35 protein-coding genes (1 of these 35 only partly in view) are annotated in these 43,113 nt (G+C 72.0%); 19 read left to right on the forward strand and 16 right to left on the reverse strand.

The features are described from left to right. From ACFHW1_RS14005 to ACFHW1_RS14015, 3 genes are all read left to right on the forward strand, one after another. A protein-coding gene (locus ACFHW1_RS14005; RefSeq protein WP_416553988.1) for a TetR/AcrR family transcriptional regulator crosses the window boundary here: on the forward strand, window positions 1-180 show its final stretch. 405 nt of this gene lie to the left of the window's left edge; only the last 180 of its 585 coding nucleotides appear in the window; its start codon lies off the left edge, out of view; it ends in the stop codon at window positions 178-180. Window positions 181-223: 43 nt separating this feature from the next. After that, a complete protein-coding gene (locus ACFHW1_RS14010) occupies window positions 224-2,446 on the forward strand; it encodes an MMPL family transporter (RefSeq protein ID WP_416553990.1) in 2,223 nt (740 codons plus the stop codon). 66 nt (window positions 2,447-2,512) lie between these two features. Then, entirely contained in the window at window positions 2,513-3,055 is a 543-nt protein-coding gene (locus tag ACFHW1_RS14015) for a YbhB/YbcL family Raf kinase inhibitor-like protein (RefSeq protein WP_416553992.1), read from the forward strand. Window positions 3,056-3,101: 46 nt separating this feature from the next. Here the strand turns inward: ACFHW1_RS14015 and ACFHW1_RS14020 are convergent, their stop codons facing one another. Next, window positions 3,102-3,893: a hypothetical protein gene (locus ACFHW1_RS14020; protein WP_416553994.1), complete on the reverse strand. Its 792-nt coding sequence runs from the start codon at window positions 3,891-3,893 to the stop codon at window positions 3,102-3,104. A 333-nt stretch (window positions 3,894-4,226) separates the two neighbouring features. On the opposite strand from ACFHW1_RS14020, the gene ACFHW1_RS14025 reads away from it, so the two are divergent. Further along, window positions 4,227-5,774 carry a peptide deformylase gene (locus ACFHW1_RS14025; protein WP_416553996.1) on the forward strand — a complete coding sequence of 516 codons (1,548 nt, stop codon included), beginning with the start codon at window positions 4,227-4,229 and terminating at the stop codon, window positions 5,772-5,774. Window positions 5,775-5,787: 13 nt separating this feature from the next. Here the strand turns inward: ACFHW1_RS14025 and ACFHW1_RS14030 are convergent, their stop codons facing one another. Further along, window positions 5,788-6,903 (reverse strand): FAD-binding oxidoreductase, encoded by a 1,116-nt coding sequence (locus tag ACFHW1_RS14030; RefSeq protein WP_416553998.1) that lies wholly within the window; start codon window positions 6,901-6,903, stop codon window positions 5,788-5,790. Window positions 6,904-7,104: 201 nt separating this feature from the next. Here ACFHW1_RS14030 and ACFHW1_RS14035 point away from each other — a divergent pair, with 201 nt between their 5' ends. Continuing rightward, a complete protein-coding gene (locus ACFHW1_RS14035) occupies window positions 7,105-7,851 on the forward strand; it encodes a CPBP family intramembrane glutamic endopeptidase (RefSeq protein ID WP_416554075.1) in 747 nt (248 codons plus the stop codon). Here ACFHW1_RS14035 and ACFHW1_RS14040 read toward each other — a convergent pair. After that, window positions 7,838-8,803: a hypothetical protein gene (locus tag ACFHW1_RS14040; protein WP_416615541.1), complete on the reverse strand. Its 966-nt coding sequence runs from the start codon at window positions 8,801-8,803 to the stop codon at window positions 7,838-7,840. The genes ACFHW1_RS14035 and ACFHW1_RS14040 overlap by 14 nt on opposite strands. A 104-nt stretch (window positions 8,804-8,907) precedes the next feature. On the opposite strand from ACFHW1_RS14040, the gene ACFHW1_RS14045 reads away from it, so the two are divergent. From ACFHW1_RS14045 to ACFHW1_RS14060, 4 genes are all read left to right on the forward strand, one after another. Further along, entirely contained in the window at window positions 8,908-10,194 is a 1,287-nt protein-coding gene (locus tag ACFHW1_RS14045; RefSeq protein WP_416615543.1) for an erythromycin esterase family protein, read from the forward strand. A gap of 182 nt (window positions 10,195-10,376) precedes the next feature. Further along, window positions 10,377-10,913: a PadR family transcriptional regulator gene (locus ACFHW1_RS14050; RefSeq protein ID WP_416568077.1), complete on the forward strand. Its 537-nt coding sequence runs from the start codon at window positions 10,377-10,379 to the stop codon at window positions 10,911-10,913. Then, window positions 10,910-11,614, forward strand: a complete 705-nt coding sequence (locus ACFHW1_RS14055; RefSeq protein ID WP_416568078.1) for an ABC transporter ATP-binding protein — start codon at window positions 10,910-10,912, stop codon at window positions 11,612-11,614. Before ACFHW1_RS14050 ends, ACFHW1_RS14055 begins: the two co-directional genes overlap by 4 nt. Then, the gene (locus ACFHW1_RS14060) at window positions 11,611-13,146 is read left to right on the forward strand and encodes an FtsX-like permease family protein (RefSeq protein ID WP_416568079.1); all 1,536 of its coding nucleotides are present in this window, start codon (window positions 11,611-11,613) and stop codon (window positions 13,144-13,146) included. Before ACFHW1_RS14055 ends, ACFHW1_RS14060 begins: the two co-directional genes overlap by 4 nt. Before the next feature lie 66 nt (window positions 13,147-13,212). On the opposite strand, the gene ACFHW1_RS14065 is transcribed toward ACFHW1_RS14060, so the two are convergent. The 3 genes from ACFHW1_RS14065 to ACFHW1_RS14075 are packed head-to-tail and all read right to left on the reverse strand — an operon-like array spanning window position 13,213 to window position 17,150. After that, a complete protein-coding gene (locus tag ACFHW1_RS14065; RefSeq protein ID WP_416554010.1) occupies window positions 13,213-13,902 on the reverse strand; it encodes a hypothetical protein in 690 nt (229 codons plus the stop codon). Next, window positions 13,899-15,467 (reverse strand): type VII secretion protein EccE, encoded by a 1,569-nt coding sequence (gene eccE, locus ACFHW1_RS14070; RefSeq protein WP_416554012.1) that lies wholly within the window; start codon window positions 15,465-15,467, stop codon window positions 13,899-13,901. The genes ACFHW1_RS14065 and eccE overlap by 4 nt, the downstream gene beginning before the upstream one ends. A gap of 3 nt (window positions 15,468-15,470) precedes the next feature. Continuing rightward, a complete protein-coding gene (locus tag ACFHW1_RS14075; protein WP_416554014.1) occupies window positions 15,471-17,150 on the reverse strand; it encodes a right-handed parallel beta-helix repeat-containing protein in 1,680 nt (559 codons plus the stop codon). A gap of 204 nt (window positions 17,151-17,354) precedes the next feature. On the opposite strand from ACFHW1_RS14075, the gene ACFHW1_RS14080 reads away from it, so the two are divergent. From ACFHW1_RS14080 to ACFHW1_RS14090, 3 genes are read left to right on the forward strand one after another with little or no spacing between them, the layout of a single operon-like run. Next, window positions 17,355-17,738: a YwqJ-related putative deaminase gene (locus tag ACFHW1_RS14080; protein ID WP_416615545.1), complete on the forward strand. Its 384-nt coding sequence runs from the start codon at window positions 17,355-17,357 to the stop codon at window positions 17,736-17,738. Beyond that, window positions 17,738-18,229 (forward strand): SUKH-3 domain-containing protein, encoded by a 492-nt coding sequence (locus tag ACFHW1_RS14085; protein ID WP_416554018.1) that lies wholly within the window; start codon window positions 17,738-17,740, stop codon window positions 18,227-18,229. The genes ACFHW1_RS14080 and ACFHW1_RS14085 overlap by 1 nt, the downstream gene beginning before the upstream one ends. Continuing rightward, window positions 18,226-19,536, forward strand: coding sequence for an SseB family protein (locus ACFHW1_RS14090; RefSeq protein WP_416554020.1), 1,311 nt, complete (start codon window positions 18,226-18,228; stop codon window positions 19,534-19,536). The genes ACFHW1_RS14085 and ACFHW1_RS14090 overlap by 4 nt, the downstream gene beginning before the upstream one ends. A 7-nt stretch (window positions 19,537-19,543) precedes the next feature. Here the strand turns inward: ACFHW1_RS14090 and ACFHW1_RS14095 are convergent, their stop codons facing one another. The 5 genes from ACFHW1_RS14095 to eccCa form a co-directional block, all read right to left on the reverse strand. Further along, window positions 19,544-20,017, reverse strand: coding sequence for a hypothetical protein (locus tag ACFHW1_RS14095; protein WP_416554022.1), 474 nt, complete (start codon window positions 20,015-20,017; stop codon window positions 19,544-19,546). After that, complete coding sequence (locus ACFHW1_RS14100; RefSeq protein WP_416615547.1) at window positions 19,996-21,279, reverse strand: S8 family serine peptidase; 1,284 nt, start codon at window positions 21,277-21,279, stop codon at window positions 19,996-19,998. Before ACFHW1_RS14100 ends, ACFHW1_RS14095 begins: the two co-directional genes overlap by 22 nt. A gap of 107 nt (window positions 21,280-21,386) precedes the next feature. Further along, window positions 21,387-22,991 (reverse strand): hypothetical protein, encoded by a 1,605-nt coding sequence (locus ACFHW1_RS14105; protein ID WP_416615549.1) that lies wholly within the window; start codon window positions 22,989-22,991, stop codon window positions 21,387-21,389. A 31-nt stretch (window positions 22,992-23,022) separates the two neighbouring features. Next, window positions 23,023-23,619, reverse strand: coding sequence for a hypothetical protein (locus tag ACFHW1_RS14110; protein ID WP_416568083.1), 597 nt, complete (start codon window positions 23,617-23,619; stop codon window positions 23,023-23,025). Between the two features lie 77 nt (window positions 23,620-23,696). Further along, window positions 23,697-27,656, reverse strand: coding sequence for a type VII secretion protein EccCa (gene eccCa, locus ACFHW1_RS14115; RefSeq protein WP_416615551.1), 3,960 nt, complete (start codon window positions 27,654-27,656; stop codon window positions 23,697-23,699). A 125-nt stretch (window positions 27,657-27,781) separates the two neighbouring features. On the opposite strand from eccCa, the gene eccD reads away from it, so the two are divergent. Further along, window positions 27,782-29,179, forward strand: a complete 1,398-nt coding sequence (gene eccD / locus ACFHW1_RS14120; protein WP_416615553.1) for a type VII secretion integral membrane protein EccD — start codon at window positions 27,782-27,784, stop codon at window positions 29,177-29,179. Here the strand turns inward: eccD and ACFHW1_RS14125 are convergent. After that, entirely contained in the window at window positions 29,169-29,981 is an 813-nt protein-coding gene (locus tag ACFHW1_RS14125) for an SUKH-3 domain-containing protein (protein WP_416615555.1), read from the reverse strand. The two genes, eccD and ACFHW1_RS14125, sit on opposite strands and share 11 nt — an antisense overlap. Window positions 29,982-30,054: 73 nt before the next feature. Here ACFHW1_RS14125 and eccB point away from each other — a divergent pair, with 73 nt between their 5' ends. The 3 genes from eccB (at window position 30,055) to ACFHW1_RS14140 (ending at window position 32,289) form a co-directional block, all read left to right on the forward strand. Continuing rightward, complete coding sequence (gene eccB, locus ACFHW1_RS14130; protein ID WP_416554036.1) at window positions 30,055-31,470, forward strand: type VII secretion protein EccB; 1,416 nt, start codon at window positions 30,055-30,057, stop codon at window positions 31,468-31,470. A 196-nt stretch (window positions 31,471-31,666) separates the two neighbouring features. Next, window positions 31,667-31,990, forward strand: coding sequence for a WXG100 family type VII secretion target (locus ACFHW1_RS14135; RefSeq protein WP_416554038.1), 324 nt, complete (start codon window positions 31,667-31,669; stop codon window positions 31,988-31,990). Window positions 31,991-32,004: 14 nt separating this feature from the next. After that, window positions 32,005-32,289, forward strand: a complete 285-nt coding sequence (locus tag ACFHW1_RS14140; RefSeq protein WP_282232770.1) for a WXG100 family type VII secretion target — start codon at window positions 32,005-32,007, stop codon at window positions 32,287-32,289. A 9-nt stretch (window positions 32,290-32,298) separates the two neighbouring features. Here the strand turns inward: ACFHW1_RS14140 and mycP are convergent, their stop codons facing one another. Beyond that, window positions 32,299-33,606: a type VII secretion-associated serine protease mycosin gene (mycP, locus tag ACFHW1_RS14145; protein ID WP_416554077.1), complete on the reverse strand. Its 1,308-nt coding sequence runs from the start codon at window positions 33,604-33,606 to the stop codon at window positions 32,299-32,301. A 176-nt stretch (window positions 33,607-33,782) separates the two neighbouring features. On the opposite strand from mycP, the gene ACFHW1_RS14150 reads away from it, so the two are divergent. Both ACFHW1_RS14150 and ACFHW1_RS14155 read left to right on the forward strand, forming a co-directional pair. Then, on the forward strand, window positions 33,783-34,175 hold the full coding sequence (locus ACFHW1_RS14150) for a YbaB/EbfC family nucleoid-associated protein (protein ID WP_416554040.1): 393 nt from the start codon (window positions 33,783-33,785) through the stop codon (window positions 34,173-34,175). After that, window positions 34,172-34,513 carry a hypothetical protein gene (locus ACFHW1_RS14155; RefSeq protein ID WP_416554042.1) on the forward strand — a complete coding sequence of 114 codons (342 nt, stop codon included), beginning with the start codon at window positions 34,172-34,174 and terminating at the stop codon, window positions 34,511-34,513. The genes ACFHW1_RS14150 and ACFHW1_RS14155 overlap by 4 nt, the downstream gene beginning before the upstream one ends. Window positions 34,514-35,175: 662 nt before the next feature. On the opposite strand, the gene ACFHW1_RS14160 is transcribed toward ACFHW1_RS14155, so the two are convergent. The 3 genes from ACFHW1_RS14160 to ACFHW1_RS14170 form a co-directional block, all read right to left on the reverse strand. Then, on the reverse strand, window positions 35,176-35,892 hold the full coding sequence (locus ACFHW1_RS14160) for a hypothetical protein (protein ID WP_416615557.1): 717 nt from the start codon (window positions 35,890-35,892) through the stop codon (window positions 35,176-35,178). Between the two features lie 45 nt (window positions 35,893-35,937). Then, on the reverse strand, window positions 35,938-36,078 hold the full coding sequence (locus ACFHW1_RS14165) for a hypothetical protein (RefSeq protein WP_416615559.1): 141 nt from the start codon (window positions 36,076-36,078) through the stop codon (window positions 35,938-35,940). 414 nt (window positions 36,079-36,492) lie between these two features. Beyond that, window positions 36,493-36,822, reverse strand: a complete 330-nt coding sequence (locus tag ACFHW1_RS14170; RefSeq protein WP_416615561.1) for a hypothetical protein — start codon at window positions 36,820-36,822, stop codon at window positions 36,493-36,495. A 40-nt stretch (window positions 36,823-36,862) separates the two neighbouring features. Between ACFHW1_RS14170 and ACFHW1_RS14175 the strand changes: the two genes are divergently transcribed. Beyond that, on the forward strand, window positions 36,863-43,113 hold a 6,251-nt coding region (locus ACFHW1_RS14175; protein ID WP_416615563.1), incomplete at its 3' end, for a toxin glutamine deamidase domain-containing protein.

Raw genomic sequence — 43,113 nt, forward strand, 5'->3', positions numbered from 1 at the left:
CTCGACGCCCTCACCGGTCGATCCGGACGCCTGGAGGACCGGTTCGCCGCCCTGGTGGTGCTGGCCGGGGTCGCCGCCGCCAGCTCCAAACACCTCGACCTCGACGCCGACCGGCTCCGCCCGCTGCTGAGCCAGGTGATCGACCGGACCCTTGACCATCCGAGGCCCGGCGCCAGCTGAAGACCCGAAGTTCCGTAACGCCCGACACGACAGAGGATGCCGCATGGCCACCCTGCTATACCGGCTCGGCCGGACCGCCTTTCGCAAGCGACACCTGGTCGTCGCGATCTGGCTGATCGCCCTGGTGGCGCTCGGCTCGGCCGCGCTCGCCTTCCGTGGGCCGACCGTCAGTAACTTCAGCATCCCCGGCACCGAGTCCCAGGAGGCGTTGGACCTGCTGCAGGAGCAGTTCCCCCAGGCCAGCGGAGCCGGCGGTGCGATCGTGATCGCCGCGCCCGAAGGGGAGCAGCTCACCACCGCCGAGGGCCAGGCGGCGGTACTCGCGGTCGTCGGGCAGGCGAACGAACTGCCCGGGGTGGTGGCCGCGCTCGACCCGTTCCAGACCGGGTCGGTCTCTCCGGACGGTCGGTACGCGCTGATCAACGTGCAGTTCGCCGCCCCCACCGACGAGGTCACCGCTGAGCAGCGCGAAGCGTACGAGTCGGTCGGTGAACCGGCCCGCGACGCCGGCTTCCAGGTGGCCCACGGCGGTGAGGTGATGAACACCGAACCGCACGTCGGCTCGCAGGAGGCGATCGGCGTGGCGATCGCCCTGGTGGTCCTGATCATCACCTTCGGTTCGCTGGTCGCCGCCGGAATGACGATGCTCAACGCGCTGATCGGTGTCGGCGCCGGCATGGCCGGCCTGTTCGCGTTGAGCAGCATCGTCGACCTCACCTCGACCGCCCCGGTGCTGGCGCTGATGCTCGGTCTCGCGGTCGGCATCGACTACTCGCTGTTCATCACCTCCCGGCACCGGCAGCACCTGCTCGAAGGGCTGGAACCGGAGGAGGCGGCCGCCCGCGCCGTCGCCACCGCCGGCTCGGCGGTCGTGTTCGCCGGCGCCACCGTGGTCATCGCCCTCGCCGGGCTCGCCGTCGTCGGCATCCCGTTCCTGACCGTGATGGGTCTGGCCGCCGCCGCCACGGTCAGCGTCGCCGTCCTGGTCGCGATCACCCTGCAGCCGGCGCTGCTCGGCTACGCCGGCCGCCGGGTGCTGCCGCGCCGCAAGCGGGCCGTCGACGCGGCCGAGGCGCCGACCACCCACGAGATCCAGGAGTCCTTCGGGTTCCGCTGGGCCCGGCTGATGGTGAAGCTGCGGATCCCGGTGATCGTGCTCGGCGTGGCCGGCCTCGGCACCCTGGCGATCCCCGCCGCCGACATGCGGATCGCGCTTCCGGACGCCAGCACCGCGCCGGTCGGCAGCAGCGAACGGACCGCGTACGACCTGACCACCGCCGGGTTCGGGCCCGGCTTCAACGGCCGGCTGATCATGGTTGTCTCCGGTGACTCGACGGAGGCCGCCACCGCCGCCGCCGGTCAGATCACCGATGCGGTGCAGGGCCTCGACGGCGTACTGATGGTCGCGCCGCCGCAGCCCAGCCAGGACGGGCAGACGGCGATTCTGGCGGTCATCCCGGCGACCGGCCCGACCGAGGCCGAGACCGAGGAGCTCGTCGAGCGGATCCGCGACGAGATCGCCGTACTCGGGCTGGCGCCGGACGACGACGGCTCGGCCGCAGTGGCCCTGACCGGAGCCACCGCCGTCGGCATCGACGTGTCCGACAAGCTCGCCGAGGCGATGCCGGTCTACCTGCTGCTGGTCGTCGGGCTGTCGATCCTGCTGCTGATGCTGGTGTTCCGTTCGATCCTGGTGCCGGTGAAGGCCGCCGTCGGGTTCCTGCTGACCGTCGGCGCGACGTTCGGTATCACCGTGGCGGTGTTCCAGTGGGGCTGGCTGTCCGGGCTGGTCAGTCTGGACACCACCGGCCCGTTGGTCAGCTTCCTGCCGATCCTGCTGATCGGCATCCTGTTCGGCCTGGCCATGGACTACGAGGTGTTCCTGGTCTCCCGGATGCGGGAGGACTTCGTGCACGGTGACACCGCCGTGCAGGCCACGATCAACGGGATGGGACACGGCGCCCGGGTGGTCACCGCCGCCGCGCTGATCATGATCTCGGTCTTCGGCGGGTTCGTGCTGCTCGACGACCCGGTGATCAAGTCGATGGGCTTCGCACTGGCGATCGGCGTACTGATCGACGCGTTCGTGGTGCGGATGACGATCGTGCCGGCGGTGATGTCACTGCTCGGCCCGGCCGCCTGGTGGCTGCCGGGCTTCCTCAGCCGGATCATGCCGAACGTGGACATCGAAGGCGAGCAGCTGCGGGCCCGGCTGGCCGCGCGACGCGACGCCGATTTGGTCGGCAGCGGAGCCGACCGGTCCTGACCCGATGACACCCGGCATCGGTGCGCTGTGCTGCGTACCGGTGCCGGGTGCGGCAGGATGCCTGGCATGAACCTGGACCGACCGATCGCACCTGATCCGTACGACCTGCTTCCGCCGGTCAACTCGTTCGCGTTGACCAGCACCGATCTCTCCGAGGGCGGGCCGCTGCCGACGGCCCACGTCTTCACAGGAGCCGGCGGGGCGAACCTGTCCCCGCAGCTGTCCTGGTCGGGCTTTCCGGCGTCGACCAAGGGGTTCGTGGTGACCTGCTTCGACCCGGACGCGCCGACCGGGTGCGGGTTCTGGCACTGGCTGCTGGTCAACCTGCCGGCGTCGGTGACCGAGCTGGCGCAGGGCGCCGGCGGTGACCCGGCGAAGGCGGCGCCGGGCGCGTTCGGCGTACGCAACGACTTCGGCAACGCCGGGTACGACGGTGCCGCACCGCCGGCCGGTGACCGGCCGCACCGGTACATCTTCGCGGTGCACGCCCTCGACGTCGAAGGGCTCGACCTCGGCCCGACGGCCACCCCGGCATACGTCGGCTTCAACCTGGCCTTCCACACCCTCGCCCGGGCGAGGCTGACGGCCACCTACCAGCAGCCGGGCTGACCGTTACCCCTGCGCGGCCGGTGCCCACCGGCCGCGCGGCGCGGGGTCACGGGCGGATGCAGCAGCCGGGGCAGATCTTCGGGTCGGGCAGGGTGAACGCCAGGCAGCAGGTCCGTCGCTGCACCGTGACGGCCCCGTCCTCGCCCGGCACCAGGTCGATCAGGTCGCCGATGTCGAGCGCGTCGAGCAGTGTGCCGATTGTGGCGGCGGACGAGCCGGGCAGCGCGTCGGCCGCCTGCAGCACCGCGTAGGCGATGCCGGAGGACAGGGAGCCGAGCAGCGTACGCGGGCCGAGTTTCACCCGGCTGTGGATCTCGTCCAGCAGCGGGCTCATGTGCTGGTCAAGCAGGGAGATCCGCAGGACCCGGAGCAGCTCGGCCTCGTCGGCCACGACCAGCACCTCGGGCAGCCCGGCCGCCGCGATCGGGTCGTGCGGCAGCACCGCCACCGGAATTCCGGTGCGCAGGCCGACGTCGACCAGCGGGCCGTCGTCGTCCATCCGCAGCAGTACGTCGTCGGCGCGCATCAGCGGCACCCGGCGGGCCGACGCCCAGCCGAGCGCGACCGGCAGCGCCACCCAGTAGCTGTATGCCTTCCAGGCGAGGGCGGCGGCGGCGTGCCGCTTCGCCTGCCAGCGCCGGGCGGCCGAGTCGAGCATCCGGGGCAGCTGGTCGCCGTGGATCAGCTCGGTGGCGGGCAGCCAGCCAGTCTGGTCGTCGACGAGCAGACCGGCGTGCAGGCCGGGCAGGTCGTCGGTGCCGAACGCGGTGCGTAGCGTGGCGGTGATCGGGGCCAGCGGAGCGGCGGCGCGGGCCCGGGGGTCTATGACGGCGGTCACGATGAGCAACCATCGATCGGGGTGGTGGCAACCGAGAAGGAGGTGGCGCTCCCGTGGTCAACCGGGTCGCACGTCCCTCGCCTCAACGTTCTCACCTTTCGATCCTTCCGACAGCCGCCGACGGTTCACCCTAGCTTGCTAAGGCTAGGCTAACCAGAGTATCGGCGAAACTTCCAGTCGGGGTGGTGACACTCCGTGCCGGTGAGTGATGGGAAAATTTCACAGAGTGCTCCGAACTGTGATGTCAAGTGCTCTGTCGGCAACGCGCCAAATTCGACCGGGGGTGCGAGTCGGAAAGCAGACTGTGGATCCGGCCTGAGGGGACGCCTTGCGATGACCAGCTCGCCCATCGACCGCGCCGCGGACACCTTCGCGGCCGAGCTCGCCCAGTGGCGTCTGGACCGGGCGATGACCAAGAAGCAGTTGGCCGCCCGGATGGGCTTCGACCCGTCGTACATCAGCCACGTCGAAGGCCGCCGGCACCGCCCCACCGAGGACTTCGCCCGTCGGGCCGAAGCGGTGCTCGGCGCCGGCGGCGCGATCTGGCAGCGCTACCAGGAGTACGACGAACTGCGGCACAGCCGTACCAGCGCCCCGCCGCGCGACCCACCGGTGCCCGAACAGTGGATGCCGCCCGGCACCGGCCTGATCGTCGAGCAGGAGGTGGCCACCCTCGCCTACCGGGACGGCTACTACCACTGCACGATCCGGCGGGCCCTCTACAACGCCGGCACCGACCCGGTCACCCGCTACCTGGTCCGGGTCGCCGTCGACCGGTACCCCGACGACCCGGACCGGTCCAACCGGCACCACCGGGAACACCCGCTCACCTTCGTCGAGCTGGACCTGCACGCCTTCTGCGGAACCCCCGGGCACCAGGAGCCGATGCAGTGGCGCAAGAAGCACGACCGCGACGCGTTCAAAGAGGTCTGGCTGCTGTTCGAGAACTCCGACGGCCGGTTCCCGCTGTACCCGGGGCAGCGCACCAGCATCGAGTACACCTACCGGGTCGGTCAGGAGAAGTGGGGGCAGTGGTTCCAACGCGCCGTCCGGCTGCCCACCCGGCAGCTCACCGTACGGCTGGATCTGCCGGAAGCGTTCGACCCCCAGGTGTGGGGGGTTGAGACGTCCCTGTCGGCGGAGGACGCCCCGCTGCGTACGCCGGTGCGCCGGCATCGGGTGAACGGCCGGTCGGTGCTGGAGTGGTCGACCGACGCGCCGCTGCTCAACGCCCGGTACCGGCTGGAGTGGCGGTTCCGGTCCGGGCCACCGCCCCACAGCGGCGGGCAGGCCGGGTCACCGGCCGGGACCGGGACCCGGCCGGAACCGCGGGCCAGCGAACGGATGCGGGCCATCGGGATCGTGCAGCGGGGCGCGGAGATGCTCCGGCAGCAGGTGCAGCCGTTCGAGCTGCCGGCCGACGAGGCGGTGGCGTTGGACACCGTCGCCCGGCTGCGGGCCATGCTGGCCCGGCTCGACGAGCTGCACCCGTTCGGTAAGGGGGTGGGTCTGGCCGCACCGCAGATCGGGCTGCCCTGGGCCGCTGCCCTGGTCCGGGCGCCGGAACCGGGAGCCGAGCCGCTGGCGCTGCTCAACCCGCGGGTCGTCGACACCTCGGTGGAGACCGACGACCAGTACGAGGGTTGCCTGTCCTACTTCGACGTGCGTGGGCTGGTGCCGCGTCCGCTGCGGGTCGACGTCGAACACTCCCGGTTCGACGGCGGCCGGGTGATCACGTCCTTCGAACGGGCGATGGCCCGGCTGGTCGCGCACGAGATCGACCACCTGGAGGGCCGGCTGTACGTCGACCGGATGGCACCGGGGACCAGCCTGGTGCCGGTCGAGGAGTACCGGGACAGCGGCCGGCCCTGGGTGTACTGACCGGGCGGAACGGTCACACGTCGCCGAAGCTGTCGTAGCGGATCTGGTCGGCCGGGACGTCGAGCTCGGCCAGCCGACGCAGACTCGACCGGACCATGCCGGCCGACCCGGCGACGAAGAAGTCGTGCTCGTACCACGGGCCGTAGCGGGCCAGCACGTCGGCGACCTCGCCGTGCTCCCCGGTCCAACCCGGGTCGTCCGAGCAGCACGGCACCACGTTCAACCAGGGGTAGGCGGCGCAGAGCCGACTCAACTCGGCCAGGTCGTACAGGTCGTCGCGGGTCCGCCCGCCCAGGTAGACGTGCACCCAGCGGCTGCGGTTGTACCGGGTCAGCTCGTCGATCAGGGCCTTGACCGGGGCGAAACCGACCCCACCGGCCAGGCAGACGATGTCTCGTGGCGAGTCCCGGTCCAGCACCATGGCACCCATCGGGGCCGCCACCCGCAGCAGATCACCGGGGCGGACCCGGCGGACCAGCGCGCTGGACACCCAGCCGGCCGCCGCCGCCCGGACGTGGAACTCCAGCGTGTTGTCCGCCCGGGGCGCGTTCGCGATCGAGTAGCTGCGCCACAGCCTCGGCTGGTATCGCGGCACCTCGACGCTGACGTACTGCCCCGCCTGGTACTCCAGCCGGTGCTGCAGCGGCCGGCAGGTCAGCACGGCGACGTCGGCGCCCCGGCGTCCGTGGTCGAGCACCTCGGCGTGCCAGAACGCCGGGTTCGGGTCGCTCTCCGCGCCGATGACCAGGTTGGTGGTGAGCAGTTCCACCGCGGCGCCCCATGCCTCGTCGTACTCGACGCTCCACCGGTCACCGGCGACGGTCCGCAGCGCCTCCAGCAGCATGTCGCCGAACGCGGCGTAGTCCGCGGCTTGCACATGGAACTTGCGGTGGGCCCGGCCGAGCGACTGCAGATAGTCGGCGAACTGCTCCGGGTCGTCGATCGAGCCGACGGCAGAGACGATAGCTTCGATCAGACAGCGCCGCTGGGTATCCATCTGCACCGGGAAGAGCTGCCGCAGATCCGGCCGGTCCAGGAACAGCCGGGCGTAGAAGTAGCCAGCTACCTGGTCGTGCTCCTCCTCGACGAGCACCCAGCTCTCCTTCAACAGTTGCGCGAGATTGCTCATCGAGGCCTTCCCCGTCACCGTGCCGCCACTGACGCCGTACCACTGGGTTCCAGGGTGAGTACTCTTAGTAGCGAGTCGACGTACCCGATGTGCGACATTGCTCTGCCGTACCCGCTCGGGCACAGTGGTCCGGTGACGGTCGACCTCACCGGTACGCCACCACCGGCCAGCAGCAACCCGGACGCCCACCCGGCGGCCCCGCTGCCGCCGCGCCTGCTGCGCGCCGAGGTGCTCCTGGTCCTCGGCGTGTCGCTCGGCCAGTCCGCCATCTACGCCCTGGTCACCATCACCGCGCGACTGACCGCCGACCGGCCGCTGGGGCAGCAGACCGCCACCATGAACGCCTCCCAGTCGGCCCGCCCCTGGCTCGACCTGACGTACCAGCTGCTCGGGATCTTCTTCGCCCTCGTGCCGGTCCTGCTGGCGGTCCACCTGCTCAGCCGGGACCGGGCCGACGCCCGCGCCCGGCTCGGACTCGACACCCGGTCGCCGCTGCGCGACCTGGCCTGGGGCGCCGCCCTGGCCGCCGCGATCGGGCTGCCCGGACTCGGACTGTTCTGGATCGCCGCGCTGCTCGGGCTCAACGCCAGCCTGGTCCCGGCCGCGCTACCACAGCTTTGGTGGACGGTTCCGGTGCTGATCCTGGCCGCCGCGCAGAACGCCATCCTGGAAGAGGTGATCGTGGTCGGCTACCTGATGACCCGGCTGCGGCAACTCGGCTGGCGGATCGGCGCGGTCATCGCCACCAGCTGCCTGCTGCGCGGCACCTACCACCTCTACCAGGGCTTCGGGGCGTTCCTCGGCAACGTGATCATGGGTGTGGTGCTGTCGCTGTTCTTCCTGCGTACCCGCCGGGTGATGCCGTTGATCATCGCGCACACCCTGCTGGACGTTGTCGCGTTCGTCGGCTACGCGCTGCTGCCCCGCGGCTGGTTCAGCTGGCTGTGACCGGCGCAGCCGGTGTGACCGGCCGGTAGTGGGCGCTCGCCCGCGCGGCCAGCCGCTCCAGCAGCAGCGTGTCGCCCGACCAGGCGACCAGCGCCCGCCCACCGGGCAGGAACCGGGCCGGCAACCGCAGCAGCGCCCAACCGCCGTCGGTCAACCGGCTCACCGCCTCGGTGAACCGCTGCGCGCCGTCGAGCAGCCGCAACGCCGGATCCTCATCGCCGTCGGCCGCCGGCCGGCCCGCCGCGTTCAGCGCCGCGTGGGCCGCCGCGACGTCCGGCTGCATACCGGTGAGAGCCAGCAGCTCCGCCGCCCGGTCCCGGTCGGTCGGATCATGCCGGTACGCGGCCGCCACGTGCAGCGTGACCGCGGCCTGCGTCCAGCCGAGCGTCACCAGCTCCAGGGCCGGGCCGAGCAGCCCACCGGCGGTGGCGACCGCCGCGCCGGCCCCGGCGAGCCGGGTGAACCGCCGGGCCGCCAGCCGGGCCAGAGCGTCGTCGCTGGCCGCCGGGTAGTCGTCGCGTAGCCGGGCCGCCCAGTCCCGCGCCGCCGGACCGATCCGCTCCACCGCGGTCAGGGCGAGCAGCTCCGGCGCGTACGCCGGACGCGTCAGCAGGTGCCGCAGCGTACCGCCGGGGACCGGACCTGGCGGGGGAGCGCCGACCGGACCCGGCGCCGGCGCGGCCTTCTTCGCTGGCGCGGCCTTCTTCGCTGGCGCGGCCTTCTTCGCTGGCGCGGCGGTCTTCGTCGGCGCGGCCTTCCTCGTCGGAGTCGCCTTCTTCGCTGGCGCGGCCTTCTTGGTAGGGCCCTCGGCGCTGCCGGCCGCGCTCGCGTTCGGCGGCGGCTGGAACAGCACGGGAGCGATGGCGGCGGGCGGCGTGGAGCCGGCCTTCGGCGTCCTGGCCCGTGGGGCGCGGGACCGCCTTGGCTCAGCGTCCGGCGATTGCTCCTCCATGCTCAGGCAGCCTAGCCCGAACCCGCCCGCAACACCCGCCTCGCCGGTTCCAGCGGCCCCGGCTGACGGGGTTTGTGCCGGTAACGCCCGGGTACCCGGGCCCGGTGGCCAGATATGCCGCGGACATCACCGCGCTGGCGCGACCGCTGGTCGACGCCGACGACCTCGACCCGCTGATCGAACGGGCCGCCGACGCGCGGGTGGTGATGCTCGGCGAGGCGAGCCACGGTACGCACGAGTTCTACGGCTGGCGGGCGGCCGTCACCCGCCGACTGATTACCGAGCACGGCTTCTCCTTCGTCGCCGTCGAAGGAGACTGGCCGGACTGCGACCGGGTCGACCGCAGCGTCCGGGGCCGGCTCGACGCCCCCCGCGACCCGCGCGACGCGCTGACCACCTTCGAACGCTGGCCCACCTGGATGTGGGCCAACGACGAGGTGGTCGACTTCTGCCGCTGGCTGCGCCGGCACAACGACTCGGTCAGCGAATCCGCCCGGGTCGGCTTCCACGGGATCGACGTCTACTCGCTGTGGGAGTCGCTCCGCGAGATCCTCGTCTACCTGCGGGAGCATCGACCGGACCAGGTGCCGGCGGCGCTCGACGCGTACCGCTGCTTCGAACCTTACGGCGAGGACCCGCAGGACTACGCGACCGCCCTGCGGCTGGTGCCCGCCGGCTGCGAGGCGGAGGTGATCGACCTGCTGGTCCGGCTGCGGCGCGACGCCGCCGCCGACGGGGCCGGCAGCTTCGGCGCCTGGCAGAACGCCGAGGTGGTGGCCGGTGCCGAACGCTACTACCGGGCGCTGGTGTCCGGTGGCCGGCTGTCCTGGAACGTCCGGGACCGGCACATGGACGACACCCTCGCCCGGCTGCTCGACCGGGCCGGACCGGACGCCCGCGCGGTGGTGTGGGCGCACAACACGCACGTCGGCGACGCCCGGGCCACCGACATGTCCGAACTCGGCGAAGTCAACATCGGACAGCTGGCCCGCGAGCGGTACGGCCGGGACCGGGTGGTCCTGGTCGGCTTCGGTACCTACCGGGGAACGGTGGTGGCCGGTGACACCTGGGGGGCGCCGATGCGGCTGATGCCCGTACCGCCGGCCCGGCCGGGGTCGCTGGAAGCGATCCTTTCCGTCGCGGCCCCGGCCGAGTCGTTGTTCGTCTTCCCCGCCGACGGCAGACCGGACCTGCTCACCGACGAGCTGGACCACCGGGCGATCGGGGTGGTCTACCAGTCGAACATGGAACGGCGCGGCAACTACGTGCCGACCGTGCTCGGCGACCGTTACGACGCGTTCCTCTGGTTCGACCGCAGCCGCGGGGTGCGCCCGCTGCGGACCCCGCATGTCGAGCTGCGCGAGCCGGAGACCTTCCCGTCCGGCGTCTGAGCATCACCCGGCACCAGATGCTGCCAGACGACCGCCCAGCCAAGTGCCCGCCGGGGTGTGCCGAACGCGTCCAGCACGGCCAGCAGCCGGTGCCGCTCGCGCAGCCGGGTGTGTAACCCCGTGGTCGGCGTGTCCCGGTGGGGAACTTGACGGCAGCTATTCGCTCAGTGAATAGTTGCCCGGTGTCCACCGTCCACGTGCTCCTCGGGCTGCTCTCCCGCGGCCCCCGGCACGGCTACGAGCTGAAGCGCGACCACGACCAGCGGCTGCCACGCGCCAAACCGATCGCGTTCGGCCAGGTCTACGCCACCCTCGGCCGGATGCAACGCGACGGCCTCGTCGAGCAGGCGCGGCGCGACCGCGCCGCCGGCCCCGACCGCACCTCGTACACGCTCACCGACGCCGGCCGGACCGCCCTCGACGGCTGGCTCGACGCGGTCGAACCGCCCGCCCCGTACGTCACCAGCGCGCTGCTCGCCAAGGTCGTCGTCGCGCTGCTGATCGACGACCCGCAGCGGGCCCGGCGCTACCTGGCCGCCCAGCGCGCGGCACACGCCGCGCGGATCCGGGAGCTCACCCGCACCAAGACCGCCCCGGACGCCACCCTCGGCGAGATCGTCGCCGCCGACTACGCGATCAACCACCTCGACGCCGACCTGCGCTGGCTGGACACCACCGTGGGCCGCGTCGCCGATCTGCACCGGGAGGTACGTCAGTGAACAGTCCGCTGCTCGCCGGCCGAGGGGTCGTCCGCGCGTACGGTGCCACCCCGGCGCTGCGCGGCGTCAGCCTCGACGTCGCCGAAGGTGAGATCGTCGCCGTCACCGGACCCAGCGGGTGCGGCAAGTCCACCCTGCTGCACTGCCTCGCCGGCATCCTGCGCCCGGACGCCGGTGAGATTCACTACCGCGACCAGCGCATCGACCTGCTCTCCGAGTCGGCCCGTGCCGTGCTGCGGCGTACCGAACTCGGGGTGCTGTTCCAGTTCGGTCAGCTCGTCCCCGAGCTGACCGCAGCGGAGAACGCCGCGCTTCCGCTGCTGCTCGCCGGCACGGGGCGGCGAGCAGCACGGACCGCGGCGCTCACCTGGCTGGACCGGCTCGGCGTCGCCGAGCAGGCCGACACCGTGCCCGGCGAAATGTCCGGCGGGCAGCAGCAGCGGTGCGCGCTGGCCCGCGCGATGATCACCGAACCTCGGGTGCTCTTCGCCGACGAACCGACCGGCGCGTTGGACACCCTGACCGGCGAGCAGGTCCTCGGCCAGCTGGTCCGGGTCGCCCGCGAGCAGCGGACCTCCGTCGTGCTCGTCACCCACGACCCCCGGGTCGCCGGGTACGCCGACCGGGAAATCATGCTGCGGGACGGCGAGATCGACCCCGCCGGGCTCGGCCCGGTCGTCACCCGGACGGCCCGGTCGTGATCCGTCCGGCCACCCTGCTGCGGCTCGGCCTCGTCGGCACCCGCACCGACACGGTACGGATCGTCCTCACCGCCGCCGCCGCGCTGCTCACCACCGTCACCTTCCTCGCCGCCGCCACGGTCATCGCCGTACCGACCGTCCCGGACGGAAGATCCAACCGGTCCCCGCAGTACGGCCCGGCGCTGATCGCCGAGGCGGAGCTGCGGACCGGCGTCACCATCGCCCTGTTCCTCCTGGCGATCCCGGTCCTGGCCCTCGCCGGGCAGTGCGCCCGGCTCGGCGCGCCCGCCCGGGACCAGCGACTCGCCGCCATCCGGCTGGCCGGCGGCACCCCCGGTCAGGTCCGGGCGCTGGCCGCCACCGAAACCGGGCTGGCCGGTGCGCTCGGCTCCGTCACCGGGTTGGCCGGGTACCTGGCCGGCCGGCGGCTGCTGCACCGTCCGGACGAGCACGGCCTGCTGCCGTTACCCACCGACGTGCTGCCGCCGGTCTGGTCGCTGATCCTGATCGTGGCCGGCATCCCGCTGCTCGCGACCGCGGTCGCCGCCGCACTGCTGCGTACGGTCGTCGTGTCGCCGCTCGGCGTGCAGCGCCGGCGCCGGGCAGGGCGGCCCGGGCGGTGGCCCGGCCTGCTCATCCTCGGCGGCCTGGTGGTGACCTTCCTGTTCCGGCCGCTCGTCGACTGGGCTGCCGGCCGGGAAGCCCCACTGTGGGGCGTTGCGGTCATCGCGTTCGCCGGGGCGCTGGCCATCGCGATCGGCGTCGCCACCGGCACCGGCTGGATCTCGTACGCGACCGGACGGTTCCTGCGGCGAGTCGCCCGCCGCCCCGCGACCCTGCTCGCCGCCCGGCGGCTGACCGCCGACCCGTGGCACGGCGCACGGACCTTCGCCGGGCTGCTGGCCTGCGTCCTGTTCGGTGCCGGCACCGCCGGCTTCAGCGCCTACCTGGCGGCCGAGTTCGGCAGCCGGGACCGGGTCCACCGGATCCTCGCCGAACAGAGCGGCCAGCCGTACAGCCCGAGTGACAACAGTTTCTACTTCAACGCGGTCACCCTGGTGCACATTGCGGTCCTGGTGGGCCTGGCGATCGCCGCCGCCGGTCTGGCCGTCGCGGTCGTCGAAGGCATCGTGGAGCGTCGCCGCGCCAACGCGGCACTCGTCGCCACCGGCGTGCCGCGCGCGGTGCTGGCCCGCTCCGTCCTGGTACAGACCCTCACGCCGCTGCTCCCAGCGACTCTGGTGGCGCTGACCGCCGGCACGATGATGGCCCGGGCTCTCGGTACGGAGGTCTCCTCCGGGCCGCGTACCGCCACGTTCTGCGATGCGGTGGACGCCTGTCGCACCCCCGAGGACTGGACGGAGTACGGCCGGACGATCGAACATCCGGGCATCACTGTGCCGGTGCCGGTGCCGCTCGACGACCTGGCGCTGCTCGGCGCCGGCACGATGGTGGCCGCCCTGGCCACGGTCGGCGTCGGCCTGCTGTTCCTGCGTAGAGCCACCGACCTGACGGAGCTCCGGCAGACCTGACGGCTCGGTATGTCTGACGCTCGGCAGATCTGACCGGCTACGGCGCGGTCGGCCCGGTCAGCCTGATCAGGGTCGGCCGACCGGGCCGAGCAGCGCCGACTCCATCGACGTCGGATGCAGCATCACCCACTGCAGCCGGCCCTGACTGACCAGGCCGACCATCTCCGGATGGATCCGGGTCAACCAGCTCTGCGCCTCGGTGAATCCCAACGCCGACGCCACCAGCGCCGCCTCGGCGGCGGTCAACCGCTGCAGCACCACCAGGTCGCTGCGGACCAGTGGGTCGAGATCCCAGCTGCCCACGTCGTTGCGGACCACCATCGTCGTCCGCCACGGCACCCCCACCTCCGGCGTGCCGCCCATCGCCGGGCCGATATCCACCGCCAGCAGCTGGGGATGCGCCGGTGACGGCGGTGGCGGCGGCTGGGCGCCGGGCGGCAGGAAGGACGCCGACTCCTGACCCAGACCACACTGGTGCAGAAACCCCTGCCAGTCCGGCTCGCGGGCCGTCTGGATGAACAGGTGCGCGCCGAGCGCCATCGCCCGCAGCGCCAACAGCTGCGCGCAGCGCAGCCCGCCGACCAGCAGCAGCCGGGTCGGTTCCGGGCGGAACAGCCGCACCGCGACCGGCCCGCCCTGCCGGTTGCGCCCGACGACCATGCCGTCGCCGCCGGCCCGCAACCGTACGTCGCCGAGTGCTTCGAGATCGGCGGTGTGCAGGCCGGTCGGCGGAATGATCGACAACGGACCCGTCACGGCAGGAACCCCCCGAGCGGCAGGGTGGCGGCCAGCCCACGGACATGCTCACCGTCGATCCGCTCGGTGAGCCCGCCGCGCTCGCGTACCGCCTCGGTCAGGGCCTGGTCGCCGACGGCCAGCGTCGTCACGTCGGCGGCGGTGAGCCGGACCGCGGCCGACACCGTCACGTCCGCGACGGCGGTCTCGGTCGGATGCCCCGACTCCCGGGCGACGGCGACCGACACCACCGTGTCGACCATCGGCAGCTGCCGCAACACGTCGTCCAGCTGCCACGGCAGCTCCGGCCAGCGCAGCAGCCGGCGGCAGACCTGCGGCACCTCGCCGCTCCACCACGCCTGCCAGGTCTCCTCGCCGGCGACCCGGTTGCTGGCGGTGCCGTAGACGTTGCCGCCGTCCGGCCGGCTGGGCAGCTGCGCCAGGTAGCCGACGGCGGTCAGCAGATCGTCGCCGCCCAGCAGCCGGGCCGGCACCCGGTCCTGTTTCAGCTGGCGCTGGACCCGCCGGACCGACGACATCAGCGCCGGTGCCAGCGCCCGATCGGTGTAACCGTCCGGTGTACGCATCACCTGGAGCACCAACCAGGCCCGCCGACGGGCCGGCACGTCACCGCCGGTCAGCTCCCGGTAGGAACGCTCCACCAGCCCTCGTCCGGTGTGCGCGCGGGGGGCCGCCGCGACCTGGACGAGCAGCTGTACCGAGGTCGGCGGGGCGGCCGGATCCGGCGCCGGCAGCAGCGCCGCCGGGGACGGCAGACTGAGTGCCGAGCCGACGAACAGCGAACCGTCGGCAGGGTCGAGCTCCAGGACGGCGCAGACGCCACCCCGGTGACTGATCGTCGCCATCGTCCGGCCGCTGACCGAAACATCGTCCACTATGGCAGTCGGCTCCACGAACCGCAGCAGGCCCGTCGCCCGGTTGCCGCCGCCGGCCGGCAGCCGCCGGGGCCGCAGCCGGTACCGCAACCACACCGCCATCCACTGGTAGAGCCACCGCCCGCGCAGCCGGACCACCGTCGGTGCCAGCAACAGCGCCAGCGCCGCCGCCGTCACCAGCGCCACGACCGGCCCCCGCTGGTACGCGACGAGCAAGACCGTCGCCGCCAGTTGCCAGTAGACCAACTGCCCGATGGCGAACGGGCCGGTGCCGGGGCGGACCCGCCGGGGCCGGATCCGGCTGCCCGACGCCGTCGCCGGGATCGATGTCGCCGCTGCCGACCCGGTGACTCCGGAGATCATGTCCGCCGTCGGCCCGCCCGATCCTGACACGGTCGGTGACATCGGCACGGCGGCCCGCGCCGCCGTCGCAGGAGCGGCCGCCGACCGGCCAGCGACCTGCCCGGTCGGCAGCCTGGCGACCTGCCCCGACAGTCCGGCAGCGCGGACCGTCGGCAGCTCCGAGGTGGGGGCCGAAGCGGCCACGCCCACGGTCGGCGGTGCGGCTGCGGGTGGCGGCGCCGGCGCGGGCATCGGCGCGGCGTCACGTTGTCGGGGCGGTGCCCACTGCTGCCAGCCCGCCGGTGCGCCCGGCGACTGGTCGGCGGACGGGCCGGGGTCGGTCGTCATCGCTCAGCGTCCGGTCGCCGTACGGACGTCGGCCTCGGTCACCGTACGCAGCTCGTCCAGGCTGGGCCGCTGGCCGGACTGGCGCAGCCGCTGCGCCTGCGCCTTGCGTACCCCCTCGAAGAGCTTGCGCGCCTCGCGGGCGTTGCCGAAGCTCTCGTCCCGTTGCACCGTCGAAAAGTGTCCGAAAAGGACCTCCGGCACGGCGGCGGCGAGCAGATACTCGTCGTTCGCCGCCATCCGCTCGACGATCACCACCAACTGCTCCGGGGTGTAGTTGCCGAACTCGATGGTCCTGGCGAACCGGGACGCCAGGCCGGGATTGGCGTCGAGGAACTGCCGCATCTCCCCGGTGTAGCCGGCGGCGATCACCGCGATCTCGTCCCGGTGATCCTCCATCAGCTTGACCAGGGTGTCGATCGCCTCCTGACCGAAATCCCCGCCACTGCCGAACGACCGGGACAGGGTGTACGCCTCGTCGACGAAGAGCACCCCGCCTCTGGCCTGCTCGAACACGGCGGCCGTCTTCTCCGCCGTGTGGCCCAGGTACTGCCCGACCAGGTCGCGCCGGGACACCTCACGGAACGGCCCGCCGGACAGCACCCCCAGCGCGGCCAGCAGCTCACCGTAGATGCGGGCCACCGTCGTCTTACCGGTGCCCGGCGCGCCCGCGAAGATCAGGTGATGGCTGACCGCGCTGACCGGCAGGCCCGCGCCGCGCCGCCACTCGTTCACCTGGATCTCGTCGATCAGCCCGCGCACCTCATCCTTGACCGACTCCAGGCCGACCATCGCGTCGAGCTCGGCCAGCAACTCCTCGGTCCGGGCGGTGTCCGGCCCGCCGGCCGACGCGGCGGCGGCCGCGCCGAACACCGCACGCCGGCTCGCCGTACCGGTGACGATGGTCGGCTCGGCACCGTCGGCGATGTCGAACGCCGGCGTCGCCGTGTTCTCGGTGCTGCACTCCTCGACACTGCCCGCACAGCCACGACCGAAGGAGACCGCCGGCCCGCGGGTGTCGCGAATCCGGCAGCGCCGCAGCGTCGGCGCGCTCTGGTGGGCGACCGCCACCCCGGCCCCGCCGGTCCGGGAGATCTCGCACGTCTCCAACACCGGACGGCCGTGCTGGTAGACGTAGACGCCCCGGTTGCCGCAGCCGGTGATGGTCGACGCCCGGATGGTGGGCGCGGCCCCGATCCGCACGATCACGCCGTCCTCGGCGAGGTCGGTGAACTCGCAACCGTCGACGTCGCCGTCCGAATCCTCAACCACCAGGCCGTGCCGCGCCCCGGTGACCGTGCACCGGGTCAGCGTGAAGCTCGACCGGTTGCCGATCACGACGCCGGCCCCGAACCCGGCCCGCAGTTGGCAGCCGGTCATCGTCAGCCGGGCCCGGTCGACCGCCACCGCCGGCGCGTCGCCGGCCAGCAGCACCAGGTCACGCAGTTCGAGGGTGCCGCCGTTGGCGGACACAGTCGGGTAATGGCCGGCTGAGGCGTCGACGGTCACCGACCCGGCACCCTGCGCGGCGACCACAGTGATCTGTCGATCGTTGATGAACAACGCCTCGTAGTAGGTGCCGGGGTCGACGGCCACCACCGACCCGTCGGACGCCGCCGCGAGCGCGTCACCGATCGACGGATAGGCGCCGGGCTGGTCCGGACTGACCAAGAGGGTGCGCGTCATCGCTCCGGGCTTCGTACACGGTGGGACAGGGGATTCCGACGATATCGCAGCACCACCAGACAGGGTGTCCGGTGAACGACCGCGTCGCCGCGCGGGCCTGTCGTTGGCAGCAGCGACCGGCACCGGTTGTCTACGCTCTACGGCGGAATCCCAGGGCCCCGACCGGCCCCGGCAGGCTTCGACCGGACGGCGAAGGAGAGCGTGGTGGCGGTACGCATGCTGCCGTTGACGGCAGCCGCTCTGCTGGTCGACGGCGAGGTCCACACCCACACCTCGGTGCGCGGCGACCATTTCCCACAGCTGCACCCGCTGGTCCGGCGGATCCTGGACGAACTTCCGGTCAGCCAGCGGGAACGCTCCGTCGGCCGGTGCGCCGAGCCGGTGCTGATCTCCGACCGGCTGTACGCCGTACAGCCGGGCCAGCCCGGCACCGAGTTGTCGCCGGCTGCGGCCCGGGCGGCACTGTGGGGTGCCCGGATCCGGGTCTCCCTGATCCGCGAGCCGGACGATCCGGCCCACGGCACGGCGGTCGCCCCGTGCCGGTCCTGCCGCCAGCTGCTCGACTGGTTCGGGGTGGAGGCGCTCTGATGGCCGGCGACGACCGGTTTCCGCCGTCGGTGCTGGCCGCCCTGACCCGGGCCGGCTGGCAGCCCGGCCGGCGCGACGAACAGCGGGGCCGTGACTGGGCCCTGCGGGTCGTCGGGCACGCCGGACCCGACGGGCGGCAGCACACCGTGGTCGGTCCCGCGATCGAGGCGTACGCCGAGTTCGGCGGCCTGTACGTCGAACCGGACGGCCCTGGCGAGGCGGTCGCGCCGAGCACGGTCCACCTCGATCCGCTGCGCGCCGTGCACACCGTCGCCACCCTCGCCGTACTCGCCGACATGCTGGGCGTGCCGGTCAGCCCGCTCGGCGTCGAGGCGGACGGCACCGGCATCCTGGCCATCGACGCCCGACAGCGGGTGTTCGTGCTGGACCACGGCGGCGACTGGTTTCTCGGCCGGTCGGTGGAACAGGCCGTCACCGCACTGATCCTCGGTCAACGGCCGCACCGGCTCGCCGAGGACGGCAGCTGGTGACCGCCGACCCGGAGCCAGGGTCGCAGCCGCTGTCCGAGTCGGCCTCGGCCGGGTGGCGACCGGCCACCGCAGCCGAGGCGGGCATGGCCGCCGCCACCGACCTGGCGGGCTACCTGGCGGCGCTCGGCACCGGGCCGCTGCTGCTGCCGGTGTCGGCCGAGACCGCCGCCGGGCAGGCACCGTTCGCCTGGCCCACCGTCGAACACGACGGCGCACCACACGTGCTGGCCTTCACCTCGCCGCAGGCCATCGTCGCCGGCCTGCCGGGCGAGTCGGTACGGTACGTGACGGTCACCCTGGCCGAGGTGGTCGCCACGATCCCCGACGACAACTGGTGGTTGGCGGTCGACCCGGGACTGCCGATCGCCCACCGGATCACCGCCGGGCAGTTGCGGGAGCTGGCACCGTCGCCCGATGCAGGCGACATCGCTCGGGCGCTGCGCGCCGCTGTCGCGGCCGAGGACCCGGACGCGGTGATGGCCGCCCTGTTACGCGCCGAGTTCACCGTACCGATGCCGCCGGAAGCCGACCCCGACACCGCCGTACGAGACCTGGCCGACCCCCGGTTCCCCTGGTGGTGTCTGCCGGACGAGGCGGGCCAGCCGTCGGTGCCGGTCTTCACCTCCCCGGCGATGCTGGCCGAGGTGTTCGACGTGCCGCTGCCGTCGGTCGTCGCCTCCAGCGTGCGACTCTTCGCGAACTGGCCGGACCCGCGCTGGCAGCTCGCCGTCGACCCGGGCACCGCGTCGGCGGTGAGCATTCCCGGGGAGGCGGTCCGGCAGGTCAGCCGGTGGCTCGACGAACTGCGCCGGACCGTGACTGAGACGGACCAGGTCGACGTGGCCCAGACGGATCCAACCGAGGCGGACCAGGCCGAGGCTGTCGAGGCAGATCCAAACCTTCCGGTCCGGATGCAGCTGGTCGTTGCGCACCGCCACCTGCACGCGTACGTGGCGGACGGCTACGACCGGATGGCCGGCCCGGTGCACCGCTGGCACGGCCCCGGCCGGGACACCCCGAAGCGGCTGTACGCCCGGTTGGGCCTGCTCGGGCCGGAGTCGCCCTTCGCCGCCGCCGACGAGTGGGTTCCGGTCGTACGGTGGGAACCCGGCCCGGACACCCCGGCGACCTGGCTCGACGAGCGGCCGCAGCAGCGGGCGCTGGCCGTGCCGGACGGGGCCGAGCTGCACGTGCTGCACCAGGACGGCAGTGACGAGCTGCTGGCCCGCTTCGACCGGAGCGGTCGACGCTGGCTGCCGGTGGACCCGCCACCGGCCGACCAGCCGCCGGCCGCAAGCATCGGCTGATCGGCGGCTACCGGTCGGCCAGCCAGTGCCGTGCGGGCGGAGTGGCGAGCAGGATCACCGCCAGTCCGGCCAGCGCTCCGACGACCATCGGCAGCAGCATCGTCGGGTGGTATTCGATCTTGCCGAACAGCAGCAGGCCGCCCAGGACGACGAGGAGCAGCCCGGCGGTGAACCCGGCCGGGGCCCGCAGCATGTTCGGCCCGGCGACCCAGACGATCCGCATGCCGGCCAGGGTCATGAAGACCAGCAGCAGGCAGAGCCCGAGAATCGCGAACGCGATGATCCACAGTAGGAACTTCGCGTCACCCTCGGCCTGGTAGGTCACGACCAGGAAGGCGAGACCGGCGACCAGCCAGAGGGCAGCGGTAGGAGCCGTCAGCAGTACGGCGGCCACAACGACCACCGGCCGCCGCCGGCCGGCGGCGGGCGCGACGGGGCCGGCGGCTCGCCGGGGCACGTTCACCGGCTCGGTGGACGCCATACCGAATCGTCCTCGGCGGTCGGCGGCTCGCCCCCGGTTGGCTGGTCGGGCCCGGCCTGGGCGGCCGGTGCCGGCACCAACGATGCACCGACGTCGGTCGCCGGCGGTGGGCCGTCCCGGGCGGCCGCCGGACGTCTCGCCCGGCGCCGCAGCCACCGGATCAGCAGCACGACACCGGTGACCAGCGTGCCGAGGATGGTGAAGAAGATCAGCATGCCGATCAGTTCGTCGAGCCCGAACTCGTAGCCCGGCTCGGGCGGCAGGTAGGCGACCGGGTCGCTGGCGGTCGGCGACGGCCGTGGGCTGGCCCGATCGTCCGGCTCGGTGGTGAGCGCGGCGTGAATGTCCAGGATGCCCCAGCCGAAGTCGAGATCCTTGCCGGGCGGCCCGGCGTCGTACGCCGTACCGACCAGCCGTTGGAACAGTCTGCCCTGGTCCTCGTCCGGATACCGTGCCTTGAGCAGCGCGAACGCCCCCGACACCAACGCGGTCGCGCCGCTAGAGCCACTACCAACTGAGTACACTCCGTCTAATCCAGCCTGCATCAGGTCAACACCCGGTGCAGCTAGATGCGTCTGCTCCGCTTGAATGGAGAAGCTGCTCGTCGAGTTGTTGGGCCCACTTCCGGTGACGGCGATGGTCCACTCACTGCGGGCCGGCTGGCCGATCAGCATGTCGCGGCGGTTGCCGATGCCGGCGACGACGATGACTCCGCGCCGGTACGCGTTCTCGACGGCGCGCTCCAGCGCCGGGTCGGACGATCCGGTGAGCGAGACGTTGATGATGTCGGCACCGCTGTTGACCGCCCAGTTGATCCCGAGTGCGATGGACTCGGGGAGGATGATCTCAGTCTTCGGGCTGGAGAGCGTGATGGGCAGGATCTTGGCCTTCGGCGCCACCCCGAGCACCCCGTCACGGCCGCCGGGCCCGTGCCCGTGCCCGGCGATCAGCGACGCCATCCCGGTGCCGTGGTTGCGCCGGTCGACGTGGCCCTTGCTGTCGCGGTCGTGAAGGTCGGCCCCGGGCAGTACGTTGTCCCGCAGGTCGGGGTGGGAGGCGTCGACGCCGGTGTCGACCACCGCGACGGTCACCCCCTCGCCCTGGGTGATCCGGTGCACCTCGGGCAGCCGCATCGCCTCGACATGCCAGGACTGGTCCCGGATCTCGTCGGCCTGCGCCGGCCCGGCGGGCAGCGACGCCGTGCCGAGCAGCCCGAGCAGCCCGGCTGCCACCAGGCCGAGTAACCGCCGGGAAGCACGCATGGGCGGAGCACACCTCTCCGTCGGGTAGTCGCCGGGCGACCCGGCGCTGTGCCCGGATGATACTGCGTCGGGTGCTTCGTCCGGCTCAGCTCGGCCGTCTGCCGGCCTCATCGCTGGCCCAGGCTCCGGCCCTGCTGCTGCGGCGGCTTCTCGTCGGGGGTGTCGATGGTGCCGGGAGCCGCCGGGTCGGTCTGCCACAGCTCGTCGTCACCGTCGCCGTACTCCCAGGTCTGCTGCCGGTCGTCGGTCCTGCGGCTGGTGCGACCGGTGCCGCTGGCCGGGCCGGGGCCGCGTTGCCCGCCCAGCACCGGACCCGGGCCCTTGGCGACCCCGCCGGGCTTCGTCGGCCCGGCCCGGCCGGACAGCCGTGGAGCAGCCGGGGCCGGCCGACCGGCGGAGCCGGGTGCGGCCGGCTGCGGTAGCCGGGCAGCGCCGGTGGTCGGGGCGGCGGGGCGGCTGCGTGGACCGCCCAGGCTGGGCGGCGGGGCGGCCGGCCGGCCAGTGCCGCCGCCGGCCGGGCGGCCGCTCGGCCCCGGCGGCCGGTAGCCACCCGGCGTCGGTCCGGTGCTGCCGGGCAGCGACGGGCGCTGCGGTGCCGGACGTCGGCTGGCCGGGTTGTTCGGCGGCGGACCACCGGCCCCGGGCAGCGCCGGCCGGGGCGGACCGGGCGGCCGGAGCGGAGAATTCGGGCGGTTCGCACCCGGCGGCAGTGCTCCGGGTCGGTTGCCCCCCGGTGCCCCCGGTCGTGGCCCGGGGGTGACGCCGGGTGGCACTACCGCCGGTGGCGGGCTCGGCGCCGGGCCGGCACCGGTCTGCGGGAGGTTGGGCACCGGGGGAGGCGCGGTCGGTGGGGCAACGGTGCCCCCGGCCAGGTGCAGCCCGTCCGGCACCGTCGGTGGTGGCGTGGGTGACGGTGCGCCCCGGTCCAGCCCGGGAGCGGTGGGCGGCTCGCCACGCCCCGCGAACTCCGGCCGGGGCGGTGCGCCCGGCGCACCACCCGGCGGGCCAGCAATAGGGCCAGAGGGTATACCCGTAGGCGTAACGGACTGGTAGACCACCGCTGCGTCGGTCGGGCCCCGGAAGGTGGTGCCCCGGGTGATGTGGCTCAGGTACACATCGATGTACATGTCGGCCAACGGCTTGATGATGTCCCGGGCACGCTCGAAGTAGTCGTCCATCACGTCTTTGCGGGTCCGGCCGGTGGTGCCCGGGATCCAGTCGTACGTGTCGGACCACTGCAGGCCGTTGTCCGGGTCGGCCGCCTCCACGGTGTACTGCTCCCAGAGGCTGCGGAACTCCTGCTGGGTCGACTCGATCTTGCCGGCCAACTGCTCCAGGCCACGGCGGTTGCTGTCGGCGGCCTCCTTCCACTCGTCGAGGGAGTAGAGGGTGGCGCCCACCCGTTGCATGAAGTACTCACCGGCCGGTGACTGCCACTTGGCAGCCAGCGCCGTCGCGTACCGCTGCAGGTTGGTGCGGGTGCTGTCGAGCAGCACGCCGATCCGGTGCCACATGTCGGCGACGGCGATCACCCGCTCGTCGCTCTCGTTCTGGATCCAACCCCACATCGTCTCGATGTTGGTCGTCTCCTTGTCCCAGACGGTGGGTTCGTAGCGCTGGTTCGGGTCCGAGTAGTCGTGGACGACGTAGTCGTTCCCGGCGTTCACGTACGGGATCGACACCGGCTGCCAGCCGAAGTACTCGTCAGACATCCCCGCTCCTCGACGTCGCTATCCGCGCTGCTCAGTGCTCGGCCGACGGGCTGTCGAGCTCATCGTCGTGCATGTCCTCGTCGTCGGCGCGGATGTCGTAGGCACCGTCGCCCTCACCGATCGTCTCGGCCTCGTACAGCGACAGGTCCCGGTCGGCCGCCTCGGGGGCGTAGGAGGAGCTTTCCTCGTCCGGATCGACCACCAGACTCGGATCCTCGACGCCGCTCTCCGGATCTTGCCAGAGATCGTCGAGCGTCTCGCCGCCTTCTAGATTGGAGAATGCGGTGTAAATGGTCATCTGGTCGGCCGCGACCAGGGCGTCGCCGTCGAGGTATTCGGCGGAGATCGACTTGGCGGCGGTCGCCAGGGAGGCGAGGCCCTTGGCCACCTCGCCGAGCAGCAGAGTGGCCGCCTTACGGTTCTCGTCGTGCCGGCCCTGGAAGAACCGGCCCTCGGACATCCCCGACCCGCCGAACGGCACCGGGATGGTGAGCATGTGGTTGATGCCGCTTGCCAGGCTCGGCTGGAAGTTGAGCCGCAACTCGGCCATCACGCACTGGGCGAAGTCGTCGAGCTGCTCGATGTCGACGTCGATTGTCTCGTTGACCAGCCAGCTGTCGTCCGCCATGATCCCTCCCCCAGGCCGCATGCGCGTATCGGCATCCACAAAACTATCGCGTCACCGCAATTGTCGTGGACCGAGAGTCACGATGTGGACGGTAGATGTAGCAACTGGACCAGCCGGGTGCCCTCCCGCCTGGTGACCAGCCAGCCCCGCCCCGGCGGCAGCGGGCCGGGCCGGACGTTGCCGAGCAGCACCCCCTCGTCGCGGCTGCCGGACATCACCAGGCCCGGCGAGCTGAGCTCGCGCAGTCGCATCAGGATCGGCTCGTACAGGGCCCGGCTGGCGCCGCCACTGCGCCTGGCGATCACCAGGTGCAGCCCGATGTCACGGGCCTGCGGCAGGAACTCCAGCAGCGGCAGCAGCGGGTTGCCGCCGCCACCGGCGACGAGGTCGTAGTCGTCGACCAGGATGTACAGGTCGGGGCCCCGCCACCAGCTGCGGGTACGCAGCTGCTCCGGGGTCACGTCCGCCGGGGGCAGCCGGTCACGCATCACATTGACCACCTCGGTCAGCATGCCGGCGGTGACGTCCGCCGAGGTGCCGTACCCGATCTGGTGTTTTTCGCTGATGTCGCCGAGCAGGCTGCGCCGGTAGTCGACGACGATGAGCCGGGCCTGGGTCAGATCGTTGCGGTCGGTGATGCCCCGGGCCAGCGCCCGCAGGAAGCTGCTCTTGCCGGACTCGCCGTCGCCGAAGACGATGAAGTGCGGATCGGTGCCCAGGTCCAGGTGTACGGGCTGCAGGTCGACCTCGGCGATGCCGATCGGCACGCCGGGGCGTCCGGTGTCCGGCACCGACTCGTACGGCACCACGGCCGGCAGCAGCCGCACCGGTGGCGCACCCGGGCCCTGCCAGGCGGCGGCGACGTCGGTGACGAACCGCCGGGCACCGTCGGCGAGGGTCCCGGCGTCGGCGTCGCCGTCGGTGCGGGGCAGCGCGGCGAGGAACTGCATGCCGTCCGGGGTGATGCCCCGGCCGGGCGACTTGTCCGGCACGTTCATCGCCGCCCGCCGGTCCAGGTTGGAGTCGCTGGCGTCGGCGAGGCGCAGCTCCAGCCGGGTGCCGAAGACGTCGCGTACCGCCGGTCGCAGGTCCATCCACCGGCCGGCGCTGATTACCAGGTGGACGCCGAACGACAACCCCCGGTTGGCGATGTCGTTGATCGCCGGCTCCAGGTCCTCGAACTCGGCGCGTACCGCCGCCCAGCCGTCGATCACCAGGAACACGTCGCCGAACGGGTCGTCGGTGTGCCCGCCGTGCCGGCGTTCCCGCCGGTAGGTGGCCATCGAGTCGATCCGGTTCTCGGCGAACCGGCGTTCCCGCTGGGCCATCAGCAGCCGCAGCTCGGCGATGGTCCGGCGGACCTGCCCGGCGTCCAGCCGGGTGGCGACCCCGCCGACCTGCGGCAGGTCACGCAGCGCGGTGAGCGCGCCGCTGCCCAGGTCGAGGCAGTAGATCTGCACCTCGCGTGGGGTATGGGTGAGGGCGAGCGACGACACGACCGTACGCAGCAGGGTGCTCTTGCCGCTCTGCGGGCCGCCGACGACGACGGTGTGTCCGGCAGAGCCGCCCAGCTCCAGCCAGAGCACGTCGCGGCGCTGCTCGAACGGCTTGTCGATCAGGCCGACAGCGGCCCGCAGCTCGCCCTGCAGGGTCGGGCTGGCCGCGGTGATGCCGCGTTCCGGGTCGGCGACCAGCGGCGAGAGCAGCTGGTCGAGGGTCATCGGAGCGCCGAGCGGCGGCAGCCACACCTGGTGGGCCGGTTTGCCGCGGCCGGTGAGCCGGCTGACCAGGATGTCGAGCAGGCTCTCGCCGGTTGTGGTGTCGGCCGGTTCGGGCCCGGGCTGGCGGGCGTCGGCCGGCAGCCGGGGTGCGACGTACTGGGTGGTGTATTCCTGGACCCGGTCGTCGCCGTCGCCGGCGGCGACCGCCTCGGCGGTCTTGCTGCGGTACGTGCCGGAGACGTACGCGGCCCGGAACCGTACCAGCGGTTCGGTGCCGAACCGTAGGTAGCCGTGGCCGGGGGAGCGGGGCAGTTCGTACGCGTCGGTGGCGCCGAGCACCACCCGGCTCTCCATCGCGGAGAAGGTCCGCAGGCCGATCCGGTACGACAGGTGGGTGTCCAGTCCGCGCAGCCGGCCCTCCTCCAGCCGCTGCGAGGCGAGCAGCAGATGCACGCTCAACGACCGGCCGACCCGACCGATCTGGACGAACATGTCGATGAAGTCCGGCTTGGCGGTCAGCAGTTCGGAGAACTCGTCACAGATGATCAGCAGCGCCGGCATCGGCTCCAGCGGCGCCCCGGCCGCCCGGGCCTTCTCGTAGTCACGCTGCGATGCGTAGTTGCCGGCCGAGCGGAGCAGCTCCTGCCGGCGGACCAGCTCGCCGTTGATCGCGTCGGTCATCCGGTCGACCAGCGGCAGCTCGTCGGAGAGGTTGGTGATCACCGCGCTGGTGTGCGGCAGCTTGTCCAGCCGGGTGAACGTCGCCCCGCCCTTGAAGTCGATCAGCACGAAGTTGAGCGTCTCCGACGAGTGGGTGGCGGCGAGCGCCAGCACCAGGGTGCGCAGCAGCTCCGACTTGCCGGAGCCGGTGGCGCCGATCAGCAGGCCGTGTGGGCCCATGCCGTCCTGCGCGGACTCCTTGAGGTCCAGCTCGACCGGGGTGCCGTCCGGGGTCAGCCCGAGCGGCACCCGCAGCCGGTCCCGGTTCGGCCGGGGCGTCCACGCCCGCTCCACGTCGAACTCGTACGGGTCGCCCAGGTCGAGCAGGTCGGCCAGGTCCTGCTCCAGGTGCAGCGGCTGCTCGCCCCGGGACGCGGCGGACAGTCGCAGCGGCGCCAGCTCCATCGCCAACGTCTCCGCCTCGGCGATCGTGCAGGTGTCGGCGGTGCCGATCTGCGCTCGGCCGTCCAGGGTGACACTGGCCATCGACCCGTCGGCGGCGACATCGAGCACCAGCCGGGCCCGGTCGAGCACCCGGGGCGGTGGCTCGGACAGGTCGACGATGGTCACCCCCTCCACGCCGCCGTCGGTCATCAGGTGATCGGAGCCGGCCGGGTCACCGCCGTCGAGCACCACCAGCAGGTGCGGGCCGGAGGTGGTGGCGGAGCCGCCGCCGGCCAGGTTGAACCGGGGGCGGTTGGCGAGCATGTCGTCGAGCATCGCTTCCAACCCGGTCACCGTCGACGACACCAGCCGTAGCGCGCCGGTCGCATCGGTGCGGGTCGGGTGCAGCGCGTGCGGCAGCCACTTGACCCACTCCCAGTGCTCCCGCCGGGTCCGGGCCGGGCAGATCGCCACCAGCATGTCGTCCGGCGCGTGGAACGCGGTGGCTTGGGCGATCACCGCCCGGACCAGGGCGCGGACCGGGTCGGGGTCGCCGCGCAGATGCACCCGGGCGAAGCCGCGCAGCGCCATGTCCACCGGCAACTGCGGAACAGTGGCGTAGCTGGTCAGGAACCGGCGCAGCGCCAACGCGCACATCGGTTCCAGCTTTTCCAGCGCGGTCGGCGGCGGTGGGATCAGCGGCGTCGCCAGCTCCTGCGGCCCGAGACCGACCCGTACGGTGGCGAAGTCGGGGTCGCCGCGGCGGCGTTCCCACAGTCGGGGACCGACCGGCACCGACCACAGCGTCTGCGGGTCCGGGTGCCGGTAGAACGTGGCCTCCCGCTGCTGGTGTACGGTCCGCAGCACCCGGCGACGCTGCCGCGACAGATGCGCCAGGTATTCCCTCCGCCGCTGCGCCATCTCCTGCCGGCTCGGCCCACCCGCCTGGTTGGACAGCTGGGTGGCGAGCATGCCGAGCGCGGAGAGGCCGAACAGGCCACCGGCGACGTAGCTGAGCGTCGATCCGCCCCGGCCGGCGTACATCAGCGCCATCGCGACCGACCCGGCCAGCATCGGCAGCAGCATCATCAGCTGCCCCCAGGTCCGGCCGGTTGGCGCCGGCACTTCGGGCGGCGCATCGAGCAGAACCTCGCCGGACGGGTACTCCGGCTCGGGTCGGCGCGTTGGACGCCGTATCACCACCGTACCCACGGATCGACCCTCCCCGTCGTCGTCACACCCGGACACCGGGTCACTACCGGCACCGACGGCACCGGCACATGGTAGGTAGCCTTCTCGAGTCAGGACAGCCCGCGCGGCTTGATGAGGAGTCAGCAGTGGTCACCCAGGCCGGAACCGGACTCGCCCGGATCGCCGTCGTGGCGCCGACCCGACGCATCGACCTCGCCCTGCCCGAACACCTGCCGCTGGTCGGGCTGCTCCCGGCGGTGCTGCGGCAGGCCGACGAGAACCCCTCCGACGGTACGGCCGACGGCGGCTGGGCGCTGCGGCGTACCAACGGATCCACCCTGGACCTCAACCGTACGCTCGCCGCGCAGCAGGTCCGCGACGGCGAGACGCTGCATCTGCTGCCCCGCCGTACCGAGTGGCCGGAGCTGGCCTACGACGACCTGATGGAGGCGATCGCCGCCGGTGCCCGCCGGCGCGGACTGTCCTGGACGCCGGCCGTCACCCGGCTGACCGGTTTGCTGACCGGTGCCGTTCTGCTGCTGCTCGCCCTGGTCGCGGTGGTGACCGCCGGCGGCACCGGGGTGGCCGCCGGGGTGGCCGCCGGGGCGGCCCTGCTCGGCACCGCAGCCGTCCTCGTCGCGGTCGGCGTGCTGCTGTCCCGGGCGATGGCCGACTCGCTGGCCGGCGCGGTGCTCGCCGCCCTGGCCCTGCCGTACGCGTTCGTCGGCGGCGCGGTGTCGCTGGCCGGCGGCGAACCGGTCACCGATCTGGGGGCACCGCATCTGCTGGTCGGTTCGGCGGCGCTGACCCTGACCGGGGTGCTCGGCATGCTGGGCGTCGGGGACGCCGGCCGGGTCTTCGTGGCGGCGATCTTCGCCGGGGTCAGCGGGACGACCGGGGCGGTGCTGGCCGTCGGGTCGCTGGACGGGCCGCGCGCCGCAGCGGTGCTGGTGGCCGTGGTGACCCTGCTGCTGCCGGCGCTGCCGCTGATCTCGGTCCGGGCCGGCAAACTGCCGATGCCGGCGCTGCCGCGTACCGCCGAGGACCTGGTCCGCGACGACCCGCAGCCGGACCGGGCGGAGATCTACCGGGCGACGGCCCGCGCCGACGAGGTGCTGACCGGCCTGATGTTCGGTGCGGCCGTGGTCGCTGCCGCCGGGTCAGCGGTGCTGACCCTGTCGGCGACGGTCGGCGCGGTGCTGCTGGTCGCGGTGGTGACGGCCGGTCAGCTGCTGCGGGCCCGGCTGGTCTCGACCATCCGGCACCGGGTGCCGCTGCTGGCCGGCGGCCTGGTCGGCGTCGGTCTGCTGACCCTGACCGGTACGGGTGGGATGGCGGCCGGTACCCGGCTGGCCCTGCTGCCCGTGGTGCTGCTGGTGGTGGCGCTGGTGCTGGCGGCCGGGATGGTCTACAGCCGACGCCCGCCGACGCCCCGGCTGGCCCGGCTCGGCGACGGGCTGGACGTGGTGCTGCAGCTGGCCGTGGTGCCGGTGGCCTGCGCCGTGCTCGGCCTGTACGGCTTCATGCGGGCGATCAACGGCTGACTCCGGCTGCGAGCTGCTCCGGCCGCAGCGGCGGGAACGGGCCGCCCCGGACCAGCCGGATCAGTGCCGTGTCGACGTCGTCGGCGACGTACTGGTAGCCGGCCCAGTGCAGCAGGACGACCCGGCCGGCGGCGTCGACGACCAGCTCGGCGGGGCCGTCCGAGTTGCCGCCGAGCGGGAACACCGGATGGTCGTACTCGTCGACGAAGATCCGGGCCTCCTCGGTGACCAGGCCGCTGCGTACCGGGTGGACGAAGGTCGGGAAGCCGGCGTCGGCGGTGCCGTCCGAGCCGAACTGGGCTATGGTCAGCCCGCCGAACTCGGTCAGCGCCGCGCGGGCGACCGGCGCCATGACCAGTCCGTCGAGTTCACCCGCCCACCGGGCGGCCCACTGGTCGACCATCGCGGAGACGTCCCGGCCGGGGAACCAGCCGGCGGCCTCCAGCACCGGCCGGACGTCCGGCGGGAATCGGCGGTCGGCGGCCCGGGCGGCGGCGTACCGCTCGGCGACGACCGTCACCGGGACCGGCGGCCACTGGCTGACCTCGCCGGACTCCCGGTCGATCACGATCCGCGGCGACCCGGAACCGGTCGGCGGCCCGGCCGTCCGACTTCCCGCGTCGTCGGTGGGGATCAGCCAGGCGACGTATCCGTGCTCGAACTCGTGCAGGCCGATCCGTTCGTCGGTGCCGGCGCCGTGCTCGGTCGCCCATTGGCGGGCCAGGTCCAGCGCCTCGTCGCGACCGAGCATCGATGTTTCCCTCCGGGCTGCGGGCGAGACCCCACGGTACGCCGTCGTCACCGGACCCTATGGTAGGCAGCACGCCGCGTGGTGGTGCAGCCGTGCGGCGCTGACGGGTGGAAGGAAGCCAGGCATGCCGTCGCGGCGCGACCAGGTCCAGTCGTACCAGTTCTTCGTCCAGCGGATGACGTCCGCGCTGGTGGCGAGGGACCCGGATCCGGCGGTCGCCCCGTTTCAGCGGCTTGGCGGCGCGGGCCTCGGCGGGGTCATGGTGGCGGTGCTGTGCCTCGGCGCGGTCGGCGTCTTCGGCTTCATCGTCCCCGGTGGAGCGACCAGCTGGCAGGACGGCGCCTCGGTGATCCTGGAGAGGGAGACCGGCACCAGGTACCTCTACCGCGAGGGGCACCTGCATCCGGTGGTCAACTACGCCTCGGCGCTGCTGGCGCTGGAGTCCTTCGCCCCGGTGACCGACGTGTCACGCAACTCCCTGGCCGGTACGCCCCGTGGCCCTCGGATCGGCATCCCGGACGCACCGGACGCGCTGCCCGACGCGAAGCGGATGCTGACCGGCGGGTGGACACTGTGCTCCCAGGCCGTCCGGGACGAGTCCGGTGAGCTGGTGACCACCACGGTGCTGACCGTCGGCCGGCCGCCGCTCGGTGGCCGGCCCACCGACGACGGGGCGCTGCTGGTCCGCGACGCCGACACCGGGCACCTGCAGCTGATCTGGCGGGACCAGCGGCACGAACTGGTCGACGAGGACATCGTCCTGGAGGGCCTGGCCCTGCGCTCCGAGCCGGTCGTGCTGGTCGGCGGGGCCTGGCTGAACGCGTTGCCGGCCGCGGAGCCGATCGGCAGCCGGCCGGTGCCCGGCCGGGGCGAGCCGTCGACCGCGCTGCCGGACGCGGTCACCGGCGAGATCTACGTGGTCGAGAACCAGACCGGCGACCGGCAGTACTACCTTGCCGAACGGGACCGGCTGGCACCGCTGACCGAGTTGCAGGCCGAGGTGCTGCTCGCCGATCCGGGTACCCGGGACGCGTACGGCGGCGAACCGCCGACCGCGCGGCCGGTTGCCGCCGCCACCGTGGTCGGCGCGCCGCGGGCGGTCGAGTCCGGGGAGACCGGCGCCCGGTCGCCGCAGCGCCGACCGGACATTCTGCGGCTGACCGACGGCCGGCAGAGCGTCTGCGCCGGCTATCCGCCCGGCAGCCACCAGCCGCAGGTGCTGGTCGATGCGCAGGTCGAGCCGCCGACGCAGGCGATCGTCACCCCGGCGCGCACCGCCGACGGCGTACCGCTGGCGGACCGGGTGGTGATCGAGCCCGGCCACGGCGCGTTGGTCGAGTCGATGCCCGCGCCGGACGCCCCGGCCGGCACCCTGACCCTGGTGACCGACCTCGGCGTCCGCTATCCACTGGCGGACCGGGCGGTCGCCGCGATGCTCGGCTACCCAGAGGTGGAGCCGGTACGACTACCCGCCAGCCTGGTGGTGCGGCTGCCGGGCGGGCCGGCGCTGGAACCGGCAGCGGCCCGACGACCAGCTTGACCGGCTATTGTGGATTGAGGGACGGCGGGCGGGTGGCGGTCGGACCGTCCTGATCGACCGGTATCGGTCTGGCGTCACTGGACACAAGGAACTACCGTTTCCGTTGACAGATGGTGCGTCCGCGCACCATGCGGCACCGCCCCTCGAATTGCGGGGCATCCCACCAGAGGACGGGGTGAAGACCACCATGACCGGGATGAACACCAATACCGGGCTGATGGTTCAGACCGAGAAGGACGTCGATGACGTCGCGAACCGGCTGACCGGCAACCTGAACCAGTTGATGGACCAGCTCATGCCGCTCTACGACCAGTGGAAGGGCATCGGTGCCGGCTCGTTCCAGCAGGTGCGTCAGGCGTTCGACGAGGACATGGCGCGGCTGAACCTGGCGTTGCGGTCGATCGCCGAGGCGGTCGGTTCGGCCGGTAAGGACTACGAAGTCAGCGACGATGAGATCAAATCCGAGATGGATTCGGCGGGGGCGACCGCCGGCCAGATCACTGCGGCGCTGAAGCTCTGACCGGAGGGATCGAGATGGACATCCGCTACGATTTCGCCGCGCTGAACAACGCCGCCGACAATTGCGGCACCGCGGCCAAGAACATGATTCAAGAGCTCGACGGCCTCAAGACCGGCATCCAGCCGTTGGTGGCGACCTGGGAGGGTGACGCGCAGACCGCGTACCTGACCCGGCAGGCGGAGTGGGAGTCTGCCGCCAACGACCTCAAGGACCTGCTCAACCGGATCGAGAAGGCGCTGCGTGAAGCGGCCGTACGAATGCAGGCACGCGAGGCGGCCAACCGGGCCAAGTTCGAGTAGACGACTCGGTCACCGACCAGCCGGTCCGGGCACCACGAAGTACGCCTCCTGCGGATCGGTGCGCGTACCGCCTTGCGACGCCGCGCCGCTGCGGTCGACCATCCGCCGGGTCGGCTGCCAGCGGCGGCGTCGGCCACCCGGCAGTGCCGCCACGGTCACCGCGACCACCAGGATCAGCAACGCCGTACCGGCGGCGACCGCCACGGCGGTCCGGGTCAGCCGCTGCCAGCGAGCTGCCCGCTGCGCCGCGGCGACATCCGGCACGACCGTCGGCAGCGCCGGCGCGCCGACCGGCTCGCCCGCCGTCAACCGCTCGGTCACCGCCCGGTACGGATTGACCACCCCGTGGCCGTAGCCCGCCGACCGGCCGCCGGATGCCGGATCCGCCGTCGCCGTCAGCCGCCGGGCCACATCGGCCGCCGACAGATCCGGCTCGGCGGCCCGCAGCAGCGCCGCTGTCGCGCTCACCACCGGGGTGGCGTAGCTGGTGCCGGCGACCACCTGGTGCCCGGACACCCGGGTCGCCGCCACCACCGCCCCACCCGGCGCCACCAGGTCCACGTAGTCACCGACCTGGGAATCCGCCAGCCGTACGCCGTTCTCGTCGATCGCCCCGACGCCGATCACCCCGTCGAACGCCGCCGGGTACGGCGTCGGATCCGGCGGCGCGCCCTGCTGGTGGCTGTTGCCGGCGGCGGCCACCAGCACCACGTCAGCCCGCACGGCGCGCTCGACCGCGGCCCGTACCGCCGGGTCCGCGCGGTACATGGTCAGCGACATGTTGATCACCTTCGCGTCGCTGGCCACCGCGAAATCGATCGCCTCGGCCAGCCGGTCCGCCGGTGAGGCGGAGCCGTCCTGCCGCGCCTGGATCCGCTCGGTGACCCGGATCGGAACGATCGTCACCCCTGGGGCGATGCCGTGGAAGCCGACGCCGTCCACCCTGGTGGCGGCGATCAGGCTGGCCACGGCGGTGCCGTGCGAGGCGCAGTCCACCGTGCCGTTGACCTCGACGCCGGTCAGGTCGAAGCCGGCAGTCACCTGACCGGACAGTTGTGGGTGGTCGTCGTCGACCCCGGAGTCGATCACCGCGACCCGTACCCCCGACCCGTCGGTCACCGGCCAGCCGCGTTCGGGCGCCAACCAGCGCTGATGCCAGGAAATCTGAGGGATCACCGGACCGGGGTCGGCAGGGCTACGGCAACTGCCCGGGGCAGCAGACGCCGGCACCGCCGCGACGACCGGCAGGACGCTCGGCGCGCCGGTCAGCAGTACGCCCAACGCGACGGCCAGCAGCCGGGTCGGTGACCGCATCAGCTGACCTCCAGACCTCCCGTACCGCCCGACATCCTAATCCAGCTGCGGCGACCAGCGGGCTCGTGCGGCTGGCACACATTCAGTATCGTCGTCATGACGCTTCACCGGCGGTGCCTGGCGACGCCCACTCAGTGCCCGGCAGCGCCCGGTGTGACGCGGCGACGGGGAGGGACACGATGGACGTGCACGGCCTGCGCGCCCGCGCCGACGAGTTGATGACACAGTTCGATCGGATGCGCTCCGGCGCCGCCGACCTGCAGCAGCAGCTGCGGGCGGTGTCGGCCACCGTCACCTCCGACGACGGGCTCGTCACCGTGACGGTCGGGCCGAGAGGACAGGTCACCAAGGTGGAGCTCGACCCGCGGATCTACCGCCGGCCGAACGCCGCGCAGCTGTCCACCACGGTCACCGATACCATCCGGGCCGCCACCGCTCAGGCGATGGCCGAAGTGGAGCGGATCTGCCGGCCGCTGGTGCCCGACGCACAGTTCCAGGCACACATGGACTTCGATCTTGAAGGCATCTTCCGCCAGCTCGACACCGACCTGCCCGGGGGTGACCGGAAATGACCGAGCCGCAGCAGACCTTCCTCAACCCCGACCGGGCCCGCCCGGCCGGCAACGCGCTCGGCGCGGCGGCCGAGTCACTGGCCGCCGAGTGGTCCCGCGTCACCGGCAGCATCCGGGCGCTCAACGAGGCCCGACCGTGGGGCGACGACGAGGCCGGGCGGACGTTCAACGAGCACTACCTGGACGGCGGTGACGAGGCCCCGGCGAAGGTGACCCTGGACGCCGGTGACGATCTCATCGCCGCGTTCGCCGACACCGGTCTCCGGATCGTCTCCTCGATCGACGGCACGGTCGCCGACGACGGCGCGGTCGGCGACAGCTTCGGCGGCGGCAGGTAGCCCGGTCGCTGTCGGAGGGCCAACGACGTGGCGATCATCAATCCCCGGGAGTGGTTCGGCGAGTACGGGTGGGTCTGGGATGCCGTCACCTGGGTGAGCGCCGGTGAGGCGTGGCCCACCGGCGACGAGGACCAGATGCGTGAGCTCGCCGCCGCCTGGCGTGAGCTCGCTGAGGTGGTACGGGTCGCGTTGGCCGACGCCGACCCGGCCGCGCTGCGGGTCATCGAAAGCTGGGGCGGCGACGCGGGCGCCGAGTTCGCCAACTTCTGGCAGCAGGTCGGGGTCGGCCCCAACACCGGGCTGCCGGTCCTGCAGAAGGCCGCCGCCGCCTTCGCGAACGGTTGTGACACCGCGGCCAGCGAGATCGAGTACGCGAAGCTGACGATTCTCATCGCGGTGGCCATCACGGTGATCGCGGTGTTCGTGGCGTTGCTGATGGCCTGGCTGGGCGGCGTCTCCGCCGGTGCCATCCCCGGCATCCTCGCCGCCGGCCGGCAGGCGGTCACCGTCGCGTTCCGCCGGCTGCTGGCCCAGCTCGGCCGGCAGCTGCTCACCCAGGCCGGGATGCGGGCCGCGCTGCAGGGTTCGGCCAGGATCGCCACCACGCACGTCACCCAAACCGGCGCCCAGCGGCTCGGCACCCAGTTGGGCATCGAGCTGGCTCAGGAGATCGGCGAAGAGCTGATCATCGACATCGGCGCCCAGGCGTTCCAGGTCGCCCAGGGCAACCGCGACGACTGGGACGGCCGGCGGACCCTCACCGCCGGGGTCGGCGGCGCGTTCGGCGGCATGCTCGGCTTCGGCGGCAACCGGCTGCTGCGTAACACGGTCGCGCCTCGGGTGCCGGTGTCGTTCCGGCCGCCGGCAATGAATTTCCGGGCCGCTGGCGTCGTTCGCTGGGGCGGCCGGTCGGTCGCCGCCGGCATGCAGAACGCGGTCATCTCCCCGGCGGCCAGCGTCGCCGCGAACCTCGCCGTCAACCAGCAGTGGACCAGCCCCGGCTGGCAGGGGGCGCTCGGCGGTTTTACCAGCGGTGCCGGTCGGGGTGGTGCCACCATGGCGGCGTCCTCCGCCGGCAGCACGGCCGCCGGCTGGGCCAACCGGCTGGGTGGTGTCGCGCCGCCGGCCGGCGTGCCCGGCACCGTCGACCTGGCCGGCATTGCTCCGGTGACGAGCGTGGACGCCGCCGGGCTCGACCTTGGCGCGACCGGGTCCGACCCGGCCAGCGGTACGGGTACCGCCGTCCCGGCTCCGGTCACGGCTGACCCGACGCCGCAGACCGTACCGGATTCCGGGGCCGGCTCCATCTCGTTGGCCCCGACCACGCAGGACGCCCCGACGACCCAGGCGGCCCCGACGGTCGTCGACCAACCCGGCATCCAACCGACTGTTGGTGCCGAGCCTCCACCGGTGGTCACCTCGGGTCAGCCGGCGGCGGTCGGCGTGGGCGACACCGCCAGCCCGGCGAACGCGCGGTTGACCGACGCGCCGTTGACCAGCACAGCCTCGCCGGACGTCACGGCGCCGGACGTCACGGCGCCGGACGTCACGGCGCCGGACGTCACGGCGCCGGACGGTGTAGGGCCGACGCGGGCGGACGACGGGCCGCCGGTACAGGTCGTCGTCGGTGCCCCGGCCGGGGTAGGTATCTCAGCGCAGGCGGCGGCTCCGGCCGTGATCGCAGCCGGGCCGCAGAGCTCCCCGCCCACACCGGGTTCGACGTCGACATCGGCTGCGACGTCTACACCGGCGACGACGGCCACGTCGGGGCCGGCTCAGTCCGGAGCCCAGACGACTGCCCAGGCCGCGGCGGCGGCGTCAACGGCCGGTGGCAACCCCACGGCTGCTCCACGGAGCTCGTCGACCGGCACCACCTCGGCGCCGGTCCGGCCACCGGCGCCGGTGGCCGGACCTACCGCCGGGCCCTCCGCCGGCTCGGTCAGCTTCGGGCCGGCCGTCGCCGCACCAGCCGTACCGGCTCAGCCCGGCCAGTCGGTCGGCACCCCGACCGGGACCACCACGACGGGGTCGGCGTCGGCCGCGACCAGCCCGACCACGACGACCAGCCCGACGCCGCCGGTACTGCCGCCGATCGGCCCACCGGCGTCCGCGCCGCCGGCCGCGACCACCGGCGGCCCGGACCAGCCGGTCGGCCCGGCGCCCCGGCAACCGTCCGCCGGCACCACCGTCGACCCGCAGACCCTGCAGCGGTCGGTCGGCCCTACCGGCACCGGTACGCACAGTTGGCAGCTGGACCCGGTCCGGTTCGACGGCGATCCGAACAGCACGGACGCCGACCAGGCGCTCATCGACGCGTCCCGGGCCCTGGTCGACGCCGTCACGGGTGCGGTGACCCGGCACCAGCAGCAGGCCACCCAGGGCGAACAGATCTCGATGGGTAAACGGCCGGGCGTGGTCGGCGCGTTGATGACCCGCAGCGGGCAGCTCACCACACACAGCAGCATGACCGCCGACCAGAGCACCGACCCGGCCACCCAGCCGACGCCGCACCCGCTGGTCGAGACAGTGCTCGCCGAGGTCGCTCAGCAGGTCAGCCGGGTCGGCAGCGGGCACGGGCGGTGCGCCGAGGTCGCCATGGTGTCCGATGTGGTCTACCAGCTGGATCGGCAGTGGCAGGATGCCGGCCGGATCGGCGACTTCGCCGCGTACGCCCGATCGGAGCTGGCCGGGGCGCGGATCGTCACCCACCAGTTCCGCCGCGCCCAGGACGTCGACGTGGTGTACGAACATGGCGTCTACCGACCACCCTGCCGGTCGTGCGGGCCGATGCTGGAAAAACTCGGCGTCATCCCGGTGGTGGACACCGAACGGATGCCCGGCCCGACCGTACCGCCGGATTCCGGCGCGTTGGGTGACGGCCGGGCGCTGCCGGAGACCAGACCGACCGGCGACATGCAGGGTCTGGTGCCGCCGGACCCCGCCGACCAGCAGGCGTTGACCGACGAGGTGCCGGTCGGGCCGGACGGCCGTCCGGCCCGGCACCCCGACCCGCGCGACGGCCGCTGGCCGGAGCTGGTCAACGACGGTGGCCCGGCCAACCCCGGCCGCGGCACGAACTGCGCCGACGTCGGCCTGTCCGTCCTCGCCACCTGGTACGGCGACCCACAGGTCGCGGCGGCGACCGGCGCGTCGGTGACCGCCGAGCCGGCCGGCACCCGGCGTCAGGAACAGTGGCTGGGGGCGTCCTTCGCGCCTGCCGGCCGCGGGCCGGCCGGCTTGGAGGCGGTCGCCGACCAGCTGCGGCGCGCCGGCCCCGGATTCGCCGCGCTGATCATCACCAGCTGGACCGCTGCGGCCGGCGGCGGCGCGCACACCTGGAACGCCGTCAACCACGACGGGCAGATCATCTGGATCGACGCGCAGAGCCGGCAGGTCTCCGACGCTGGGCCGATCTACGGCAGCGAGGTCGACGGGGTCTGGTCGATCGTCCTCGACGCCGACGGCAATCCGATGCCGGCCGACGGCCCGCAGACGACTGCGGTGTCGACGACCGGGGCGACCGGTGAATCGGCGTACCTGGATGCGTTGACCGAATCCGACCGGGCCACGCTGCTCGCCGAGCTGGCCGCCGCCCAGGTCGATGCCGATGCGATCCTGGCCGAGCTGGGGACCATCGGCGACCGGCTCAACACCGATCTTGGCCTGGCCGGCACCGCCGCGCTCACCCCGCTGGGCAGTGAGTACCGGGTCAAAGGTGCAGAGTCGCTGGCCCGCAAGTTCAGCACCGACTTCGAGCCGAAGGGCTACACCCTCCCGGAGGCGCTCGCCGAGATCAACGACGTGGTGCGGTTCTCCGTACGGGCACCGGAGACCGACGCGTACGGGCCGGCGGTTGCGGGAGTGCTCGACGCGTTGACCGCCGGCGGCCACCAGGTGACCGACGTCAAGAGCTTCTGGCACCCCGGTAACCGGTTCTTCGGGCTGAACTGCACCCTCGTCACGCCCACCGGCCGGACATACGAGGTGCAGTTCCCCACCGTCACCAGCTGGGCGATCGGCAAGCAAACCCATGGTCCGTACGAAGTGATGCGTGACCCGGCGCGGACCCCGGCCGACCGGATGCACGCCTTCCTCGACATCCTCACCGTCAACAAGGCGCACGACATTGCCGGCCGGATGCCCGGTGGCATGCCGGTGCTGACCGAGCGGTACGGCCCACCGAAGGACACCAGCTTCGCCAAGTGGATCGGCAAGCAGGACCAGGCCGGCCTGCGACAGGACTACGTCGACTGGCTGGCCGCCGACCCGAGTCGCAGCTTCCGGCAGGAGTTGGCTGCGCGAGGATTGGACCCGTCCGACCTGCCCGGATTCGATCCCGATGCGATAGGAAGCACAGATGCCGACCCTGACCTTCCGCTACCACCTGCTGTATCGGACGGACGACCAGACCCGGCCGCCGGTCAACGTGATAGCGGTGGCGGCCGGCACCGGGCCGACCCAGGCGGTGATCTGGGACCGTCCGACGTCGAGGTGGGGCTTCCGGCCGGACGTGGCGGCGTCGATCCTGTACGCCGACCCGGAGCGCCACAGCGTACGGGCAGCGGACCGGGCGACGGCGGAGTCGGTGACGCACCACTTCACGACGGTGCCGTTGCCGAGCGAGCCGGAGCTGACCCGCATCTGCCAGGAGGCCAGCCGATAGCTGGCGGCCCTGCCGCGGATACGACGAGCTATCTCGATCGGCTGTCCGACGCCGAGCGGCAGGAGCTGGAGCATGGCGTGGCGGCTGCGGGGGAGAGCGCGCAGGCGATCCAGGCAACGCTGGACGACGTCCTTGTCGGGCTACGAATGATGGGTGACCTGACCGGTGTGCAGGAACTCAGGCTGCTCGGGACCAAGTATCGGGTCAAGGATCCGGAGTCGCTGGCCAGAAAGTTCGTGACAGAGCACCGCCCTGTTGGCGATGACATACCAGCCGCGCTCGCCGTGATCAACGACGTCGTCCGCTTCTCCGTGCAGAGCCCCGTTGGGCCCGCCTACGGTGCCGCGGTCGACCGTGTCCTCAGCGGCCTTGAGTCGGCTCATCATCAAGTGGTGACCGGCAAGGTCTTCTGGCATCTCGGCAACAGATTCTACGGCCTCAATGTCGCTCTTCGATCATCTGAGGGTCAGCTGTACGAGATTCAGTTTCCAACCGAGGCGAGCTGGCGAGTCGGAAAAGCGACTCACGGATTGGATGAGGTGCTGCGGGACAGGGACTCTCATCCGGCTGATCGCGTCAACGCTTTCCTCGACATTCTCGCGCTGAACAAGGCGGCCGGACTGGCCGACGGGCTACCCGGTGGCCTCGATGTTCTGGCAGACCGGTTCGGGCCGGCGAAGTTCCATGGACTTGCGGCGTGGCTAGGCAAGCTCGACTCAGGTACGGCTCCGGACAACACTGTTCGGCAGCGCTATGGCGAGTGGCTCACTACAACTCAACAGACTCTCGTCGACGTGCTTACGGCTCGGGGACTTGATTACACTGACGTGCCCGGGTTCGGGCTGGACCGGAGAGGTGATGTGGGTGGCGGACTTGGAGTTCCAGTACTTCCTGCTGTACCACCCGACACGTCCGTCGGACCACCCGGCGAACGTGATCGCCCTAGCGAACCATCCGGGCCCGACGATGGCGGTGACCTGGGACCGACCGACCGCCAAGTGGAGTTGCCAGCCGGACGTCGCGATAGCAGTGCTGTTCGTGAACCAGGAGCGCAACAACTTTCGAGGAGTGGACCGGGTGTCGGCGGAGTCGGTGACGCATCACTTCACGGCGGTGCCGTTGCCGAGCGAGGCGGAGTTGACCCGGATCTGCCAGGAGGCCAGCCCGACCTGACGGCTTCTCTCGTCGCAAGCGACCCTTCGTCCGATTCAGTCGGGAATTTAGAGCCGATTCCCTACCTGGACAGCCTTTCGGCTGGCGACCGGGAGCTCCTGGCCACGGCTCTGCTTGCTGCTCGCCAAGACGCCGATATCGTACTCGCAGACCTTGTTGTGGCGGCTGCCGAGGCCGGCGCGGAGATTGGACTCGTCGGGCCGGAGAGGCTTACGCCAGTAGGTCTCGAGCATCGGGTAAAGCATGCTGAGTCATTGGCGCGGAAGTTCAAGGTGGAATTTGAGCCTATCGGGCTTGATCTACATGGGGCGCTCGGCAAGGTCGGTGATCTAGTTCGATTTTCGCTCCTGGCGCCAGAGCGACATTATGGCTCGGCGGTTAATGAGACGTTGGATGGCCTGGTTGGTCGGGGATATGAGGTTCAACAGGTCAAGTCCTATTGGAATCCGGGGAACAGGTTTTATGGGCTGAACACTGTTCTTGTATCTCCCAGTGGTCGCGTATTCGAGGTCCGGTTCCCGACGAAGCGAAGCTGGCTAGTTGGTAAGCAGACCCACGGTTGGTACGAGGTCGTCCGAGATCCTGTTCGGTCATCCGAGAGCAGGGTTGAAGCGTTTCTAAATATTCTAATAATGAACAAATCGACTGGGCTGTCGTCGCAACTTCCGGGCGGCCTGGAACTGATTTCTGAAACTTACGGAAGTTCGATCCAAAATGGATTTGCAAAATGGATAAGTGATTCTAGGCGGCGCAACGTTGCCAGTGATTTCGCGATATGGTTGAATGGGCAAGGAATCACGTTTTCGGAGTTTGCTGGCCGTCTCGGTCTCGATCAGGTGGACTTCGTGGGACTTGCCGATCAGATAGCGCAAGGGAGGGTCTCGGCTGACTATGACATTCATCTACTATCTGATGTACCCGCCAGGGGAGCTGGATGGGACTCCGGCGAACGTGCTCGCGCTGGCTCAAGAGCGCGGACCGGTGCAGGCCGTGATCTGGGATCGCCCGACGCAGAGGTGGAACTTCCGTCCGGACGTAGCAGCGGCGTTTCTCTATTCGACGCCGGACCTGGAGCAGACCAGGCTCGTCGATCGGGTGATGGCGGAGTCGGTGACGCATCACTTCACGGCGGTGTCGTTGCCGAGCGAGGCGGAGTTGACCCGGATCTGCCGGGAGGCCAGCCCGACCTGACCGGCACCCGGCCGGTGTCCGGTGCGGGCCGCGATACCGGGTCAACGACCCTGGCGTCGGCGAATGCCGCAGGTGAGTCGTCGACATCGCCGGAGCAGGGAGGGGTCGTCGATGACCGCGGACGAGGCCAGAGCACTGATCGGCAGACTGCCGGGCAGCAGGAACCCGATCGAGATGTATCCGTTCGAGTTCGGCTGGCTGGTCCGGGAGGAGTTGTCGACCCAGGAGCGGCGAGCCGGGATGCACATCGGTCAGGGGAGCTTCATCGTGGACCTGACGGGCGTGGTGACCGCCCAGCCGAGCCTGCCGGCGACGGTGGTGGTCGAGGAGTACGCGGCGGAGCGTCGGCAGGGCCGGATCTCGGGTCGGCAGGTGTGGCCGGAGCCGGGCCCGCCACCGGAGTAGCCGACCGGGCCGTACCCGTGGCGGGCGGCGATGCGCCGCTGGCCGGCTCGCGTCCGGTTGGTCCGTTGCATTTGGCGCCGTTGGAGGAGGTGGGTTTTCAGGCTGATCTTGAGGCGGTGTTGTGGTCGGGTGGTGGGTTTGTGGTGGGTGCGGATCCGTCGTCGCATCCGTTTGGTGGGTTGGTGAATGATGGTGGTCCGGGGCGGTCGGGTCGGGGCAACAATTGTATGGATTGTTCGTTGGCGGGGTTGTCGACGTTTCTTGGTCGGCCGATGGTGTCGTTGCCGCGCTGGCCGGACATCCTGCCGGACGGCGCCGTCGACCGGCAGACCGGCGAGGCGGCCGGTGTCGGCCGGGCCGAGGAGTGGTTGGGCGGGGAGTGGGTCGGTCCGTCGGCGGACCTGCCAGGTGGGCCGCAGGAGCGGGCGGTGGCGGTCGCCCGGCAGTACGCGCAGTTGCAGGATCGGGTGGCGGCGGCCGGGCCGGGTAGTGCCGCCCTGGTTGTCGCCGACTGGCTCAGTGTGGACGAGCGTACCGGGCAGGTGCAGGTCGACGCCGACGGCAACGCCCTGGCCGACGGCTCGCACGCGTTCCTGATCGTCTACCCGTACGGGGCCGACGGGCCGGTGTGGTGGGATCCGCAGGACGGCCAGACGTGGCCGGTGCCGCCGACGCACATCGTCGCCGCCACCCATGCGTTGTGGTCGATGGATGCGCCGGCAGCGGGTGGAGGGACCAACAGTGACTCGGGACGAAGCGCAGGAGCTGATCCAGCGGCTGGTCGGGACACCGAATCGGATGGCGCTGCACGAGTTCGAGTTCGGCTGGCTGGCGCAGGAGATCCTGAGTCCGCAGGAACGCGGCACCGGGATGCGGGTCGGCCTGGGGAGCTACATCATCGACCGGGACGGGACGGTGACGGTGCACGGCAGTCTGCCGGTACCGGTGACGATCGGCCGGTACGCGGCGGAGCGTCGGGAGGGGCGGATCTCGGGTCGGCAGGTGTGGCCGGAGACGGACTCGCCGGAAACCGAGTAGCTGACGGAGGCGCCGGAGTAACTGACGGAAGCTCCGGTGTAGTCGCCGGCGCCGATGGGCTGTCGGGGCCGCGTCCGGTTGGTCCGTTGCATTTGGCGCCGTTGGAGGAGGTGGGTTTTCAGGCTGATCT

The sequence above is a fragment of the Micromonospora sp. LOL_014 genome (assembly GCF_048060245.1).
Classification (GTDB): domain Bacteria; phylum Actinomycetota; class Actinomycetes; order Mycobacteriales; family Micromonosporaceae; genus Micromonospora_E.

Excerpts from the sequence above, each read along its gene's own strand:
- ACFHW1_RS14015 (WP_416553992.1), top strand. The coding sequence starts at position 2,513 with ATGAACCTGGACCGACCGATCGCACCTGATCCGTACGACCTGCTTCCG.
- ACFHW1_RS14025 (WP_416553996.1), top strand. The coding sequence starts at position 4,227 with ATGACCAGCTCGCCCATCGACCGCGCCGCGGACACCTTCGCGGCCGAG.
- ACFHW1_RS14140 (WP_282232770.1), top strand. The coding sequence starts at position 32,005 with ATGGACATCCGCTACGATTTCGCCGCGCTGAACAACGCCGCCGACAAT.
- ACFHW1_RS14155 (WP_416554042.1), top strand. The coding sequence starts at position 34,172 with ATGACCGAGCCGCAGCAGACCTTCCTCAACCCCGACCGGGCCCGCCCG.
- eccB (WP_416554036.1), top strand. The coding sequence starts at position 30,055 with ATGCCGTCGCGGCGCGACCAGGTCCAGTCGTACCAGTTCTTCGTCCAG.
- ACFHW1_RS14170 (WP_416615561.1), bottom strand. The coding sequence starts at position 36,822 with ATGAGCGCCTGGTCGGCGTCCGTGCTGTTCGGATCGCCGTCGAACCGG.
- ACFHW1_RS14135 (WP_416554038.1), top strand. The coding sequence starts at position 31,667 with ATGAACACCAATACCGGGCTGATGGTTCAGACCGAGAAGGACGTCGAT.
- ACFHW1_RS14100 (WP_416615547.1), bottom strand. The coding sequence starts at position 21,279 with ATGCGTGCTTCCCGGCGGTTACTCGGCCTGGTGGCAGCCGGGCTGCTC.
- ACFHW1_RS14085 (WP_416554018.1), top strand. The coding sequence starts at position 17,738 with ATGGCCGGCGACGACCGGTTTCCGCCGTCGGTGCTGGCCGCCCTGACC.
- eccE (WP_416554012.1), bottom strand. The coding sequence starts at position 15,467 with ATGACGACCGACCCCGGCCCGTCCGCCGACCAGTCGCCGGGCGCACCG.
- ACFHW1_RS14110 (WP_416568083.1), bottom strand. The coding sequence starts at position 23,619 with ATGGCGGACGACAGCTGGCTGGTCAACGAGACAATCGACGTCGACATC.
- ACFHW1_RS14010 (WP_416553990.1), top strand. The coding sequence starts at position 224 with ATGGCCACCCTGCTATACCGGCTCGGCCGGACCGCCTTTCGCAAGCGA.
- ACFHW1_RS14105 (WP_416615549.1), bottom strand. The coding sequence starts at position 22,991 with ATGTCTGACGAGTACTTCGGCTGGCAGCCGGTGTCGATCCCGTACGTG.
- ACFHW1_RS14095 (WP_416554022.1), bottom strand. The coding sequence starts at position 20,017 with ATGGCGTCCACCGAGCCGGTGAACGTGCCCCGGCGAGCCGCCGGCCCC.
- ACFHW1_RS14030 (WP_416553998.1), bottom strand. The coding sequence starts at position 6,903 with ATGAGCAATCTCGCGCAACTGTTGAAGGAGAGCTGGGTGCTCGTCGAG.
- ACFHW1_RS14075 (WP_416554014.1), bottom strand. The coding sequence starts at position 17,150 with ATGACGCGCACCCTCTTGGTCAGTCCGGACCAGCCCGGCGCCTATCCG.
- ACFHW1_RS14150 (WP_416554040.1), top strand. The coding sequence starts at position 33,783 with ATGGACGTGCACGGCCTGCGCGCCCGCGCCGACGAGTTGATGACACAG.
- ACFHW1_RS14160 (WP_416615557.1), bottom strand. The coding sequence starts at position 35,892 with ATGCCGGGTTGGTCGACGACCGTCGGGGCCGCCTGGGTCGTCGGGGCG.
- ACFHW1_RS14040 (WP_416615541.1), bottom strand. The coding sequence starts at position 8,803 with ATGGAGGAGCAATCGCCGGACGCTGAGCCAAGGCGGTCCCGCGCCCCA.